General features: G+C 71.3%; 51 protein-coding genes (2 of these 51 cut by a window edge). 23 read left to right on the top strand and 28 right to left on the bottom strand.

The window, feature by feature from the left end; translation table 11 throughout:
* The 14 genes from ACQPZA_RS07850 to ACQPZA_RS07915 form a co-directional block, all read right to left on the bottom strand.
* Positions 1-146 carry the 5' portion of an SRPBCC family protein gene (locus ACQPZA_RS07850; protein WP_169395963.1) on the bottom strand. Its footprint begins 298 nt before the window's first position, so the window shows 146 of its 444 coding nt (coding positions 1-146); the start codon lies at positions 144-146; its stop codon lies beyond the left edge, outside the window.
* Positions 147-188: 42 nt separating this feature from the next.
* Complete coding sequence (locus ACQPZA_RS07855) at positions 189-746, bottom strand: hypothetical protein (protein WP_433279629.1); 558 nt, start codon at positions 744-746, stop codon at positions 189-191.
* Positions 747-854: 108 nt separating this feature from the next.
* Positions 855-1,784, bottom strand: coding sequence for a WXG100 family type VII secretion target (locus ACQPZA_RS07860; RefSeq protein ID WP_433279630.1), 930 nt, complete (start codon positions 1,782-1,784; stop codon positions 855-857).
* Complete coding sequence (locus ACQPZA_RS07865; protein ID WP_433279631.1) at positions 1,781-2,080, bottom strand: type VII secretion target; 300 nt, start codon at positions 2,078-2,080, stop codon at positions 1,781-1,783. Before ACQPZA_RS07865 ends, ACQPZA_RS07860 begins: the two co-directional genes overlap by 4 nt.
* The gene (locus ACQPZA_RS07870) at positions 2,077-2,430 is read right to left on the bottom strand and encodes a YbaB/EbfC family nucleoid-associated protein (protein WP_433279632.1); all 354 of its coding nucleotides are present in this window, start codon (positions 2,428-2,430) and stop codon (positions 2,077-2,079) included. The genes ACQPZA_RS07865 and ACQPZA_RS07870 overlap by 4 nt, the downstream gene beginning before the upstream one ends.
* A gap of 142 nt (positions 2,431-2,572) precedes the next feature.
* On the bottom strand, positions 2,573-4,435 hold the full coding sequence (locus ACQPZA_RS07875) for an ABC transporter ATP-binding protein (protein ID WP_433279633.1): 1,863 nt from the start codon (positions 4,433-4,435) through the stop codon (positions 2,573-2,575).
* Between the two features lie 463 nt (positions 4,436-4,898).
* Positions 4,899-5,042, bottom strand: coding sequence for a hypothetical protein (locus ACQPZA_RS07880; RefSeq protein WP_433279634.1), 144 nt, complete (start codon positions 5,040-5,042; stop codon positions 4,899-4,901).
* A 235-nt stretch (positions 5,043-5,277) separates the two neighbouring features.
* Positions 5,278-7,110, bottom strand: coding sequence for an ABC transporter ATP-binding protein (locus ACQPZA_RS07885; RefSeq protein WP_433279635.1), 1,833 nt, complete (start codon positions 7,108-7,110; stop codon positions 5,278-5,280).
* Positions 7,111-7,239: 129 nt separating this feature from the next.
* Positions 7,240-7,398, bottom strand: coding sequence for a hypothetical protein (locus tag ACQPZA_RS07890; protein ID WP_169395946.1), 159 nt, complete (start codon positions 7,396-7,398; stop codon positions 7,240-7,242).
* A 1,252-nt stretch (positions 7,399-8,650) separates the two neighbouring features.
* Positions 8,651-9,736 (bottom strand): malate/lactate/ureidoglycolate dehydrogenase, encoded by a 1,086-nt coding sequence (locus ACQPZA_RS07895; protein ID WP_433279636.1) that lies wholly within the window; start codon positions 9,734-9,736, stop codon positions 8,651-8,653.
* Positions 9,737-9,793: 57 nt separating this feature from the next.
* Complete coding sequence (gene eda / locus ACQPZA_RS07900) at positions 9,794-10,429, bottom strand: bifunctional 4-hydroxy-2-oxoglutarate aldolase/2-dehydro-3-deoxy-phosphogluconate aldolase (RefSeq protein WP_433279637.1); 636 nt, start codon at positions 10,427-10,429, stop codon at positions 9,794-9,796.
* 39 nt (positions 10,430-10,468) lie between these two features.
* On the bottom strand, positions 10,469-11,401 hold the full coding sequence (locus ACQPZA_RS07905) for a PfkB family carbohydrate kinase (protein WP_433279638.1): 933 nt from the start codon (positions 11,399-11,401) through the stop codon (positions 10,469-10,471).
* On the bottom strand, positions 11,398-12,612 hold the full coding sequence (manD, locus tag ACQPZA_RS07910; RefSeq protein ID WP_169395973.1) for a D-mannonate dehydratase ManD: 1,215 nt from the start codon (positions 12,610-12,612) through the stop codon (positions 11,398-11,400). Before manD ends, ACQPZA_RS07905 begins: the two co-directional genes overlap by 4 nt.
* A complete protein-coding gene (locus ACQPZA_RS07915) occupies positions 12,609-13,982 on the bottom strand; it encodes an MFS transporter (protein ID WP_211174162.1) in 1,374 nt (457 codons plus the stop codon). The genes manD and ACQPZA_RS07915 overlap by 4 nt, the downstream gene beginning before the upstream one ends.
* 89 nt (positions 13,983-14,071) lie before the next feature.
* Here ACQPZA_RS07915 and ACQPZA_RS07920 point away from each other — a divergent pair, with 89 nt between their 5' ends.
* On the top strand, positions 14,072-14,788 hold the full coding sequence (locus ACQPZA_RS07920) for a GntR family transcriptional regulator (RefSeq protein WP_312859100.1): 717 nt from the start codon (positions 14,072-14,074) through the stop codon (positions 14,786-14,788).
* A gap of 191 nt (positions 14,789-14,979) precedes the next feature.
* Here ACQPZA_RS07920 and ACQPZA_RS07925 read toward each other — a convergent pair whose 3' ends face one another.
* A complete protein-coding gene (locus ACQPZA_RS07925) occupies positions 14,980-16,026 on the bottom strand; it encodes a LacI family DNA-binding transcriptional regulator (RefSeq protein WP_433279639.1) in 1,047 nt (348 codons plus the stop codon).
* Positions 16,027-16,273: 247 nt separating this feature from the next.
* Between ACQPZA_RS07925 and ACQPZA_RS07930 the strand changes: the two genes are divergently transcribed.
* From ACQPZA_RS07930 to ACQPZA_RS07950, 5 genes are read left to right on the top strand one after another with little or no spacing between them, the layout of a single operon-like run.
* Positions 16,274-17,557 (top strand): extracellular solute-binding protein, encoded by a 1,284-nt coding sequence (locus ACQPZA_RS07930; protein WP_433279640.1) that lies wholly within the window; start codon positions 16,274-16,276, stop codon positions 17,555-17,557.
* Positions 17,554-18,495, top strand: a complete 942-nt coding sequence (locus ACQPZA_RS07935; protein WP_433282713.1) for a carbohydrate ABC transporter permease — start codon at positions 17,554-17,556, stop codon at positions 18,493-18,495. Before ACQPZA_RS07930 ends, ACQPZA_RS07935 begins: the two co-directional genes overlap by 4 nt.
* On the top strand, positions 18,495-19,391 hold the full coding sequence (locus ACQPZA_RS07940) for a carbohydrate ABC transporter permease (RefSeq protein WP_169395975.1): 897 nt from the start codon (positions 18,495-18,497) through the stop codon (positions 19,389-19,391). The genes ACQPZA_RS07935 and ACQPZA_RS07940 overlap by 1 nt, the downstream gene beginning before the upstream one ends.
* A gap of 35 nt (positions 19,392-19,426) precedes the next feature.
* A complete protein-coding gene (locus tag ACQPZA_RS07945) occupies positions 19,427-20,812 on the top strand; it encodes a cellulase family glycosylhydrolase (protein WP_433279641.1) in 1,386 nt (461 codons plus the stop codon).
* On the top strand, positions 20,809-21,900 hold the full coding sequence (locus ACQPZA_RS07950; RefSeq protein ID WP_433279642.1) for a mandelate racemase/muconate lactonizing enzyme family protein: 1,092 nt from the start codon (positions 20,809-20,811) through the stop codon (positions 21,898-21,900). Before ACQPZA_RS07945 ends, ACQPZA_RS07950 begins: the two co-directional genes overlap by 4 nt.
* 75 nt (positions 21,901-21,975) lie before the next feature.
* Here ACQPZA_RS07950 and ACQPZA_RS07955 read toward each other — a convergent pair whose 3' ends face one another.
* Positions 21,976-22,761: a TetR/AcrR family transcriptional regulator C-terminal domain-containing protein gene (locus ACQPZA_RS07955; RefSeq protein ID WP_433279643.1), complete on the bottom strand. Its 786-nt coding sequence runs from the start codon at positions 22,759-22,761 to the stop codon at positions 21,976-21,978.
* Positions 22,762-22,836: 75 nt separating this feature from the next.
* On the opposite strand from ACQPZA_RS07955, the gene ACQPZA_RS07960 reads away from it, so the two are divergent.
* Genes ACQPZA_RS07960 through ACQPZA_RS07975 form a run of 4 tightly spaced genes read left to right on the top strand, consistent with a single transcriptional unit; the run spans position 22,837 to position 28,157 of the window.
* Positions 22,837-23,703, top strand: a complete 867-nt coding sequence (locus ACQPZA_RS07960; RefSeq protein ID WP_433279644.1) for an alpha/beta fold hydrolase — start codon at positions 22,837-22,839, stop codon at positions 23,701-23,703.
* Between the two features lie 28 nt (positions 23,704-23,731).
* Positions 23,732-24,379 carry a TetR/AcrR family transcriptional regulator gene (locus tag ACQPZA_RS07965; protein WP_211174164.1) on the top strand — a complete coding sequence of 216 codons (648 nt, stop codon included), beginning with the start codon at positions 23,732-23,734 and terminating at the stop codon, positions 24,377-24,379.
* A complete protein-coding gene (locus ACQPZA_RS07970; protein WP_433279645.1) occupies positions 24,373-26,151 on the top strand; it encodes an ABC transporter ATP-binding protein in 1,779 nt (592 codons plus the stop codon). The genes ACQPZA_RS07965 and ACQPZA_RS07970 overlap by 7 nt, the downstream gene beginning before the upstream one ends.
* Entirely contained in the window at positions 26,148-28,157 is a 2,010-nt protein-coding gene (locus ACQPZA_RS07975) for an ABC transporter ATP-binding protein (protein ID WP_433279646.1), read from the top strand. Before ACQPZA_RS07970 ends, ACQPZA_RS07975 begins: the two co-directional genes overlap by 4 nt.
* Positions 28,158-28,178: 21 nt before the next feature.
* Here ACQPZA_RS07975 and ACQPZA_RS07980 read toward each other — a convergent pair whose 3' ends face one another.
* Positions 28,179-28,634 (bottom strand): winged helix-turn-helix transcriptional regulator, encoded by a 456-nt coding sequence (locus ACQPZA_RS07980; protein ID WP_433279647.1) that lies wholly within the window; start codon positions 28,632-28,634, stop codon positions 28,179-28,181.
* Positions 28,635-28,727: 93 nt separating this feature from the next.
* On the opposite strand from ACQPZA_RS07980, the gene ACQPZA_RS07985 reads away from it, so the two are divergent.
* The 7 genes from ACQPZA_RS07985 (at position 28,728) to ACQPZA_RS08015 (ending at position 34,358) form a co-directional block, all read left to right on the top strand.
* Complete coding sequence (locus tag ACQPZA_RS07985) at positions 28,728-29,438, top strand: SDR family oxidoreductase (protein WP_433279648.1); 711 nt, start codon at positions 28,728-28,730, stop codon at positions 29,436-29,438.
* A gap of 146 nt (positions 29,439-29,584) precedes the next feature.
* Positions 29,585-30,112 (top strand): MEKHLA domain-containing protein, encoded by a 528-nt coding sequence (locus ACQPZA_RS07990; RefSeq protein WP_433279649.1) that lies wholly within the window; start codon positions 29,585-29,587, stop codon positions 30,110-30,112.
* 18 nt (positions 30,113-30,130) lie between these two features.
* Positions 30,131-31,060 (top strand): TIGR03619 family F420-dependent LLM class oxidoreductase, encoded by a 930-nt coding sequence (locus ACQPZA_RS07995; protein ID WP_433279650.1) that lies wholly within the window; start codon positions 30,131-30,133, stop codon positions 31,058-31,060.
* Between the two features lie 75 nt (positions 31,061-31,135).
* Positions 31,136-31,663 (top strand): sigma-70 family RNA polymerase sigma factor, encoded by a 528-nt coding sequence (locus ACQPZA_RS08000; protein WP_169395997.1) that lies wholly within the window; start codon positions 31,136-31,138, stop codon positions 31,661-31,663.
* Complete coding sequence (locus ACQPZA_RS08005; RefSeq protein ID WP_169395982.1) at positions 31,660-32,298, top strand: anti-sigma factor family protein; 639 nt, start codon at positions 31,660-31,662, stop codon at positions 32,296-32,298. Before ACQPZA_RS08000 ends, ACQPZA_RS08005 begins: the two co-directional genes overlap by 4 nt.
* Positions 32,299-32,408: 110 nt before the next feature.
* Positions 32,409-33,305 (top strand): SDR family oxidoreductase, encoded by an 897-nt coding sequence (locus tag ACQPZA_RS08010; RefSeq protein ID WP_433279651.1) that lies wholly within the window; start codon positions 32,409-32,411, stop codon positions 33,303-33,305.
* 45 nt (positions 33,306-33,350) lie between these two features.
* Positions 33,351-34,358 (top strand): YihY/virulence factor BrkB family protein, encoded by a 1,008-nt coding sequence (locus ACQPZA_RS08015; protein WP_344017134.1) that lies wholly within the window; start codon positions 33,351-33,353, stop codon positions 34,356-34,358.
* 18 nt (positions 34,359-34,376) lie between these two features.
* Here the strand turns inward: ACQPZA_RS08015 and ACQPZA_RS08020 are convergent, their stop codons facing one another.
* The gene (locus tag ACQPZA_RS08020) at positions 34,377-35,438 is read right to left on the bottom strand and encodes an extracellular catalytic domain type 1 short-chain-length polyhydroxyalkanoate depolymerase (protein WP_433279652.1); all 1,062 of its coding nucleotides are present in this window, start codon (positions 35,436-35,438) and stop codon (positions 34,377-34,379) included.
* Positions 35,439-35,709: 271 nt separating this feature from the next.
* On the opposite strand from ACQPZA_RS08020, the gene ACQPZA_RS08025 reads away from it, so the two are divergent.
* Both ACQPZA_RS08025 and ACQPZA_RS08030 read left to right on the top strand, forming a co-directional pair.
* Complete coding sequence (locus tag ACQPZA_RS08025) at positions 35,710-37,425, top strand: PHA/PHB synthase family protein (protein WP_433279653.1); 1,716 nt, start codon at positions 35,710-35,712, stop codon at positions 37,423-37,425.
* Between the two features lie 169 nt (positions 37,426-37,594).
* Positions 37,595-39,187, top strand: coding sequence for an alkaline phosphatase D family protein (locus tag ACQPZA_RS08030; protein ID WP_433279654.1), 1,593 nt, complete (start codon positions 37,595-37,597; stop codon positions 39,185-39,187).
* A gap of 6 nt (positions 39,188-39,193) precedes the next feature.
* Here ACQPZA_RS08030 and ACQPZA_RS08035 read toward each other — a convergent pair whose 3' ends face one another.
* Positions 39,194-41,323, bottom strand: coding sequence for a putative bifunctional diguanylate cyclase/phosphodiesterase (locus ACQPZA_RS08035; protein WP_433279655.1), 2,130 nt, complete (start codon positions 41,321-41,323; stop codon positions 39,194-39,196).
* Positions 41,324-41,440: 117 nt separating this feature from the next.
* Here ACQPZA_RS08035 and ACQPZA_RS08040 point away from each other — a divergent pair, with 117 nt between their 5' ends.
* Positions 41,441-42,277, top strand: a complete 837-nt coding sequence (locus tag ACQPZA_RS08040; RefSeq protein WP_433279656.1) for an SAM-dependent methyltransferase — start codon at positions 41,441-41,443, stop codon at positions 42,275-42,277.
* Between the two features lie 155 nt (positions 42,278-42,432).
* Here ACQPZA_RS08040 and ACQPZA_RS08045 read toward each other — a convergent pair whose 3' ends face one another.
* The 6 genes from ACQPZA_RS08045 to ACQPZA_RS08070 all read right to left on the bottom strand — a co-directional run bounded on the left by ACQPZA_RS08045 (position 42,433) and on the right by ACQPZA_RS08070 (position 50,418).
* A complete protein-coding gene (locus ACQPZA_RS08045; protein ID WP_433279657.1) occupies positions 42,433-43,770 on the bottom strand; it encodes a right-handed parallel beta-helix repeat-containing protein in 1,338 nt (445 codons plus the stop codon).
* Positions 43,767-44,681 carry a polysaccharide lyase gene (locus ACQPZA_RS08050; protein WP_433279658.1) on the bottom strand — a complete coding sequence of 305 codons (915 nt, stop codon included), beginning with the start codon at positions 44,679-44,681 and terminating at the stop codon, positions 43,767-43,769. The genes ACQPZA_RS08045 and ACQPZA_RS08050 overlap by 4 nt, the downstream gene beginning before the upstream one ends.
* A 3-nt stretch (positions 44,682-44,684) precedes the next feature.
* Positions 44,685-46,949 (bottom strand): right-handed parallel beta-helix repeat-containing protein, encoded by a 2,265-nt coding sequence (locus ACQPZA_RS08055; RefSeq protein ID WP_433279659.1) that lies wholly within the window; start codon positions 46,947-46,949, stop codon positions 44,685-44,687.
* On the bottom strand, positions 46,946-48,169 hold the full coding sequence (locus tag ACQPZA_RS08060) for a glycosyltransferase (protein ID WP_169400643.1): 1,224 nt from the start codon (positions 48,167-48,169) through the stop codon (positions 46,946-46,948). The genes ACQPZA_RS08055 and ACQPZA_RS08060 overlap by 4 nt, the downstream gene beginning before the upstream one ends.
* Positions 48,166-49,008 carry a hypothetical protein gene (locus ACQPZA_RS08065; protein WP_433279660.1) on the bottom strand — a complete coding sequence of 281 codons (843 nt, stop codon included), beginning with the start codon at positions 49,006-49,008 and terminating at the stop codon, positions 48,166-48,168. Before ACQPZA_RS08065 ends, ACQPZA_RS08060 begins: the two co-directional genes overlap by 4 nt.
* A 480-nt stretch (positions 49,009-49,488) precedes the next feature.
* Positions 49,489-50,418, bottom strand: a complete 930-nt coding sequence (locus ACQPZA_RS08070) for a polysaccharide lyase family 7 protein (RefSeq protein WP_433279661.1) — start codon at positions 50,416-50,418, stop codon at positions 49,489-49,491.
* Between the two features lie 181 nt (positions 50,419-50,599).
* On the opposite strand from ACQPZA_RS08070, the gene ACQPZA_RS08075 reads away from it, so the two are divergent.
* On the top strand, positions 50,600-51,520 hold the full coding sequence (locus ACQPZA_RS08075; RefSeq protein ID WP_433279662.1) for a ribonuclease Z: 921 nt from the start codon (positions 50,600-50,602) through the stop codon (positions 51,518-51,520).
* Between the two features lie 8 nt (positions 51,521-51,528).
* On the opposite strand, the gene ACQPZA_RS08080 is transcribed toward ACQPZA_RS08075, so the two are convergent.
* Complete coding sequence (locus tag ACQPZA_RS08080; RefSeq protein WP_433279663.1) at positions 51,529-52,095, bottom strand: TetR/AcrR family transcriptional regulator; 567 nt, start codon at positions 52,093-52,095, stop codon at positions 51,529-51,531.
* Positions 52,096-52,197: 102 nt separating this feature from the next.
* Between ACQPZA_RS08080 and ACQPZA_RS08085 the strand changes: the two genes are divergently transcribed.
* Positions 52,198-53,121: an NmrA family NAD(P)-binding protein gene (locus ACQPZA_RS08085; protein WP_433279664.1), complete on the top strand. Its 924-nt coding sequence runs from the start codon at positions 52,198-52,200 to the stop codon at positions 53,119-53,121.
* Positions 53,122-53,144: 23 nt separating this feature from the next.
* Here ACQPZA_RS08085 and ACQPZA_RS08090 read toward each other — a convergent pair whose 3' ends face one another.
* Entirely contained in the window at positions 53,145-54,425 is a 1,281-nt protein-coding gene (locus ACQPZA_RS08090) for an ABC transporter substrate-binding protein (RefSeq protein WP_433279665.1), read from the bottom strand.
* On the bottom strand, positions 54,425-56,389 hold the full coding sequence (locus ACQPZA_RS08095; protein ID WP_433279666.1) for a substrate-binding domain-containing protein: 1,965 nt from the start codon (positions 56,387-56,389) through the stop codon (positions 54,425-54,427). Before ACQPZA_RS08095 ends, ACQPZA_RS08090 begins: the two co-directional genes overlap by 1 nt.
* A 170-nt stretch (positions 56,390-56,559) precedes the next feature.
* Between ACQPZA_RS08095 and ACQPZA_RS08100 the strand changes: the two genes are divergently transcribed.
* On the top strand, positions 56,560-56,967 hold the 5' portion of the coding sequence (locus tag ACQPZA_RS08100) for a PASTA domain-containing protein (protein ID WP_433279667.1). The gene runs 303 nt beyond the window's last position; only the first 408 of its 711 coding nucleotides appear in the window; its start codon is at positions 56,560-56,562; the stop codon falls past the right edge of the window.

Below are 56,967 nucleotides of genomic sequence, written 5' to 3' on the forward strand. Positions count from 1 at the left end.
CCGGTGCCACCTGCCTCCACGCGGTAGTCGCGATAGTGCTCCGTGAGAATCGTCGGCCGCACCGTCTCGTAGTCCGCGAGCGCCGCCCGCACGCGCTCCGCCGGGGCCTCGATGGTGCGTGTCGACCGGGCCGTCACCTGTGCCATGGCCCCATCCTGCCCCGGCGCCGCGCTGCGGTCCGACCGGGATCAGGGTGTGGCGGGCGCCTTCTTGCCCTCCGGGGTGGCCGCGAACCACTTGCCGCCCACGCCCTGGCCCGTCGCGGTGCCCGGGGCGGTGTCGCCCGAGTAGCGGTAGAGCGCCCACCCGGCGAGCGTGAGCTGGCTCGTGCCGTCGGAGCGTTGCACCATGCCGATGAGCGACTGGTTCACGCCCTGCAGCGACAGCTTGCCCTCGGGGTCGACGATGATCGGCGGCCACTTCGCCGCGCACTCGCCCTCGCACGTCGCCGTCGGCGGCTTCGCCTTGTCCTGGTCGAACCGGTAGAGGGTGAAGCCCTCCGCGTCGGTGACGACCGGGCCGACCTCGGGCAGGACGCGCGCGGCCAGCACGGTGCCGCCGGTGGCCGCGCCGGCGCCGGAGGCACCACCCGCCTTGCCGGACGGGGACTGGGCGGGAGCCGACAGCGGGGAGGGGGACGAGCTGTAGCCGTATCCGTCATCGCCAGTGGTGATGCCCCCGCACGCGCTGAGCGCGAACGTGAGGGCGGCCAGTGCGGCGATCGGCAGGATCCGGGGTAGGCGCATGGGGGAGCTCCTCGATCAGGCGGCCGGTTCGGGGCCGGCCGTCTCCTCACACACGTATGTCCGTGGGGGTGGGTTCACCCCATTTCCGGGTGCCGGGCGACGGGTCGGTCAGCGGTCGGGCGGCTCCTCGCCTGGCGGTTCCTCGGATGGCGGCTCGTCGAGCTCCGCGCCGGAGACCTGCTTGCCGGCCTCCGTGACCTCTGCCGCCGGTACCTTCTCGAGGGACTCGTGCATGTGGGACGCCGTGGGCCGCGCCTCGACCACGGCGTGGCGCATGCCGTCGACGAGCCGGCCCACCGTGTCCCCGGCGTCCGACAGCTCGTCGAGCAGCCGGGCGAGATGCTCGGTGATGAGGCGCGCCAGGCGGTAGGCCTCCAGCGCGATGGCGGTGACCGCCACTGCCGTGGACGCGCCGGCGGTGACCGTCGCGGCGGCGAGCGCGGAGATCGCCTGGCGCACGGCCCAGGCGAGGAAGTCGGCGATGAGGTCCCGGACCAGGGCACGGACGGTCCCCACGGCCGCTCCCGAGCCGAGCACGACGGCGGCCACGTCGTCGGCCTGCCCGGCCACGTCGACGACCGATCGCGTGTACCGGTGCACCGCGTCGCGGTAGGCCTCGCCCGCCTGCCCGCTCCAGCCGGGCACCCCGGTGGCGGTCTGGTCGGCGGCGATGCTGCGCAGCTCCGCCGCGATGTTGCTCCACGTCCGGGCCTGGGCGATCACCTGCTGAGGGTCGCCCGCCAGCGCGTCGAGGGGCTCGCGCAGGAACCAGACGTGCTCGATGAGCCAGCCCGCTCCCGACGACAGGACCTCGTCGAACGGGTCGGTGACGGCTCCGAGCGTGTCGAGGCCCGCTCCGGCTGCGGCGAAGGCGATCGTCAGGCCGTCCGGTTGCTCCTGGGCCACCGCATCCCCGAGATCGGCCCAGCTCGACGCCAACCCGGTGCCCTCCAGGACGGGGATCTCCCCGTCGGGCTCCGCGACGAGCGTGGTGCTGCCCGGCGGGGTGGGCTCCGCGGGTGGCCCGGGCTCGCTCACCGTCCGCCTCCGAACCCGGCAGCGGTGCCGTGCTCGAGCTCCCGGTAGGCGGCGGCGCTGGCCCGCACCCCGTCGGCGATCGACCCGGCCTGCTCGGCCAGCGCGGCGACCACGACCGACCCGGCGCGCGCCGCCTCGCTCGCGGCGCCGGCGAAGACCTGGCCGATCACCCCATAGGCGGCCGGGTCGAGCGGCCGGGCGGCAGCAGCCACCGCCCGCATCCGCGCGGCCAGCGCGTCGACCTGCCCCGCGTGGGCGTGGAGCACCCCGTCGTCGACCTCGAACCCGCCGGTCATCGCTCGCCCTCGCTGCGCTGGGCCGGCAGGTAGGACCCCAGCATCCGCGTGGCTTCCGGGCCGATCAGCGGGGAGACGGCCGCGGCGGCGCGGCGAGCCGCCTCCGCCGTCGCCTCCTGGGCCGTGGCCACGACGGCTGCGGCGAGCTGCACGCGGGTCATGGTCTCGGTGCGCTCGGACAGCACCAGCCGGTGCAACGCGCCCGCCGGGTCGACCGTGACGGTGACCGCCCCGTCCCGGCTCGTCACGGTGGCCGACGCGTCCGCCAGTGCCTTCTGCGCATGTGCCGCCCGGGCTCCGAACTCCTGCAGCCGCTCCTGGTAGGAGGCCAGCCACTGTGCTCCGTCCATGGGGCGGACGGTACGGAGGGGAGCAGCGTCCCCGAGGCGATTCGGCAGAACTCGTCGAGATCAGGAGCCGGTCGCGCGCTGGACACGTTCCTCGCAGAGCCCGTGGGCTCTGCGAGGGACACAGCCGGCGCGCGTCGCCCCCTTACCGCGGTACGGGCTCCGGGACGGGTGCCATGCCGTGCAGGTGGTAGAGCTGGGCGTACCCGGGGCTGGTGGTGAGCAGTTCGGTGTGGGTGCCGGCCCCTGTGATGCGGCCGTCCTCGAGGTACAGGATCCGGTCGGCGTCGGTCACGGTCAGCAGGTTGTGCGAGATGATGATGGTGGTGCGCCCGGCCATGAGGCGGCGCAGTGGTACGAGGATGCGCTGGGTCGACTCGGCGTCGAGGCCGGTGGTGGGCTCGTCGAGCAGCAGCACCGGGCTGTCGCGGATCATCGCCCTGGCGATGGCGACCCGCTGGCGCTGCCCGCCCGAGAGCAGCCGCCCGCGTTGTCCGATGCGGGTGTCGTAGCCGTCGGGCAGCTGGTCGATGAAGGAGTTCGCGTCGGCAGCGGTCGCCGCCTTGATGAGCTCCTCCTCGGTGGCGCCGGGGCGGCCCCAGAGGATGTTGTCGCGGATGGTGCCGTCGAAGACGAGCGTCTCCTGCAGCACGGGTGTGATGTTGCGCCGGAGATCGGTCAGGGTCAGCTCCCGCAGATCGCGCCCGTCGAGGGTGATGGAGCCCGAGTCGGGGTCGAAGAAGCGCAGGAGCAGCTTCGCCAGTGTCGACTTGCCGGCCCCGCTCGCGCCGACCAGCGCGATCCGCTGCCCCGGTTCGACGACGAAGTCGATCCCGGACACGGCCGGGCGCGCCGCGTCCTCGTACCCGAACGAGAGGCCACGCACCTGCAGCGAACCGCGGGCCCGGGTCAGCGGCGCCGGGTCGTCGGGCTCGACGACGGTCGGGCTGAGGTCGAGGAGCTCGATGACCCGCTCGGCGCCGGCGCTGGCGGAGAACAGCCTGTTGGTCAGCTTCCCGAGTCCCTGGATCGGCCCGTAGAGCTGCGTCAGGTACGCCACGAAGGCCAGCACCCCGCCGAGGGTGATGTTGTTGTTGGCGAGCTCCCACACGGCGAACCCCACCACCAGCAGCACGCCGACCACCTCGAGCAGGTTGGTCAGGGGGGAGAACATGGCCTGCAGGCGCGTCGCCCGCATCTGCGCGCGATAGGCGGCGAGGTTCTCGGTGTCGAACCGGCTCTGCTCCTCGTCCCAGCGGTCGTAGGCGCGCACCAGCGCAGCGTTGCTGAAGCTCTCCTCGGCGACCGCTGTGATGGAACCGGACTTGCGCCGCTTCTCACCCGAGGCGATCTTGATCCGGCTGGAGAAGGACCGGGCGACGAGGATGAATCCCGGCGTGGCGACCAACGAGACCAACGCGAGGCGCCAGTCGAGATAGAACAGCGCGGCGACGAAGAACGCGAGCTCGAAGACGTAGGTCAGCCCCGCTCCGACGCCGGAGAGGATGAGCTGCTCGATCGCCGCGATGTCGCCGGTCAGCCGCGAGAGGATGTCGCCCAGCTCGTTGCGGTCGAAGAAGGTCGACGACTGCCGGTGCAGGTGGCCGAAGACCCGGCTCCGCAGGTTCAGGATGAACCTTCCGCCGACCCAGGCCGCCAGATACTCGTCGAAGAAGCCCACGATGCCGCCGACCACCGTCAGCACCAGGTAGGCGCCTGCGACCTTCGCGAAGAGATGGAAGTCGTGCGGTTGCAGCACGTCGTCGATCAGGATCTTGAGGAGATAGATCGTGGCGGCGCTCATCAACGGACCGACCACGATGAGCAACAGGCTGGTCCACACCCAGCCCCGATACGGGCGGGTGTCGGGCCAGAAACGACGGAAGATGCTGGTCAGGCTCACCGGCGGTGCCTCCGGCAGGAGGTCCGTGGCCACCAGTAGCCGTGTGACGGACAGGCGCGGCGCCGGCGCGTCGGGCGCCTGCGTGGTGTGGCGTGCGTTCATCATCTCAACCCAGGGCCGGCGGAATCAGGACCGGCGGCCGTGGTGATAGCCGCCGTGGTGGACTTGCCGTGGTGGTGGTCTCGCACGAGAAGAATTGCGCAGCACGCAGATATTGCCGACGGGGCGACAGGTGAGCCCCTGCGCGGCGGCGAACCGGAATTCGACTCGGGAGCACGACTGCTGCGGCGGGACTCTCCTCAATGGTTCGGAGTAGGCCGCCGATTCGTTCCGGGCGAAGAAAGTCGGCATCCGGAAACGTGGGCAGTCAGTCGGCGCGCGGCTCCGTCATTCCACCGGAGCGGCGCCGGACGCACGGGACGGTCGGTGTATCGATGGATCCTCACCGGCCCGGCGGATCGCGGGTCGTCGGTGGATCCCCTGGTACTGCCTCCGTGTGAGGCCTGGGTGGCCCCGTGCACAACGGGCGGGGCCACCCAGGCCGTCATTCAGTCGGTCACGCAGTCATTCAGTCGTCGTCGTCATCGTCGTCGTCGTTGTCGTCGTACCAGTAGCCGTCGTGCCACTTGTGGTCGTTGTCGTACCACCCGTCGTGCCACTTGCGCTTGCTGGCCCTGCCGATAACGAGCAGACCGATCCCGCGAGCCTTCATGTGCTAGCTCCTCCTGCGTTGTTTCCGAGCACCGTGTGGCGCTCTACTGCAGGGAACGTGACCCGCGGATGCGTGGATCAACAATTCTGTGGGCATCACCCGAATAGACCTGCGAGTTATCCCGCTCTTCGGGGGCACTTTGTTCGCCCGTTAGGCAAGGTGCACATTCGTGTCCTGCATGATATCGACCACCAAAGTGATATGACGGAACTGCCGACGCGCGTGGCGCCGCCGGTCACCGCGGGTCGAGCGCCAGCACGGTGGGCACGGGCTCCGTGGCGGGTTCGATCTCTGCCAGGGCCGGTGTCGTGCCCTGCAGGTGGTAGAGCCGGGCGTAGCCGGGGCTGGCCGAGAGGAGTTCGGTGTGGGTGCCGGCCGCGGCGATGCGGCCGTCCTCGAGGTACAGGATCCGGTCGGCGTCGGTCACGGTCAGCAGGTTGTGCGAGATGATGATGGTGGTGCGCCCGGCCATGAGCCTGCGCAGCGGCGCGAGGATGCGCTGGGTCGACTCGGCGTCGAGGCCGGTGGTGGGCTCGTCGAGCAGCAGCACGGGTGCGTCGCGGATCATCGCTCTGGCGATGGCGACCCGCTGGCGCTGGCCGCCCGAGAGCAGCCGGCCCCGTTGCCCGACGCGGGTGTCGTAGCCGTCGGGCAACTGCGTGATGAACGAGTGCGCGTCGGCCGCCGTCGCCGCCCGCACGAGCTCGTCCTCGGTGGCGCCGGGGCGACCCCACAGGATGTTGTCGCGGATGGTGCCGTCGAAGACGAGCGTCTCCTGCAGCACGGGGGCGATGTTGCGCCGGAGGTCGGCCAGTGCCAGCTCGCGCAGGTCGTGGCCGTCGAGGCTGATGGATCCGGTGTCGGGGTCGGAGAAGCGCAGGAGCAGCTTCGCCAGTGTCGACTTGCCTGCTCCGCTCGGACCGACCAGCGCGATCCGCTGCCCGGGCTCGACGGAGAAGTCGATCTCCGACAGCGCCGGGTGATCGGCGTCCTCGTAGCGGAACGAGAGGTTGTGCACCTGCAGCGCGCCGTAGGCCCGGGCCAGCGGCAGCGGGTCCGTGGGCTCGACGACGGCCGGGGTGAGGTCGAGCAGCTCGATCACGCGCTCGGCACCTGCGCTGGCGGAGAACAGCTCGTTGGCCAGGTCGCCGAGGGCCTGGATCGGCCCGTAGAGCTGGGTCAGGTAGGCCACGAAGGCCAGCACGCCGCCCAGGGTGACGTTGCCGTTGGCGAGCTCCCACACGGCGAACCCGACCACCAGCAGGACGCCGATCACCTCGAGCAGGTCGGTCAGCGGGGTGAACATGGCCTGCAGGCGGGTGGCCCGCATCTGCGCGCGGAAGCTGGCGAGGTTCTCCGTGTCGAACCGGGCCTGCTCCTCGTCCCAGCGGTCGTAGGCGCGCACCAGCGCGGCGTTGCTGAAGCTCTCCTCGGCGACCGAGGTGATGGAACCCGTCTTGCGCCGCTTCTCACCCGAGGCGACCTTGATCCGGCTGGAGAAGGACCGGGCGACGAAGAGGAACCCTGGTGCAGCGATCAACGCGGCCAGCGCGAGGCGCCAGTCCAGATAGAACAACGCGGCGACGAAGAACACGAGCTCGAAGACATAGCTCAGCCCCGACCCGACGCCGGAGAGGATCAGCTGCTCGATCGCCGCGATATCGCCGGTCAACCGGGAGAGGACGTCGCCCAGCTCGTTGCGGTCGAAGAATGTCGAGGACTGCCGGTGGAGGTGGCCGAAGATCCGGCTCCGTAGGTTCAGGATGAACCGTTCGCCGACCCAGGCCGCCAGATACTCGTCGAAGAAGGCCACGATGCCGCCGACGAGCGTCAGCCCGAGATAGGCGCCCGCCACCAGCGGGAAGAGGTGGAAGTCGTGGGGCTGGAGCACGTCGTCGATCAGGATCTTGAGGAGATAGATCGTGGCGGCGCTCAACAGCGGACCCACCGCGACGAGCACCAGGCCGAGCCACAGCCGGCCCCGGTAGGGCCGGGTCTCGGGCCAGAAGCGACGGAAGATGGTGCGAAGGCTGACCGGCGGAGCCTCCGGCAGGAGGTCGGTTGCCACCAGCAGCCGGGTGACGGACAGGCGCGGCGCCGGCGGTTCAGGCGCTTGCGTGGCGTGGCGTGGGTTCATCATCTGGGTCCGGGACCACCGGGTGGCCCCACCCGTCATGGGCGGGGCCACCCCGGTAGATCAGCGGTGGTAGCCGTGGTCGTGGTAGCCGTAGCCACGGCCCCGGTAGCTGTGGCGGCGGTAGCCGTAGCCGTGGCCCCGGTAGCCGTGGTCGCGGTAGCCACCGCGGCCGTACCTACGGCGGAAGTCGGCAATGAGCTTGATCTTTCCTGCACTCATGTGAGTACCCTTTCTCTCTTTCCGTTCAGAACGCCGTGTGGCGTTCTAACTGGAGAACATACCTGCGACCGGAGTTCATTCCGGGGGTGGCGCAGCAGTTTGTCGAAGTGACACTGTTCACGGTCTGCTTGTGTGTTCAATTATTAAAGAAGCGGTCGAGACTCTGTTTCGCGGAGCCGGTGGTTCCGCTTCGCCGGGTGGCTGCCGCTCAGTATTTGCATCTCGTCGTGTTTTGCAGTCGGCTGTGTGCTCGGCTGTCGGGGTGCCGAGTCTGCCGGGCGCGCCGCCGAGAATCGCCACATCGTCCGGCGCGGCCCCGTCGAGGCGGTTGCCGCAATCGGCGGAGGTGGCCCGGATGTAATCCCCAGCGCCCCGATCGGTCGCTTTCCGGCCTCGGACGTGACAATTCACGGAGTGCCGTGGCGACGACGACGGCGGAAGCGGTCGTGCAGTGCCGACCATCGGGCCCGGGACCGGTGGCAGGTGCCACGCCTGGCCCGGTGTAGCTACGCGTCGTGGTGGAGACAACGGACGACGCGGACGAACCTGCTGGTAGCGGCCCACTGTGGGCGGGGCCGGGAGGCGGCCCCGCCCGTAACGGGCGGGGCCGACCGGTCCGTCAGTAGTACTCCCAGTAACCGCGGTGGTAGTGGCGGTACCGGTCGTAGTACCCCCTGTGGTAGCGACGGCGACGCCTGGTGATCACGAGCTTCATCGTGACACTCCCTTCCGTTTAACTTCCGAACGCTGTGTTGCGTTCTAACTCTAGAACGTACCTGGAGCGCGAGTGGATCCGGATTTAGGCCAGTGTTACCCGAATGGACTAGCGCCTCTCATTGCTCGCGGGGTGCGCACAATACCCCGATCTTCCGGATCTGTCTGTGTGCCACGTATGAATCCGCTCAGTAAAGAGATCGTCGAGGGTTTCTCTCGATCGGGATATGTGTCCGGCGTTGACCAGGCATTTCTTGTCGGCCTCGGCGTGGCCCCTGCCGGAATCGGTCGGGGCAGCCCCGGAAGAATCCGTGACGAATCGCGCGCATCGATCGGATCGGGCCGACCGGATGATCAACCCGGAAGTCGCGTTCCGGGGTGGTGTCGATGTGGCCACCATCGCACCGTCCCGATCGGCCCCTCGGTGTGTCGCGGGGAAACGGCAGGGCGCAGACCGCCCGGCTCCCATGTCTTTCGCGCAATTCGTTCGAAACCGGTCCGAGGTGCCGAAGAGGCGGAGCGGGCTCATCGGTGATGATCAGGCGGGCACGCCGAGACCCGCAGCGGTCCGCCGGAGCGCGGCCCAGGTGTCGACGGGCAACGGCACGCCCTCCGCCAGCCGTGCCGCGCGGGTCCGGGCCTCCGGGTCGCCCGGAGCGAGCACCGGCAGGCTCGGGTCGACCGGGCGGGCGCCGAGAACCCAGTCGAGATACTCCCGGCCGATCCGCTCGAACTCGGCCTGCGTGCCGAAGTGGGCGGGGGAGAGGTAGACCGAGAGCATCCCGTTGGCGATGCCGCGCCGGTCGCCGTCCAGCGGTCCCGCACACCCGCCCCCGGTCAGGGCACCCGCGAGCAGCTCGCACATCAGGGCGAGGCCCGAGCCCTTGTGCTCGCCGAACGCGCGGATGGCGCCCGGGCCACCGCCGGGGCTGCGGAGGTCGGTGCTGGTGTACTCGCCGTACAGGACATGGGGGTCGCCGGAGCGTTGCCCGTCCGGGCCGATGAGGGCGTCCGGGGGCAGCGGCTTGCCGCCGTAGGAGGCCACCTGCACCTTGCCCTCGGCCACCAGCGACGTGGCGAAGTCCAGGACCACCGGGCGCTGCGGGAGCGGCAGCCCGATCGTGAACGGCGCCGTGGAGAAGCGGCGCTCGACCGCCCCGAACGGGGCCACCAGCGGCGAGCCCGCCACGTTGACGAAGTGGATCGAGATCAGCCCGGCCGCGATCGCGGTCTCCGCGTACGCGCCGACGCGTCCGATGTGCCCGGCGCCGCGCAGCGCCACGATGCAGGTGCCGTGGTCCCGGGCCCGCTCGATCCCCAGCTCCACGGCCTGCGACGCGACGGTCTGGCCGAAGCCGAGCTGCCCGTCGAGCACCACGAACGCGCCGCCGTCGGTCACCACCTGCACGTCGCGTCCGGGATGGACGTACCCGGAGCGCATCCAGTCGACGTAGATCGGTACGCGCACCACGCCATGGCTGTCGTGCCCGGTCAGGTTGGCGCCGACGAGCTCACGGGCGATGCGCCCGCCCTCCTCGTCGTCGCAGCCCGCCGCCACGAAGATGTCGCGCACCATCGATTCCAGCGCGCCCGCCGCCACCAGCTGCACCCGAGCGTCGTCCACCGTGTCTGCTTCATCGCCTGCCACGGCGACCAGGATGGCGGATCACCGCCCGGATCATCAGTCCTGCGGTTCGTCGGGCCACGCACCGAGGCAGAGCCGCGAGATGTCGTCCCACCGGCCGGCCCGCACCAGATCCGACGGCGTCAGCCAGCTGCCGCCGACGCAGGGGACGTTCGGCAGGGCCAGGTAGTCGCCCGAGTTGGAGGCGTCCACGCCCCCCGTGGGGCAGAAGCTGATCTCGGGCAGGGGCCCCGCGAGCGCCTTCAGATACCCCGGCCCACCAGCCGGGCCCGCCGGGAAGAACTTCATCTCGGTGATGCCGTGGCGCAGCAGGGCCAGCGCCTCGGTCGCCGTGGCCACCCCGGGCAGCACGGGCACGCGTTCGGCCAGCATCGCGGTGACCAGTGGCTCGGGGGAGCCGGGGGAGACCAGGAAGCGGGCGCCCGCAGCCACGGCCATGGCCGCCTGCTCGGGCCGGGTGATCGTGCCCGCCCCGACCACCATGTCGGGCACCTGCTCGGCCACCCTGGCGATCGACTCCAACGCCGTGGGCGTGCGCAGGGTGATCTCCATGACGGGGACGCTCCCGGCCAGCAGCGCCCGCGCGAGCGGGACGGCGGCCTCGGCGTCGTCGAGGACGACGACCGGGATCACCCGGCTGCAGGCCATCACCTCAGCTGCCGATGTCGACATGCGGTACCTCCTCGGGGTCGGTGGGCACGGTCGAACGGGTCATGCTGCTCCGGCGTGCGCGCGGACCTGCTGCAGGTCCGCGATGAGCCCGGTGCCACCCTGCCCGCCCACCGCGAGTGACGCCGCCGCGGTACCCAGCCGCACGGCGTCCTGCAGGTCGTCCCCGAGGGCGAGGCGGGCGGCGACGGTGCCGACGAAGACGTCGCCCGCCCCGGTCTGGTCGACCACGGCGGGGGCCGGGACGGCCGGGACCCACTGGTCGGGCGCACCCCTGCCGGGCGAGACGTGGACGCCCCGCTCCCCGCAGGTGACGGCGACCGCACCGGCGCCGAGCTCCCGCAGCATGGTGACGGCGGCAGCGGGGTCGCCGGTGCCGAGCAGGGCGGCGGTCTCGGCAGGGGCCGACGGGGTGAGCAGCGCGGCGAGCGGAGCGAGGTCGGTGAGCACGGCCGCTGCGGCGGCCGAGGTGGTGAGCCGGGGACGGAAGTTCGGGTCGTAGACGAACCGGCGGCCCAGCTTCGCCGCCGCGAGCACGGCGTCCCGGGCCGAGGTCGAGAGTGCCGCCGTGATCCCGCTCGCGAGCACCGCGCCCGCTGTGGCGAGCGTGTCGGCGTCGAGGTCACCCGGGGAGAGCCCGGCCCCCACCGAGCCCGCCCTGGCGTAGCTGAACTGCCGCTGACCGGACGGGTCGCTGTGCAGCAGGTAGACGCCCTGCTGGCCGCGGACCCGGCGCACCAGCGCGTCATCGACGCCGAGCGCGCGGATCCGGGCGACGACGGCGTCGCCGAGCTCACCGGTGGCGACGCGCGCGACGATCGCCACCCTGGCTCCGGCGGCGGCCGCCGCGGCGGCGGCGTTCACCACGTCGCCGGAGACGCCGAGGGTGGCCGGTACCCCGTGGCCGAACGGTTCGGTGGTGGCGACCTCGACGAGCGGCTCGCCCAGGAGGACCACGTCGTAGTGCGCGCTCACCAGTCGTGCACCGACCCGTCGAGGCGCCGGTTCACCGGCAGCTGCCGCGGGTCGTACGGGAAGCGGGCCGCCGCCTCCTCGTCGACCTCGACACCCAGACCTGGCGCGTCCCCGGGATGCATGTATCCGTCCTTGAAGCTGTAGGAGGTGCGGAACACCTCGCCTGCGGGTTCGCGGTGGCCCATGTACTCCTGGATCCCGAAGTTCGGTACCGACAGGTCGACGTGCAGTGCGGCGGCCATCGCCACCGGGGAGAGGTCGCCCGGCCCGTGGGAGCCGGTGCGCACCCCGTACAGGTCGGCGAGGGAGAAGATGCGGCGCAGGTGGGTGATGCCGCCGGCGTGGGTCACCGAGGTGCGGATGTAGTCGATCAGCCGCTCGGTGATCAGCTGCTGGCAGTCCCAGATCGAGTTGAACACCTCGCCGACGGCCAGCGGCGTGGTGGTGTGCTCCCGGATCACCCGGAACGCCGACTGGTCCTCTGCGGGGGTCGGGTCCTCGAGCCAGAACAGGCGGTGCGGTTCGAGGTCGCGGCCGAGCCGGCCCGCCTCGATGGGGGAGAGCCGGTGGTGCACGTCGTGCAGCAGGTGGAAGTCGAACCCGAAGCGCTCCCGGACGGCGCCGAGCATCTCGGGGGCGAAGCGCATGTAGGGCCCGGTGTCCCAGAGGTGCTCGGCGGGCAGCGACGACGAGGCGGGCTCGTAGAGCTTTCCGTCGGGGGCGGGGACGCCGTAGGTCCCCTCCAGCCCGGGCACCGCCGCCTGGGCCCGCACCGCGAGGTAGCCATCGTCGAGACGGCGCGCGACGTCGTCGAGCAGGGCGGGGACGTCGGAGCCGCTGGCGTGGCAGTAGACCAGCACGCCGTTGCGCGCCGCACCGCCGAGCAGCTGGTAGACCGGCAGCCCGGCCACCTTCCCCTTGATGTCCCACAGCGCCATGTCGACCGCGGCGATCGCGGTCATCGTCACCGGGCCGCGCCGCCAGTAGGCGCCCCGGTAGAGCAGCTGCCAGGTGTCCTCGATGCGGGCCGGGTCGCGGCCGACGAGCAGCGGGCACACGTGCTCGGTGAGGTAGGCCGCCACGGCGAGCTCGCGGCCGTTGAGGGTGGCGTCGCCCCAGCCGACGACGCCGTCGGAGGTGGTGATCTTCAGGGTCACGTAGTTGCGCCCCGGGCCCGAGACGAGCACGCGGGCGTCGGCGATCGTGGTCACGAGTCCTCCTTGTTGCCTCGGCCGGTCCAGTCGGCGTACTCGCGGCCTCCGAGCAGCCCCGGTGCGGTCTCCGGCATCCGGAGGAGCGCAACGATACTGATCATGGTCAACGCGGCGACGTAGACCGCGACCCAGGTGAACGCGCCGTCGGCCGCCACCAGCAGGGCCGCCGCCACGACCGTGAACGGGCCGCTGGCGATCATCGCCCCGAACTGCCAGACGATCGACACCCCGCTGTAGCGGGCCGAGGACGGGAACAGCTCGGGGAAGTAGGACGCCTGCGGCGCGTACGTCCCGCCGTGCCCGAGCGCGAGACCCGCCACCAGCAGCAGCGTGATGACGGCGACGTCGCCGGTGCGGACGGCGAGGAACGCGGGCACCACGAGCACGAGGTTGAGCACGGCGGCGCCGAGGAGGACCGGGCGCCTGCCCACCCGGTCGGTGAGCCTGCCGATGATCGGGATCAGGATCAGCTCGGCGATGATCGCGATGATCACCGCGTCCAGCACGATTGCCGTGTCGACGCCCTGGCTCTTGGCGTAGGTGACCAGGAAGATCGTGTAGAAGGGGAAGACGGCGGCCTCCACGAACTTGGTCAGCGTGCCGCCGATCACCTCGCCGCGGTTGTCCCGCACCAGCGTGGCGAGCGGGGATCTCACCGGCTGCCGCTCCTTGACCGCCCGGAACGCCGCCGACTCCGGCACGCGCAGGCGGATGTAGAGCCCGATCACCACCACCACGGCACTGAGCAGGAACGGCACGCGCCAGCCCCACGAGAGGAACTGCTCGTCGGTGAGCCGGGCGTCGAGCACGGCGAACAGCGCCGTCGGGATGAGGTAGGCCGCGGGGGAGCCGAGCTGCACGAAGCTGGTGACGAAGCCGCGGCGCTCCGGCGGGGCGGCCTCCGCGGTCAGCAGCACGGCCCCGCCCTGCTCGCCGCCGACGCCGAACCCCTGCACGAGGCGCACGATCACGAGGATGACCGCGGCCCAGATGCCGATCTCGTCGTAGGTGGGCATCAGGCCGACCGCGAACGTGCCGATGCCCGTCAGCAGCAGCGTGTAGACCAGCGTGCGCTTGCGGCCGACCCGGTCGCCGACCCAGCCCCAGAAGATCCCGCCGAACGGGCGGGCGAAGAAGCCGACGGCGTAGGTGGAGAACGCCGCGAGCGTCCCGACCAGCGGGTCGACCTCGGGGAAGAAGACCGTGTTGAAGACCAGCGCCGAGGCCGTGCCGTAGATGAAGAAGTCGTAGTACTCGGCGATCGTGCCGATCACGGACGCGGCGACCGTGCGGCGCAGCATCGCCGGGGTCGTGGCGGGCGCCCTGGCGTGGTCCCCGCCGGGCGCGGGATCGAGTTCGGTCGGCATCGACTCTCCTGTGGCAGCGGGCATTGTCATACGATCCACTGCCATACAAGCACTACCATACTGGCGGAGGCAACCGGTACGGTGACCCGGTGGGACGGGGGGAGCCAGGGCACCGGTCGGCACGCGTCGTCGTGTACGAGCAGCTGCGCCGCCGGATCGTCAGCGGCGAGCTGCCGCCCGGCGCCCCGCTCTCTGAGAACGACCTGGCCGCCGAGCTGTCCGTGTCGCGCACCCCGGTCCGCGAGAGCCTGATCCTGCTCGCCGACGAGGATCTCGTGCAGGTCTTCCCGCAGCTCGGCTCGTTCGTCTCCCGGGTCGACATCCGCCACGTCGCCGATGCGCAGTTCGTGCGGGAGGCGATCGAGATCGCCTCCCTCCGTGACGCCGCCGACCGCCTCGACGCGCCGGCCCTGGCCGCCCTGCGCGACGTGCTCGCCCGGCAGCGCGCCGCGGGCGACGACGTCGAGGAGTTCTTCCGGCTCGACGAGGAGTTCCACCAGATGCTGCTCGGCGTCGGCGGCCACGCCGGGGCGTGGCGGGCCGTCCAGTCGGCGAAGGTCCACCTCGACCGCGCCCGCCGCCTCGGGCTCCGCACGGTGAGCCCCGTCGCCCCCCTGGTCGCCCAGCACACGGCCGTGGTCGACGCCCTCGCCGCGGGCGACCCGGAGGCGGCCGAGACGGCGCTGCGGGAGCACCTGCGCGCGGTGTTCGACGACATCGAGCGGATCCGCGAGCGATCCCCCGAGCTGTTCACGAGCGAGGGGACGAGCCGCCCGGCGCGTCGCAACATCACCGTCTGGCGCTGACCCCGCCCCCACCCCCCACGAGTCGCCCGAAACCGGTGCGCGAGTCGCCCGGAACCGGTGCGCGAGTCGCCCGGTCGGCGGGCGGGTGGCGGCCCGCGGAGCGGGCGGGGCCGCGGGCAAGATCGCGACGAGATCTGCGGATCGGCCCTGTGGAGGGCGAACAGGTGGGTCTCGCAGCGATCAGTGGGTGGTCAGCGGGCCGCGGAGTGCTCGACCGCGACCCGGCGGGGCTCGGCGGGTGGGGCGGCGCACGAGCCCCGCACCACGAGCCGGGTGGGTAGTCGCACGTGCGTCCGGGGCAGGTCGCGGCCGGCCAGCAGCTCCACGAGCATCTCGATCGCGCGCTGGCCCATCAGCTGCAGCGGCTGCTCGATCGTGGTGAGCCCGGGCTCGGTCATCGCGCTCTCGGGGACGTTGTCGAAGCCGATGACCGACAGGTCGCCGGGTACCCGCAGGCCCAGCGCCACGGCGACGTCCATCGTCGTGATCGCGGAGACGTCGTTGGCGGCGAAGATCGCCGTGGGCCGGTCGGGCAGGGTCAGCAGGTGCCGGGCTGCGTCCTCGGACGCCGAGTCGTCGTAGCCGCCTGCCCGCACCAGGTCCGGGTCGGGGGTGATGCCGGCGGCCTGGAGTGCGCTGCGGTAGCCCTCCTCGCGCTGCGGGCCGGACTCGAGGTCGCGCGGTGGCCGCCTGAGCAGGCCGATGCGCCGGTGCCCCAGGCCCAGCAGGTGCTCGACGGCGAGCTGGGCGCCGCGGAAGTTGTCGGAGTCGACGGTGGGGACCTCCGAGCCGGTGTGGGGGTCGACGGCGACGACGGGGGTGGAGAACGGGGCGGTGTCCACCGTGGGCGTGACCATCACCGCGCCGTCGATCAGCGTGCCGGAGAGCCGGGACAGGTAGCGGTGCTCCCAGCCCATGCGCTCGGCGCCCTTCCCGCCCGCGGCGTAGACCACCAGCTCGTACCCGGTGCCCTTGATGGCGCGGGCCGCGCCCTTGAGCAGCTCGGCGCTGTAGGGCTCGATGTCCCACACGAGTACGCCGATGACGTTGGTGCGGTGGTTGCGCAGGCTGCGCGCGACCAGGCTCGACTCGTACCCGAGCTCGGCGATCACCGCGCGCACCCGGTCGACGGTGCTGGTGGCGACGCCGTAGCGGTCGTTGAGCACCTTGGAGACCGTCGAGACCGACACGCCGGCCCGGGCGGCGACATCGTGGATGGTCACGCGGCTGTAGCTCACGGGGGCAGACTGTAGCGCGTAGAAAACGTTATCGATAACGATTGACACGCTCCGCGACGCGTTGCAAGATCCCTGCAGTTCCAGTCCAGTGGGCTGAGATTCCACCTAGCGGAAAAGTTCGGCAGGGCACCGGTGCCAGTCGTCTGACGTCGGTGCCGCGCGATCACCGACGTGCCCCGGGTCCACCGTCGGGACCGGGGTCAGAGAGGCGGGCAGAGTGAAGGCATCGGTCAGGACGCGGAGGGCCGTGGCCGCGGTGGGAGTCGCCGTGGCGCTCGCCGGCGCAGCGGCCTGCGGCACCGCGGGGCCCCAGGCGAGCGGCGGGGGCGCCGCCTCGGCGTGGATCATCAGCGGGGTCACGGAGAAGGCGTTCGACAACTCCTTCGACGCCTGGGACTCCGCCCATCCCGACCAGAAGTTCGCCATCCAGTCGTTCGCGAACGACCCCTACAAGCAGAAGATCCGCACCGCCGTCGGGGCTGCCGACGCCCCCACCCTGATCTACGGGTGGGGCGGCGGGGTGCTGCGGTCCTACGTGCAGGCCGGCTCGGTGGACGACATCTCCGACCTCGCGGCCGACCCCGCGCTGAAGGGCCGCTTCCTGCCCTCGGTGGCGGCGGTCGGGCAGGTGGACGGCAAGACCTACGCCGTGCCCAACAACGGGGTGAAGCCCGTGATGTTCTATTACAACAAGGACCTGTTCGCGAAGATCGGCGCCCAGCCCCCCGCCACCTGGGGGGAGATGATGGCGCTGGTGCCGCGGTTCCAGGCCGCCGGCATCTCGCCGTTCGCCGTGGCCGGCCAGCCGAAGTGGCCGCTGCTGCCGTGGTTCACCTACCTCGTCGACCGCATCGGCGGCCCCGACGTGCTGAACGGGATCGTCGCGAACAAGCCGGACGGCTGGTCCGACCCCGCGGTGCTCCAGGCGAACCGGATGATCCAGGACCTGGTGAACAAGGACGGGTTCATCAAGGGCTTCGCGTCCGTCTCGACCGACAGCGGCGCCGACGTCGCGCTGCTCTACACGGGCAAGGCCGCGATGACCCTCGGGCTGCCCGCCACCTACCAGACGATCAAGACGGGCGACGCGCAGTTCGTCGCGGACGGCAAGCTCGGCTACTTCGCGTTCCCCGCCGTGGAGGGCGGCAAGGGCGACCCGGCGGACGTGGTGGGCAACCCGTCGAACTACTGGTCGATCTCCGCGAAGGCCACCCCGCAGGAGAAGCAGGTGGCGCGCGACTACATCAAGAGCAACCTGCTGAACGACCAGTACGCGGCGGACCTGCTCGCCGTCGGCAACGTGCCCCCGGTGGCCGGCATCGACGACAAGCTCGCGGCGTCGACCGACCCCGCCTACTTCCGGGCCGTCTACGACGCCACGGCGAAGGCGCCGAACTTCCAGCTGTCGCTGGACCAGGCGCTGACCCCGGCGCAGGGTGACGCGCTGCTGACCAACCTGCAGCAGGTCTTCCTCGGCCAGATCACGCCCGAGCAGTTCTCCACCGCGATGAACGCCACGATCGGCAGCTGAGCGCCGTGACCGTCTCGACTGCATCGACCCCGGCCCCGGCGCTCGTCCGGGCGCCGGAGGGCCGACCGCAACGCAAGGGCGCCAGCGGGCTGCTCGCCGTGCCCGCGCTCGCGTTCTTCGTGGTCTTCGCGCTCGTCCCGCTCGCCGGTGCCGTGGTGCTGAGCTTCGCCGACTGGGACGGGCTGGGCGAGGTCGGCTGGGCGGGCTGGAGCAACTGGTCCGGCGTGCTCACCGACCCCGTCACCGGCCAGGCCCTGCTGCTGACGCTGAAGATCATGGTGGTGTCCTGGCTGGTCCAGACCCCGATCAGCCTGCTGCTCGGCGTGTTCACCGCGGGCACGCAGCGCTACCGCGCGCTGCTGGCGGTGCTGTACTTCGTGCCGCTGCTGCTGTCCTCCGCCGCCGTGGCCATCGCGTTCAAGGCCATCCTCGACCCGAACTTCGGGATCGGTGGGGCGCCAGGGCTCGGCTTCCTGGCGCAGGACTGGCTCGGTGACCCCGACCTCGTGCTCTACGTGGTGATCTTCGTGATCGCCTGGCAGTTCGTGCCGTTCCACACGCTGCTCTACCAGGCGGGGGTCCGGCAGATCCCGACCTCGCTCTACGAGGCGGCCACGATCGACGGCGCGAGCACCTACCAGCAGTTCCGCCACATCACGCTGCCGCAGCTGCGCTACACCATCGTCACGTCCTCGACGCTGATGCTGACCGGCTCGCTGACCTACTTCGACGTGGTGTTCGTGCTCACCGGCGGCGGTCCGGGGACGGCGACGCGGTTGCTGCCCCTCGACATGTACCTCACCGGGTTCTCGGCCAACGACATGGGCGGGGCCAGCGTGCTGGCCGTGATCCTCGTGGTGGCCGGGCTGGGACTGGCCTTCGTGCTGACCAGGTTCTCCGGCTTCGCCCGCATGAGCAGCGAGCAGGAAGGGCTCTGATGGCAGTCACGGTCACGGCGGGGGAGCGGTCGGTGCGACAGCGCCCCGGGCCGGCACCCGTCCGTCGCTCACGCGGTCTGCGGCGCCCGCCCAACGTGCTCGCCGGGCTCGGCGGCTTCGTCTGGCTGGCGGTGATCATCCTTCCGATCTACTTCGTGGTGATCTCCAGCCTCCGCAGCCAGGCCGGGTTCTTCTCCACGAACCCGCTGGTCCCGCCCACCGACATCACCTTCGACAACTACCTGCTGGTGCTGCAGAGCGGGTTCGGCCTGTACTTCCTCAACAGCGTGATCATCACGGTGTCCGCCGTGGCGGCGACGGTGGCGATCTCGCTCATGGCCGCCTACGCGGTGGTGCGGGGCAACGGGCGGTTCGTCCGCTCGACGTTCTCGGTGTTCCTGCTGGGCCTGGCGATCCCGACCCACGCGACGATCATCCCGCTCTACTACATGATCACCAGGACGCACCTGTACGACAGCCTCGCCGCGCTGGTGCTGCCGTCCATCGGGTTCGCCGTGCCGATCACCGTGCTGATCCTCGCGAACTTCATGCGCGACATCCCGAACGAGCTGTTCGAGTCGATGCGGCTCGACGGCGCCGGTGACTGGCGCATCCTGTGGAACCTCGTGCTGCCGCTGGCCCGCCCCGCGCTGGTGACCGTGGCGATCTACGACGGCCTGCACGTGTGGAACGGGTTCCTGTTCCCGCTGATCCTCACCCAGAGCGCCGACAAGCGCGTGCTGCCGATGGCGCTGTGGACGTTCCAGAGCGAGTTCACCGTGAACGTGCCCGGCGTGCTCGCGGCCGTCGTCCTGTCGACGTTGCCGATGCTCGCCGCGTACGTGCTGGGCCGCCGCCATCTCGTGCGCGGTCTCACCGCCGGCTTCGGCAAGTGACCCCGATCCCGTTCGACGAAGGAGAGTCCCACCCCATGCACGACGAGTCCGTGATGATCCGGGTCGACGGCGACCACCTGGCCACCGCAGCAGGTGTTCCCGTGCGGCTGCGCGGGGTGGGTCTGGGCGGCTGGATGAACATGGAGAACTTCATCACCGGCTACCCCTCCACGGAGGAGCTGCAGCGCAAGGCGATGCGCTCGGTGCTCGGCCCGGAGGTGGCCGACGCGTTCTTCGACCGCTTCCTCGAGGTGTTCTTCACCGACGAGGACGCCCGGTTCCTGGCCGAGCGCGGGATGAACTCCGTGCGGCTGCCGTTCCACTACCGCCACTTCGAGGACGACGCCCGGCCGCTGGAGCTGAAGGAGGAGGGCTTCCGGCTGCTGGACCGGGCGATCGACGCGTGCGCCCGCAACGGCCTCTACACGGTGCTGGACCTGCACGCCGCGCCCGGCTTCCACAACCAGCGCTGGCACAGCGACAACCCGACGCACCGGTCGTTCTTCTGGACCCATCGCCACTTCCAGGACCGGGTGGTGCACCTGTGGGAGGCGCTCGCCGACCGCTACAAGGACAACCCGTGGGTGGCCGGCTACAACCCGCTCAACGAGCCCGCCGACTCCGACGGCGAGGCGATCGGCCCGTTCTACGAGCGGCTGCACAAGGCCATCCGCGCGGTGGACCCCCACCACGTGATCTTCCTCGACGGCAACCGGCACGCCACGGAGTTCGACGCCTTCGCCGATCCGTGGGAGAACACGGTCTACACGGTGCACGACTACGCGTTGGCCGGGTTCGCCGACAGCGGTGACTACCCGGGGACCTCCCGCGGGCAGTACGTCGACCGCGACTACATCGAGCAGCGTTTCCTGCAGCGCTCGGAGTACATGCGCCGCACCGGCACGCCGATCTGGGTGGGCGAGTTCGGCCCGGTCTACAGCGGTGACCCGGTCCGTGACGACGCCCGCTACCGGGTGCTCGACGACCAGCTCGACATCTACGACGAGCACGCCGCCGGCTGGAGCCTCTGGACCTACAAGGACATCGGGCTGCAGGGCGTGGTGCACGCCGCGCCGGACTCGGCGTACCTGCAGCGGATCGCGCCGGTGCTGGAGAAGAAGGCCCGGCTCGGCGTGGACGTCTGGGGCGGCGTCGACACCGGGGTGCGCCACATCCTCGACCCGATCGAAGCCACGGTTGCCGAGGAGTTCCCCGACTTCGACCCGCTGCCGTTCGGGCAGCAGCAGTGGATCCACGTGCTGGTGCGCCACATCCTGCTGGCGGAGCCGATGGTGCACGACTTCGCCCGCTGTTTCGCCGGGATCGACGCCGAGCAGGCCCGGGCACTGGCCGACTGCTTCGCGTTCGGGCAGAGCGTGGTGCGGACCAGGCTCGTCGAGGTACTGGAGAAGCACCTGTGAAGATCACCCGGATCGAGACGCTGGTCCGCGGGCCGCTCGCGATCGTGCGGGTCGGCACCGACGACGGCGTGGTCGGCATCGGGCAGACCGCGCCCTATGAGGCCGCCACCAGCGCACACGTGCTGCACACGATGGTGGCCCCGCTGTTCATCGGCCGGGACCCCTGGGACGTGGAGGCGCTGGTCGACGAGTGCCTGCGCGTGCACTACAAGTTCCCGAGCAGCTTCCTGCACCGCGCGCTCGCGGGCGTCGACACCGCGTTGTGGGACGTGCTGGGCATCGTCACGGGGCAGCCGGTGGCGAAGCTGCTGGGCGGGCACGCCCGGGCGTCGGTGCCGATGTACGCCTCCAGCATGCTGCGCTCGGTCACCCCGGAGCAGGAGGCCGAGCGGCTCGCCGGGTTCGTCGCGGAGCAGGGTTTCCGCGCGGCGAAGATCCGTGTCGGCGAGGCGATGGGCCGCGACGCCGACGCGGCACCGGGCCGGACGGAGCGGATCGTCCCGCACGTGCGCGCGGTGCTGGGCGACGGCGTCGACCTCTCGGCGGACGCCAACGGCGGCTTCTCCGTGGGCCGCGCGATCCGCGTGGGCCGGCTGCTGGAGGAGCACGGCTACTTCCACTTCGAGGAGCCCTGCCCGTTCCCCGAGCTGGAACAGACCGCGCAGGTGGCCGCCGCGCTGGACATCCCCGTCTCGGGTGGGGAGCAGGACATCTCGCTCACGCAGTTCCACCGCATGATCACCGGCCGGGCCGTCGACATCGTGCAGCCCGACATCGGCTACATCGGCGGGGTCTCGCGGGCGCGCAAGGTGGCCGTGCTGGCCGAGGCCGCCGGGATCCCGTGCACGCCGCACTGCGCCAACGACTCGCTGCTGCAGGTGTTCTCGCTGCACCTGGCGGCGGCGATGCCCGCGTGCACGCAGTACCAGGAGTGGAGCATCGAGACCACGCCGTGGACCCGCGGGGTGTACGAGCCGATGCTCCGGGTCGTCGACGGCCACGTCGACGCACCCACCGCCCCGGGGTGGGGGGTGCAGTTGGACCCGGCGTTCGTCCGGGATGCCGAGCTCACCACCTCGGCGGCCTGAGGCTCCCGGGCGGCGCCGACCAGGGGGACGCGGCGCCGCCCGGTGCCCGATGGTGCGGCGAGCTCGGCGTGAGCGTCAGGGGGCAGGGTCTTCGTGGGCCGTCTCGACGCCGTCGAGCAGCACCGCGAGGCCGACGGCGAGTGCCGCCCGTGCCTCGCGTTCCAGGTAGGGCGTGGGGTCGTCGGCCGGGTGCGGCACGCCCGCACTCCCGAGCCACGTCGACTGGGGGAAGCGGTCGGCGAAGTCGGGCACGATCTCGGCGAGCACCGCGGCGCGGCCCGCCCACCACTCCTGCTCGGAGCCGCCTTCGGCCGCGGCGCGCGACTCTGCGATCGTCGCGGCCGTCCCGCGGACGATGTGGAAGAGCATGCTCACCACCCGGCGCAGCACCTCGGGGCTCGAACCGGTGGAGCGCAGGATCCCCACCACGTCCTCGAGCACGGCCTGCTCGTGCGGCCCGAGCACCGGGCGGGCGAAGGACACCTGCAGTGCCCACGGGTGCCGGACGTAGAGCGCGACGAGGTCCTCGGCCCAGGCCGTGACGCCCGCGCGCCATCCCGCGGGGAGTGCGTGGTCGCCCGGCAGCTCGGCGTGGACGCCGTCGTAGATCAGGTCGATCAGCTCGTTCTTGCCCGGCACGTACGTGTAGAGCGCCATCGCCGTGACGCCCAGCCGCTCGGCCACCGCGCGCATGGACAGCCCGGCCACACCGGTCTCGTCGGCCGCCGCGACGGCCGCCGCGACGATCGCGTCGACGCCGAGGCCCGGCCGGGGGCCGGGGCGCCGCGCGGGTGGAGCCGGCTCCCGCCAGAGCAACGGCAGTGATCGCGCGGCGTCGCCGGAACCCGCGAGGACAACCACGACGACAACTCCTTACGTCGTAAGCTAATGTGCGCTCCCTGTTGCTCTACAGCATAAAGAGTTGGGAGATGCCGGATGCCGATGCACCGAGCGCGACTGCACGACGGGGCGAGCATCGAGGTGGAGGTCCGGGGCGCCGGGCCTGCGGTGCTGCTGCCGGTGAACCCCCGCCCGGTCGAGGGGCCGCAGGCCGATGCGATGCGCGAGTGGGGTGTGGACCCGGCACTCGGGCGAGGGCTCGTCGACGGGCTGGCCGACGCGTACCGGGTGGTGGCCTTCGACTACGAGGGTCACGTGTTCGCCACGCCCAAGCCGCACACGCTGACACCGGCGAACGTCGTCAGGGACATGCTGGCCGTGGCCGACGCCGCCGGCGTCGACCGGTTCGCCTGGTACGGCTACTCGTGGCTCGCGCTGAGCGGCCTGCAGATCGCCATCCGCACCGACCGGCTGTGGGCGCTGGCGATGGGAGGCTTCCCGCCGATCGGCGGCCCGTACGCCGAGATGCTGCAGGTGACGCTGGCGACCCACCGGATGGCCACCGAGCCCCGGCCGGTGCCGACACCGTCGGGAGCCGGGCCGTCGCCGGACGAGATCGACTGGTCGACGGTGGACACCGGGGTGAGCGAGCTGCAGGCCCGCCAGTTCGTGACGCTGTACGAGGCCCTCCAGGGCTTCGACGACGCCGCCGTGCAGCCGCGCCTGAGGTGTCCGCGCCTCTGCTTCGCCGGCTCGGCCGACGAGATCGAGTACGGGGAGCGCTGGGGCGGCGTGCACGTGAGCATGGCCGGTCCGCTGGCCGGGCGACGCGCCGAACTGGAGGCCCACGGCTGGCAGGTGCACGTCCTTCCCGGGCTCGACCACACGTCGGCCATGCAGGTCACGAACGTCCTGCCGGTCCTGCGGCCCTGGCTCGCGGCGGCGGCGGAACTGATTTGTTAATGAGTGCACGCTCATTTACCGTGCGTGTGTGAGCTCCGACGGCAGGCGCGCCCCCCGGATGGCGCCCGACGACCGCCGGGCCGCCATCGTGGCCGCCACGCTCCCGCTCGTGCTGCGCCACGGGTACGCGGTGACCACCCGCCAGATCGCCCAGGCGGCCGGGATCGCCGAGGGCACGATCTTCCGGGTCTTCCCCGACAAGGAGTCGGTGGTCCAGGCCGTCGTGGCCGACGCGTTCGACCCGGCGCCCACGCTGCGCGACCTGGCCGCCGTCGACCGGGCTCTGCCGCTCCGCGAGCGGCTCACCGCAGCCGTCACGGTGCTCCAGCGTCGCCTGACGGACGTCTTCGGCCTGCTCAACGCGCTGGGCTGGACCGGACCGCCGCACCGGGAGGGGCGAGCTGCCGGGCCGGCCCCGCCGGGCCGGGCCAACCCGACCGAGATCAACGAGCGGTTCCGGGCCGCCGTCGTCGACCTGGTCGGCCCCGACGCGTGCCGGCTGCGTGTGCCGGCCGCCGAACTCGCCCATGTCCTGCGGCTGCTCGTCTTCTCCGGCACCCACCCGCTCATCGCCGACGGGCGCCAGCTCTCCGCCGAGCAGATCGTCACCGTGCTGCTCGACGGCCTCTCCGCACCGCTCCCCGCACGCCCCGACCCAGAGGACCACCCATGCTGATTCGCCTGTTGCGCGAGCGGCTGCGCCCCTACTCCCGGCCGTTGCTGGTGGTCGTGGCGCTGCAGCTGCTCGGGACGATGGCGTCGCTCTACCTGCCGAGCCTCAACGCCCGCATCATCGACCAGGGCATCGCCCGCGGCGACACGGGCTACATCGTGACCGTCGGCGCGTGGATGCTGCTCGTCGCGCTGGTCCAGATCGTGTGCTCGGTCGCGGCCGTGTACGTCGGCTCGCAGACCGCCATGGGCTTCGGCCGGGACGTCCGGGGCGCGTTGTTCCACCGGGTGGGGGAGTTCTCCGCGCGTGAGGTCAACCGGTTCGGCGCCCCGTCGCTGATCACCCGCGGCACCAACGACGTCCAGCAGGTCCAGATGCTCGTGCTGCTGTCCTGCACGATGCTGGTGACCGCGCCGATCATGTGTTTCGGCGGGGTGATCATGGCCCTGCAGGAGGACGCGCAGCTGTCCTGGCTGGTGCTGGTCTGCGTCCCCGTGCTGGCGCTCTCGATCGGGGCCGTGATCGTGCGGATGGTCCCGGGCTTCCGCAGCATGCAGACGCGCATCGACGACGTGAACCGCATCCTCCGTGAGCAGATCACCGGCATCCGGGTGGTCCGGGCGTTCGTCCGCGAGCCGGAGGAGACGGCGCGGTTCGCCCGGGCCAACACCGACCTCACGGACGTGGCCCTGCGGGTCGGGCGCCTCCAGGCCAGGATCTTCCCGATCGTCATGCTCGTGCTGAACATCTCGAGCGTGGCGGTGCTGTGGTTCGGCGCCGGGCGGATCGACACGGGGCAGATGCAGGTCGGCGCGCTCACCGCGTTCCTGACCTACCTCACCCAGATCCTCATGGCCGTCATGATGGCCACGTTCATGGTGATGATGATCCCCCGCGCGGCCGTCTGCGCGGAGCGCATCAACGAGGTGCTCGACACCGAGTCCTCGGTGGCCCTCCCCGAGACGCCCGTCGTCCCGCAGGTCGCCACGGGGGTGCTGGAGCTGCGTGGGGCGGGCTTCGCCTATCCGGGTGCGGCCGAACCCGTGCTGCGCGACGTCACCTTCACCGCGCGGCCGGGCACCACCACGGCGATCGTCGGGAGCACCGGCGCGGGCAAGACCACCCTGCTCGGGCTCGTGCCCCGCCTGTTCGACGCGACGGGCGGCGCGGTCCTCGTCGACGGCACCGACGTGCGTGAGCTCGACCCCGAGTACCTCTGGGGCCGGGTCGGGATCGTGCCGCAGAAGCCCTACCTGTTCTCCGGCACCGTGGCGAGCAACCTGCGCTACGGCAACCCCGACGCCACCGACGACCAGCTGTGGGCGGCGCTGGAGGTGGCCCAGGGCGCCGACTTCGTGCGCGCCATGCCCGAGGGCCTGGACGCGCCGATCACCCAGGGCGGCACGAACGTCTCCGGCGGCCAGCGCCAGCGGCTCGCCATCGCCCGGCTGCTCGTCAGGGCCCCCCAGGTCTACCTCTTCGACGACTCGTTCTCCGCGCTCGACCTGGCCACCGACGCCCGGCTGCGCGCGGCGCTGCGGCCCGTCACGAAGACGGCGACGGTGCTGGTGGTCGCGCAGCGGGTGGCCAGCATCCGGGACGCCGACCAGATCGTCGTGCTCGACGACGGTGCCGTCGTCGGCATCGGCACCCACGACGAGCTGCTCGCCGGCTGCCCCACCTACGTCGAGATCGTCGCGTCCCAGTTCAGTGCAGAAGAGTTCGGTGCAGAAGAGCTCGGTGCCGTCCGGATCAGTGCAGAGGAAATGGCATGACCAGCCCGTCCCCGACCACCGTCCCGCCGGGCAAGGGCGGCGACGACACCGGCCGTGCGGCACGGGAGATGACAGCCGCTCGCCGGGGCGGTGGGCCGCCGTGGGCGTCGGCCGGGATGCCGGCGGAGAAGTCGATGGACTTCGGCCCGTCGGCGCGCAGGCTGTTCGGCAGGCTCGCGCCCGAGCGGGCCGGGGCGATCGTGGTGGTCGTACTCGGCATCGTCAGCGTGACGCTCTCGGTGATCGGCCCGAAGATCCTCGGCCACGCCACCGACGTGATCTTCGCCGGCGTGATCGGGCGACAGCTGCCTCCCGGCATCACCACCGCCGAGGCGGCCGACGCGGCGCGTGCCGCGGGCAACGAGACCTTCGCCAACGTGATCGAGGGCCAGTCGGTGGTGCCCGGGCAGGGCATCGACTTCGGGTTGCTCGGTCAGGTGCTGCTCGGCGTCGTCGCGATCTACGTGGCCGCCTCGCTGTTCGGCTGGCTGCAGGGGTACCTGCTCAACGGGATCGTCCAGCGCACGATCTTCTCGTTGCGCCGGGAGGTGGAGGACAAGCTCAACCGGCTGCCGCTGCGCTACTTCGACCGCCAGCAGCGGGGCGAGGTGCTCAGCCGGGTCACCAACGACATCGACAACATCTCCCAGACCCTGCAGCAGACCATGAGCCAGCTGCTGACGTCCGTGCTCACCGTGGTCGGTGTGCTGGCGATGATGCTGGTGATCTCACCGCTGCTGGCGCTGGTCGCGCTCGTCACGATCCCGGTCTCGGTGCTGGTCACCCGTGCCATCGCGAAGCGGTCGCAGAAGCAGTTCGTGGCGCAGTGGCGCAACACCGGGATGCTCAACGCCCACATCGAGGAGGCGTTCACCGGTCACGAGCTGGTGCGGGTGTTCGGGCGGCGCCGTGAGGTGGAGGCGGACTTCGCGGCGAAGAACGAGCGGCTGTACGACGCCAGCTTCCGGGCGCAGTTCATCTCCGGGATCATCATGCCGTCGATGATGTTCATCGGGAACCTGAACTACGTGCTGGTGGCCGTGGTCGGTGGCCTGCGGGTGGCGTCGGGCTCGATGAGCCTCGGCGACGTCCAGGCCTTCATCCAGTACTCGCGCCAGTTCACCCAGCCCCTGACCCAGGTGGCCTCGATGGCCAACCTGCTGCAGTCCGGGGTGGCATCGGCCGAGCGGGTGTTCGAGCTGCTCGACGCCGAGGAGCAGGTGCCCGACCCGGCCGTGCCCGCGGTGCCGGCCACGCGCCAGGGCCGGGTGGTCTTCGAGCACGTCTCGTTCCGGTACCAGCCGGACGAGCCCCTCATCGACGACCTGTCGCTGACCGCGGAGCCGGGCCAGACCATCGCGATCGTCGGGCCGACCGGGGCGGGCAAGACCACGCTGGTCAACCTGATCATGCGGTTCTACGAGCTCGACTCCGGCCGGATCACCCTCGACGGCGTGGACACCGCGACGATGGACCGCGCGACCCTGCGCTCCGGCGTCGGGATGGTGCTGCAGGACACGTGGCTCTTCGGCGGCACGATCCGCGACAACATCGGCTACGGCGACCCCACGGCGAGCGAGGAGCAGATCCTGGCGGCGGCCCGGGCGACCTACGTCGACCGCTTCGTCCGCAGCCTGCCCGACGGCTACGACACGGTGATCGACGACGAGGGCGGCAACGTCAGCGCGGGCGAGAAGCAGCTGATCACGATCGCGCGGGCGTTCCTCGCCGACCCGACGCTGCTCATCCTCGACGAGGCCACCAGCTCGGTGGACACGCGGACGGAGGTGCTGGTGCAGCGGGCGATGGCGGCGCTGCGGTCGGACCGCACCAGCTTCGTGATCGCCCACCGGCTCTCGACGATCCGGGACGCCGACCTGATCCTCGTGATGGAGTCGGGGCGCATCGTCGAGCAGGGCACGCACGACGAGCTGCTGGCCGCCCGCGGGGCCTACCACGAGCTGTACGCGGCACAGTTCTCGGCGGCGTCGGCGCAGGCCGACTGAACCCGGCTGTGCCGGAGAGGCTCAGGCGGGGTCGGAGGCCATCTTGATGAACGTCACCTCGTCCACGGGCACCTCGCGACCGGTGTCGTCGATGAACCCCACGTGCACCGGGCGGTCGCCGTCCACGGTGCGCCGCACCGCCGTGGGTCCGAACTCGTAGGGCCGGTGCTCGTCGCCCCACTGCTGCAGGGCGCCGAGCACCAGCCGCAGGTCACGGCCCGCGGGCGTCAGGTGGTAGCTGTCGCGCACGCGCGCGCCCGGTTCGCGATAAGGGTGCTTCTCCAGCACGCCCGCCTCCACTAGCGTGGCCAGCCGGTTGCTGAGCACGTCAGGGGCCACGCCGAGCGTGGCGCGGAAATCGGCGAACCGGGTGATGCCCTCGAGGGCCTCGCGCAGGATCAGGAACGTCCAGCGTTCGCCCAGCACCTCGAGCGAGCGCGCGATCGAGCACATCCTGTTCTTCTCCGCGGGCGTCATGTGTCCAGTCTAACCCTGACTTGCCATATCCTACTGAGCTAGCTTAGTTTGAAACGACTACTCAGGTTGACGGTCAGGACACAGGAGGACGGTATGGACATCCAGAACTCGGTCGCGGTGGTCACCGGTGCGAACAGGGGGCTCGGCCGGCAGTTCGCGGCGCAGCTCGCGGCGCGAGGGGCGAGGGTCTACGCCGGGGCGCGCAACCCCGCCTCGATCGACCTGCCCGGCGTGGTACCGCTGCAGATCGACATCACCGACCCGGGGTCGGTGGCGGCGGCCGCGGCCGTGGCGAGCGACGCGACCCTGCTCGTCAACAACGCCGGCATCGACACGTTCACCGACCTGCTCGACGGCGACCTCGACAAGATCCGGCTCGACATGGAGACGTCCTACTTCGGCACGCTGCAGACCACCCGTGCGTTCGCGCCGGTGATCGAGGCCAACGGGGGCGGCGCCGTGCTGAACGTGCTGTCCGTGCTGTCCTGGGTGCACGTCGCGCCGCACGAGGCGTACTCCGCGGCCAAGGCCGCGAGCTGGGCGATGACCAACGTCCTGCGACTGCGGCTCGCGCCCAAGGGCATCACGACCACCGCCCTGCACGTCGGTTACATGGACACCGACATGGCAGCCAACGCCACCCTCCCTAAGAGCGACCCGGCGGTCGTTGCCGCCCTCGCACTGGACGGTGTGCAGGCGGGCGCCCACGAGGTGCTGGCTGACGAGCTCAGCAAGACCGTGCAGGCCGGTCTCGCGGGCGGCGTCGTGGCGCTGTACCCGCAGCTGGCTGCCACCTCGTCCTGAGTCCTACCGCCGCCGGCCTCGGACCGGCGGGGGCTCGGGCAGTCCGAGGTCGAGAGCTTGGTCGACGAGCAGGGCCGGAGATCGGGGCCACGGTCCCCGGCCTCGGCCGGCGGAACAGGTGCCTCCGGCCGGCCGTTCTCGTCGGTGTGGATTCGACGCTCGGACCTGTCCCCGGTGACTCGGGCTCCCGCCTCCCGTCCTCGGCGGAGGACCCCGACTTCTTCCGCCTGCTGGTGGACAGCCACCAGCGGTTCGTCGGGGCGCCGCTGGTCGACCCGGCGACCACCGCACGCTGGCTCTACGAGGACGCGCCGTTCGGCCTGCTGGCGCACGACGCCGACGCCGATCCCCGGTTCGTCTACGCGAACCGGACCGCGCAGCGGTGTTTCGAGTACGGTTGGGACGAGTTCACCGGACTGAGATCCCGGCTCTCCGCCGAGCCGGACCGCCAGGAGGACCGCAACCGGTTGCTCGCGGAGGTCCGGGAGTACCAGTTCTCCACCGGCTACCGGGGGCTTCGCATCGCGAGATCCGGTCGGCGGTTCTGGATTGAAGACGTCACCATGTGGAACCTCGTGAGTGTCGGCGGCGTCCGGGTCGGACAGGCAGCCGTCTTCTACCGGTACTCCGACGCGTCGACAACCCGGCCGGAGGTCGGGCGGACCGCTTTCTAGGAAAGCAGGAACAGTGACGTGAGGTTCGGGCTGGGTCTTCCCCAGCGCACCGATCGGTACGACATCGAGAGCGACGTCGCGCGCATCGCCCGGGGAGCGGAGCGTGCGGGGTATTCGAGCCTCTGGGTCTACGAACGGGTGCTGTTCCCCCTTCCGGCCGCCGGTGGCCGCAACGGCGTGCCGGGTCTGCCGTGGTCGGACGGCTACCGGACCTGCGCCGACCCCTTCACCGTCCTCGCGCTCGCATCGGTGGCGACGCAGGACGTGCGGCTGGGCACCTGCGTCATCGTGGCCCCGTTGCATTCGTCCCTGCACCTGGCCAGAGCCCTGGCCACCCTCGACCTCGCCAGTGGCGGGCGGGTGGTCGCCGGCTTCGGCTGCGGCACGTCGAGTGACGAGTACCGCGGGGCCGGCGCGGACTTCGTCCACCGCGGCCGCTCCCTCGACGAGGCGGTCGACGCCTGCCGCGCGCTGTGGGGGCCCGACCCGGTGTCGTACCGCGACTCGCGGATGGTCATCGAGAACGCGCTCGTGTCTCCGAAGCCTGCGGCGCCGCTCCCGGTGCTGCTGGGTGATGGGACCACCCGCCGGTCGATCGAGCGCATCGCCGGCAAGGCCGACGGCTGGCTGCCCGTGGGTACGTCCGCGGGGGCGATCGAGAAGGGTTGGAAGCAGATCCGCGACCGCGCGGCGGAGCTCGGCCGGGACCCCGGGCTCCTCGAGCTGATCCCGCGCGCGAACGTCGTCTTCCGGCCACCGGTGGCCCGGGCCGACCGGCAACCGTTCCACGGATCGTTACAGCAGGTAGTCGACGACATCGCCGACCTCGCCGAGCTCGGCGCCACCGAGGTCCTCATCGATCTCACCTGGACGGCCCGGGGCGGGGAGGAGCTGCTCGACCTGGCACTCCAGGTGCTGGGTGAGCTCGACGCTGCCGGACTGCACTGATCAGCGGTTACATGGCTTGGGTCACAAAATGCGTGAGGGTTGAACTACTTCTCCGCGTGGCCCGTTCTCCATTGTGTGACCGTATCGCAGAGCGCCGTTCACGCGGAGACGTTCGTCCGAGCGCTGTACGAGGACGTCGCTGGACCGCTTTATGGTTACGTTGTGCGGTTGACCGGCGACCGGGCAAGGGCTGAGGAAGTCGTGCAGGAGACGTTCGTCCGGGCCTGGCGGCGCGCCCACAAGCTCAACCGCGGCCCCGAGGAGCTGCGGGGCTGGCTGTTCACCACGGCCCGCAACCTCGTCACCGACCTGTGGCGCTCCGACGCCGCACGCCCGACGACCGTCTCGGACGAGCGCGCCCTGGGCGCGGCACCCGCCGCCGACGACCTCGAACAGGCGGTGCAGCGCTGGACGGTCGCCGACGCGCTCGATCGGCTGAGCATCGAGCACCGCACGGTCCTCGTCGAGACGTACTACGAGGGACGGTCGGTGAACGAGGCCGCGCAACGGCTCGGCATTCCCCCCGGCACCGTCAAATCCCGCACGTACTATGCGCTGCGCGCGCTTCGACTGGTGCTGGAGGAGATGGAGGTGGCCCGGTGACCGACGGCGAGTGCAGGCGGCTCGAGCTCGGCGCCTACCTCGTCGGCAGCCTCGAACCGGACGAGCGTGCCGTCGTCGACCAGCACGTCGCCGACTGCGGCGAGTGCCTCACCGAACTGGCCGAGCTGGCCCCGATCCCGGCGCTCCTCGGGAGCCTCAACCCCGCCGAGGCACGCCAGCGGCTGCTGGTGCCGGGCCCCGGTCTCCTGTCGCGGGCGATCGAGGCCGTGAAGGAGGACGACGATCTCCACAGCCGCCGGCTGCGCAGATGGAAGCTCGTGGCCTCGGCGGCCGCCGCCGTGGCCATCGCCGCCGCGCTGCCCCAGGTGATCCCGACCGCCGCCGCCACCCCGCTGGCCGTCGCGACCGGCGTCACCGCAGCGGGCATGGGGACCATGGAGCAACGGACGTGGGGCACCGCGGTGCAGCTCCAGCTCACCGGGCTGCCTCCGGCGCCGGGCTATCGCGCGTACGCCACCGCCCGCGACGGGCACACCGAGGTGGCGGCCAACTGGGGGGCCACCCCGGGCGGCCGGGTCACCATCAGCGGAGCCACCGCCATTCCCCGCAGCCAGCTGGCTTTCATCCAGGTCCGCACGATCGACGGGCGACCGCTGATGACGCTGCCCTGCTGACGTTGCCCTGCTGACGTTGCCCGGCTGAAGCCGGACCCGGATCCGAGGATTGCGATCGTTCCTGCGGGGAACGTTGCGCGCAGATGGCGCGACGCGAACGGAGACGATCGATGAGCAAGGACCAGTTCACCCCGCGGGACCCTGGCGAGCAGCACGGCGCCCCGGGAAGTGGCGATGAGACCGTGGCGTACCCGGGCCGCACGGGGGAGCTGGACGTGCGTCCCGACCACGGCGAGGAGACCTACCGGGGCACCGGGCGCCTGGAGGGCCGGAAGGCCGTGATCACCGGCGGCGACTCCGGAATCGGCCGGGCCGTCGCGCTCGCGTTCGCCCGGGAGGGCGCCGACGTGCTCATCTCCTACCTGGAGTCGGAGGAGAAGGACGCCCAGGAGACCGTCCGGCTCGTCGAGGAGGCGGGTCGCACGGCGGTGACCGTGCCCGGTGACCTCCGCGAGGAGGCGCAGTGCCGGGCGGTGGTCGACCGGGCGGTGCAGGAGTTCGGCCGGATCGACGTGCTGGTGAGCAACGCCGCCTACCAGATGTCGCAGGACGGCGGCATCGACGCCATCACCACCGAGCAGTTCGACCGCGTGATGAAGACGAACGTGTACGCGATGTTCTGGCTCTGCAAGGCGGCGATCCCGCACATGCCGGAGGGGTCGTCGATCATCACGACCTCGTCGGTGCAGGCCTTCAACCCCTCGCCGCACCTGATGGACTACGCCACGTCCAAGGCGGCGATCGTCAACTTCACCAAGGCGTTGGGCAACGACGTCACGGAGAAGGGCATCCGGGCCAACTCCGTGGCTCCCGGTCCGGTGTGGACACCGCTGATCCCGGCGACGATGCCGGAGGACAAGCTCGAGTCGTTCGGACAGCAGTCGCCGCTGGGGCGGGCCGCGCAGCCTGCGGAGCTCGCCCCCATCTACGTGTTCCTGGCCTCCCAGGAGTCGAGCTACATCACCTCGGAGGTGATCGGGGTGACCGGCGGTTCTCCGATCACCTGATCGGCGTTCGATGATGACCCGGCGCGGGTACCGACAGACGTGGGGATGATCGGGAAAGTCGACGACTACCAGCGACGACACCGCTGGCTCGGGGTGCCGCTCGCCGTGGTCTACAAGTTCGTCGACGACCAGGGTTCCTACCTGGCCGCGCTGATCACCTACTACGGCTTCCTGTCGCTGTTCCCGCTGCTGTTGGTCATGTCGACGGTGCTCGGGTTCCTGCTGCCGGGCAACCCCGGGTTGCAGCAGCAGCTGATCGACAGCGCGTTGTCGCAGTTCCCGATCATCGGTGACCAGCTCACCAGCACGGCGCAGCCGCTGCGCGGGTCGGGCTTCGGGCTGGCGATCGGGATCGTCGTGTCGCTGTACGGCGGCCTCGGGGTGGCGGTCGCCGTGCAGAACGCGCTCAACCAGGTGTGGGGGGTGCCGATCAACAAGCGGCCCGACCCGTTCAGCGCGCGCCTGCGCAGCCTGCTGATGCTCGCCCTGCTCGGCCTCGGGGTGCTGGTCACGACGGTGCTGTCGGCGCTCGCCGCGGGGGCGGGCACCGTCGGGGCGGGACTGGGTCTCGGGCTGCGCGTGCTGGCGATCGTCGTGTCGGTCGTGGCGATCTGCGGGCTGTTCGTGCTCGGTTTCCGCGCGCTGACCGTCCGGGACGTCAGCGTCCGTGACGTGCTGCCCGGCGCGATCATGTCGGCGGTCGCCTGGCAGATCCTGCAGTCGCTGGGCGCCTTCTTCGTGGGCCACGGGCTGATGGGGTCGACCCAGGTGTACGGGTTGTTCGGCATCGTGCTCGGGCTGCTGGCGTGGATCTATCTGGAGGCGACGATCATCGTGCTCGCCGCCGAGCTCAACACCGTGCTCAGCAGGCGGCTCTACCCGCGCTCGCTGCTCACCCCCTTCGTCGAGGACGTCGACCTCACCCACGCCGACCGCCGCAGCTACACCTCCTACGCCAGCACCCAGCGGTTCAAGGAGTCGCAGACGATCAACGTCGAGTTCGAGCAGCGGGACAGGAGCGACCCCGAGCGCCGGGAGTCTCCCGCGGAGTGACGGCGGTGCGCCGCCCGGTCAGCCGCGGCCCCCGGGATGGTCGAGGAAGAAGCGGACCATCTCGGCGGACGCGTCCGGGCCCTCCGGGTCGGTGTACGAGCCGGCCGCGTCGCCTCCCGACCAGGCGTGCCCGAGCCCGTGCACCAGCCACGACTCGGCGACGACGGACCCGTCCTCGCCACGGACGACGGTCTGCGTGCTGGTCCGGCGCCCGGCCGTGGCCACCTGGCGCGTCGTCGCCGTGGTGCGCCCCGCACCGGCCGCGAGGCGGGCCTCGACCAGGTGCTCGGCGTTGACCGGGGCCACGACGTTGTCGGCGTCGCCGTGGAAGACGACCAGTGGCAGGTCGGCACCCGCCCGGCGGGCGCCGCCGCCCCGCATCGCGGCGAAGGCGGAGCCGGCGTCGTGCGCGGCGCCGTAGGCGACGCCCGAGTGCACGCCGACGGCCGCGTAGAGGTCGGGATCGGTGACGGCCAGCACCGCGGCCATCGCGCCCCCGGCCGAGAGCCCCGCGACGTACACGCGGCGGGGGTCGGCGCCGTGCTCGGCGATGATCCGCCGGGTGATCCCGGCCAGGACGGCGGGCTCGCCCGCCCCGGGCTGCTGGTCGGCGGGGGAGAACCAGTTCCAGTACCTGCCGCGGTTGGCCGCGGTGGACTGCTCGGGATACGCCACGAGCATGCGGTGCCGCTCGGCGAGCCGGTCCATCCCGGTGCCGAGCGCGAAGTCGGCGGCGTCCTGTGTCCCGCCGTGCAGCATGACCACGAGTGGTGGCCGTTCGCCGCGGCGCAGGGACGAGGGGACGTAGAGGTCGAACAGCCGGGTGCCCGCCGCCTCGGTGTGGGTGAGGTGCAGGGTCTGCCCCGCTGCGCTGGGGGCCTCGGGGCGTTCGTCGTCCTGACGCGACCGCGCCATGCCGCGGCGCACCCGGCTCGGCAGGTCGGTCCCGGGGGACGGCGCGGCGGGCTTCGGCGCGCCGCCGCCGTTCAGGGTGCTCTGTATGACGTCGACCGCCTCGGTCAGCCGTCCTTCCCGGGTGAGCCGCAGGGCCGCTGCGATTCCGGCCTCGGGGTGCTTCATGTCGCTCCTTGGCCGCGTTCCTGAGCCGGGGCGGCTGCCTCGGCGACGGGAAAGTAGGCACGCCCCGATAAGTATGTCAAACAGGGGCGCCGGGATCCCGCACGGACGTCCGGTTGTTCAGCGGTACGCGCGCCCGCTGTGGTCCTCGCAGCCCCCACGGGCTCTGCGAGGACCGGGCCCGGCGCGGAACGGGCCCGATCGGGGGTGTTCGACGTTCTCTGCCAGCGGGAGGATGGTCTTTCCGGAGCTCGTCGGACGTGAGGATGTGCACATGGCCGAGGAACTGCCCGACACCGCTGCCGAGCACGCCGCGAGCGCTCTCGGCCCGGAGTCCGACCTGTTCGAGGACCTGGACGCCGCCGGGTTCGGCGAGGCGCTGACCCAGGCCGTGCGCGCGAGCCTGGCGAGTCCGGGCGACACCGCGCTGGCGGGGATCCGGCTCGCGACGGACCTGGCGCGGATCCCGTTCATCGCCACCACCCGCTGGCTGGGTGGCGAGGCGCAGGCCCCGGTCCCGCCCGATCCGAAGGACCGCCGGTTCGCGGACCCGGCGTGGGACGCCAACCCGGTGTTCTACTCGGTCCGGTTGGCCTACCTGGCGGCGTGCCGGTTCGCCCGTGACGTGGTCGGCTCGGCGGAGCTGGAGGCCGATGCCGCACGCAAGGCCGCGATGGCGCTCGACCTGCTGCTGGACGCTCTCGCCCCCACCAACTTCCTCGCCACGAACCCGGCGGCGCTCAAGCGCGCGTTCGAGACGGCAGGCGGCAGCCTGCTCAAGGGCGCCCAGAACTTCCTCGACGACCTGGTCCACAACGAGGGGCGGCCGCGCCAGGTGGACACCAGCGGGTTCGAGGTGGGCCGCAACCTCGCCTGCACACCGGCGAAGGTCGTCTACCGCAACGAGCTCATGGAACTGCTGCAGTACGAGCCGCGCACCGAGCAGGTGCACGCCAACCCGATGCTGTGCAGCCCGCCGTGGATCAACAAGTACTACGTGATGGACCTCGCGCCCGACCGCAGCTTCGTCCAGTGGGCGGTGGACCACGGGCGCACGGTCTTCGTGATCAGCTACAAGAACCCGTCCAAGGACATGTCCGGCACCACCATGGACGACTACCTCGTCAACGGTCCGCAGAAGGCGCTCGACGTGATCCAGGAGATCACCGGCGCCGAGACGGTCGACATCGTGGGGCTCTGCCTCGGCGGGGCCCTCACGGGGATCACCGCGGCGTACCTCCAGCAGGCGGGCGACCGCCGCATCGGCGCGCTGACCCTGCTCAACACGATGCTCGACTACGCCGAGCCGGGGGCGCTCGGCACGTTCACCGACCGGCGCACCATCGAGAAGCTCGAGAAGAAGATGCGGCGCGAGGGGACCCTGGAGGGCAGCTCGATGGCCGGCACGTTCGACGTGCTGCGCGCCAACGACCTGATCTTCAACTACGTCGTGTCGAACTGGCTGATGGGCAAGAACCCGCCGGCGTTCGACATCCTCGCCTGGAACGCCGACAGCACCCGCATGCCCGCCGAGATGCACGCGTTCTACCTGCGGAACTTCTACCTGGAGAACAAGCTCGCCGCCGGTGAGCTCGAGATCGCCGGGAAGACGATCGACCTCAGCGTGATCAAGGCGCCCACCTATGTCGTGAGCGCGATCAACGACCACATCGTGCCGTGGCAGTCGGCGTACCGGACGGTCGGGCTCGTCAGCGGTCCGGTCCGGTTCGCGCTGAGCAGCGGTGGACACATCGCCGGCATCGTGAGCCCGCCGGGACCGAAGGTGTGGCACATGATCGCCGAGACCGAGTCGCTGCCGGCCACGGCGCAGGAGTGGCGCGAGATCGCCGAGCGCCACGACGGCTCCTGGTGGGAGGACTGGGCGCGCTGGTCAACGGCCCACTCCGGGCCGTTGCAGGATCCGCCACGGATGGGCAGCGACACGTACCCGGTGCTCGGTGACGGGCCCGGCGAGTACATCCGGACCTGACCCGGCGATCCACAGCGGCCTGATCGAGGTCGCCGTCCACCGCGGATGAGGCTGCCCGCCCATCCGCGGAGCAGCCGACCGGCCCCGTTCATGAGAACGCGGTCGGCGTGCCGCGTGCCGGCCATGTCCGGAAATGACGATCTTCCTGTCGTCGCACAGGAGGATCTTGATGTCACGTCTTTCCCCGCTCTCCCGACGCCGGTTTCTCGGGGTCGGTGGTGCCGGTGCCGCCGCCGTGCTGCTGGGCACGGGCGCCTGGAACGCTTCCGCCGCGTACGCCGCGACACCGTCGATGGGTAACCCGTTCACGCTCGGTGTGGCCTCGGGTGACCCCGCGCCCGACGGGGTGGTGCTGTGGACGCGCCTGGCCCCGGACCCGTTCGTGCCCGACGGCTCCGGCGGCATGCCCGCCCGACCGGTCCGCGTCGAGTACGAGGTGGCCACGGACGACCGGTTCCGGACCGTGGTCAACGGCGGGAGCGTGGTCGCCACTCCCGAGCTCGGGCACTCGGTGCACCCGGAGATCAGCGGGCTGCTGCCCGACCGCGAGTACTACTACCGGTTCCGGGTCGGCGGGGAGATCTCACCCGTCGGGCGGACGAGGACGGCGCCGCGGGCGGGGTCCTCGCTGCACGAGCTGAACTTCGCCTTCGCCTCGTGCCAGTCGTGGGAGGACGGGTTCTTCACCGCCTACGACCACCTGGCCGCCGAGGATCTGGACCTCGTCGTCCACCTCGGTGACTACATCTACGAGAACGGCGTCACCGGGCAGAAGCGCGGGACGCCGGCCGGGGACCAGTTCCGCGGGGAGACCTTCGACCTGGCGCGCTACCGGCTGCAGTACGCGCTCTACAAGGCGGAGAAGCCGCTGCAGGCCGCGCACGCCAACTTCGCCTGGATCCATGTGAACGACGACCACGAGGTGGAGAACAACTGGGCCCGTGACATCTCGCAGGCCGACACCGAGCCCGACCAGGACCCGGCGGTGTTCCGGCAGCGGCGGGCGCAGGCCTACCAGGCGATGTACGAGAACCTGCCCTACCGCCGCGCCCAGCTCCCGGCCGGCCCGGACATGCACCTGCACCGCCGGATCGCCTACGGCGACCTCGCCGAGTTCACGATGCTCGACACCCGCCAGTTCCGCGACGACCAGCCCTGCGGCGACGGGTCGTCCGCGACCTGCACCGACCGGCTGGACCCGAAGCGCACCATCCTCGGCGCGCCGCAGCGGGACTGGCTGCTGGACGGGTTCTCGCGGTCACGGGCCCGCTGGCAGGTGATCGGCAACCAGGTCCCGATGGGACAGACCGACCTGGACCCGGGCGACCCCACGGAGGTCTACCTCGACCCGTGGGACGGCTACGTCGCCGACCGCAACCGCGTCCTCGCGGCCGCGCAGGACCGCAAGGTGCGCAACCTCGTCGTGATCACCGGCGACCGGCACCAGAACTACGCGTGGGACCTCAAGCGCGACTACGCCGACCCCGGCTCGCCGACGGTGGGGAGCGAGTTCGTCGGCACGTCGATCACCACCGGTGGCAACGGTGCCGACATGACGGCGGACGGGCAGGCGCTGCTGGCGGCGAACCCGCACATGAAGTTCTTCAACAGCCAGCGGGGCTACGTCCGCGTCACCGTGAACCAGCAACGCTGGCGCAGCGACTTCCGGGTCGTCCCTTCGGTCACGACGCCCGGTGCCCCGATCAGCACCCGCGCGAGCTACGTGGTGGAGGACCGGAAGCCGGGAGTGCAGGCCGGGTAGGGGTGGTCAGCCCTCCGGGGGGAGCGCCCTGCCGAACAGGTCGGTGATCTCGTCCCACGCCGCGGGCCGGGCGTAGAGCCAGCCCTGGACCGTGTCGCAGGCGCTGGCCCGCAGCCGGTCGGCCTGCGCCGGGGTCTCGACGCCCTCGGCGGTGACGGCGAGCCCGAGGGCGTGGGCGAGGGTGATCAGGCTGCTGACGATGGGGTCGGCGCCGGTGGCGGGGTTGCGCAGGCCGTCGATGAACGTGCCGGCGAGCTTGAGGGTGTGGAGCGGGAGCCGGGGGAGGTAGCTGAGGTTGGAGTACCCGGTGCCGAAGTCGTCCACGGCGATCCGGATGCCCATCTCGGCCAGCGCGCTGATCGCCTCGACCGGCCGCCCGGCCGGGCCGAGCAGCGCGCTCTCGGTGAGCTCGAGCTGCAGCAGGTGCGGTGGCAGGCCGGTGTCCTTCAGGGCGCGCGTGACGTCCGCGACGAGCCCGGCGTCGTGGGCCTGCCGCACGGCGAGGTTGACGCTGATGAACAGGCCGGCGTCGGGATGGGCGGTGTGCCACTCGGCGCCCCGCGCGCAGGCCTCGTTCAGCACGTGGCGGCCGAGCGGGACGATCGAGCCGGTCTCCTCGGCGAGGTCGATGAACTGGTCGGGGCTGAGCAGGCCGAGCGTGGGATGCGCCCAGCGGACGAGCGCCTCGACCCCGTGCACCCGGCTGTCGGCGAGCCCGACGATCGGCTGGTACTCCACCCGGAACTCGCCGCGCTCCAGCCCGGGGAGCAGGTTGGCCGACAACGTGTAGCGCGTCATGTCGCGCGCGTTGCGCTCCGGGTCGAAGCGGGCCCACCGGTTGCGGCCGTCGGACTTCGCCCAGTACAGGGTGACGTCGGCGGCCTTGAGGATCTCCGCCGGCGTGGTCTCGTCCACGGAGCACTCGATCACGCCGATGCTGGCCGAGACCGACAGCCGGTGCTCGTCGACGTCGATCGGCTCGGCGAGCACGGCGAGCACGGTGTCGGCGAGGATCGCCAGCTCGCCCTCCGGCGGGTCGTCGACGAGGATGACGAACTCGTCGCCTCCCATGCGGGCCACCAGGTGCCCCCGCGTGGACACGCACTTGTCGAGGAGGCGGGCCACCCCGATCAGGAGCGTGTCGCCGACGTCGTGCCCGAGCCGGTCGTTCACGGCCTTGAACCGGTCGAGGTCGAGGTAGCAGATGCCGACGCGGGCTCCTGGCTGCGCGAACGCCGCGGCGAGCCGGTCCTGGAAGAGCGCGCGGTTGGGCAGCAGGGTCAGCGGGTCGTGCAGCGCCTGGCGCCGCAGCCGCTCCTGCAGCTCGCGGCGGGTGGTGATGTCCTCGACCATGGCCACGATGAACACCGGCGTGCCGTCGGCGTCCCGGATGAGTGAGGCCGTGAGGTTGGTCCACACGATGTGCCCGTCACGGTGCCGGTAGCGCTTCTCCACCTGGCCGCTCTCGCGCCTGCCCTCGAAGATCTCCTCGTAGAGCTCCCACATGTCGGCGGCGTCGTCCGGGTACATGAAGTCGCCCACGGTGAGCAGGCGGAACTCGGCGATGGTGTACCCGAGCATCGAGGCCAGTGCCGCGTTCACGTCGACGATCCGCCCGTCGGTGTCGGCGATGGTGATGCCGATCGCGGCGTTGGCGAAGATGGCGCGGAAGCGGGCCTCGCTGGAGCGCAGCGCCCCCTCCATCTGGTAGCGGGCCTTCACCTCCGTCCTGCGCATCAGCTCCTGCTCGTCGAGGATCCGGGCCCGCAGCTTCGCCACATAGCCGTCGGCCACCGCCGCCTCGACGGTCGGCGCGGTCTCGTGCGGCCGGTGGGCACCGGCCGACCGCGCGGCCTTGGGGAGGTTGCGGGCCAGCGCGCTCACGGTGATGGGCAGGACGTCGGCGGCGAGCAGTCCGGCGTCGACCATCGAGGCGCCGACCTCCCGGGCCGCGTCGAGGTCCACGGGGTTGACGGCCGCCGCGAGCGCCACCCGCGACGCCGCGGCCGTGAGGAACTCGTGCAGGTCGTCGCGGGACAGCGGCAGGTACGGCACGCGAGCGAGATCGCCGGCCCAGGACGCCACCAGCGCAGTCACATCCGGTGCGCGATGGAAATCCCGCTGCCCGCTGGTCATCGGCCCAACGATACGGCCGAATGCGTCAGACTTCTCCCCGAGTAGAACGTGCAGTATCCGTCGCTCGGACGGAGCAGTTATGGTTGCGCGGTCGGGTAACCCGTGAGGGGTGGTGTCATGGAGCGGCCGAACTGGGTGTCTGCAGAAATTGATCTAGAACGGCCGAGCGGGGCCCGCGTCTGCGACTACTTCCTTGGTGGCGCCCACAATTTCGCGGTGGATCGGGAGCTGGCCGAGATCGTTTCGCGCATGACCCCCGACATCGGTGACGCGATGCGTGCCAATCGGGCCTTCCTGCGCCGCGCCGTGCGGTTCATGGGGGACCAGGGCATCCACCAGTTCCTCGACCTGGGGTCCGGGATCCCGACGCTCGGCAATGTCCACGAGGTGGCTCAGCGAGCCGATCCGGCGGCCCGCGTCGTCTACGTCGACGTCGACCCGGTGGCCGTCTCCCACAGCCGGATGATCCTCGACGGTGATCCCCGTACCGCCGTGGTGCAGGCCGACGCCCGGGAGGTCGAGTCCGTCCTCGCCGCCCCGGAGACCCGGCGGCTCCTCGATCTCGAGCAGCCGGTCGGAGTGCTGATCCTCGGCCTGCTGCACTTCATCCCCGACGCCGACGACCCCGCGGGCATCGTCAAGCGCCTCCGTGAGGCGGTCTGCCCCGGCAGCTTCATCGCTCTGGCCAACGTCACCCATGAGGACCAGCCTCCGGAGGTGATCGAGGGTCAGAAGCTGTCGAACCAGATCGACACGCCGATCTGCCTCCGCTCCCGCAGCGAGCTTCTCGAACAGTTCGACGGGCTGTCGCTGGTCGACCCCGGGCTGGTGCACATCCCGCTGTGGCGTCCGGATTCGCCCCTCTACGTGGACGAGCGCCCGGAACGGTTCGGCGTTCTCGGCGGGGTCGGCCGGAAGGATCCCGAGGAGAACCGGAACGGAACGGCGCTCTAGGCCGCCGCACGCGGCGCAGCGGCTGCCGGGAAACGATCAGAGGGCACGTTCGCGTCGTCGATCTGCACCGCCCCCGGCCCCCGACGTCAGCCGGTCGTGACCTTTTCCGGGCTCGCCACCGACAAGGGAGTCCGCGAGGCGGACCCGGCGGCCGGTCAGTTCTTCGATATGTCGGACACGACGTTGTCGAAGATCTGGTCGTCGAACTCCGGGAGCGCGGCGATGCCACCCTTCAGCATGACACCCGTGTGGTTGCCGAAGATGGTGTTGCCGGTGAGGTCGAAGGTGCCGTTGCCGTCGACGTAGACGCCGTAGCGGGTGTTCTCGCCGATGACGTTGCCCCGGATGGCGGTCTGTGCGGCGTCGGTGACGAGGCGGATGCCGTCCTGCTGGTTGCCACGGACCTGGTTGTTCTCCACGAGGTTGTCGTGCGCGGTCTGGCCGACGGCGATGCCGGACTCGGTGTTGTCGTAGACGCGGTTGCCGCGCACGGTGTTGCCTGCCGACTCGTTGATGTTGATGCCTTGGGCGGCGTTGCCGAAGGAGTCGTTGCCTTCGACGATGTTCCGGTCGGAGCGGAGGTAGAGCACGATTCCGTGGTGGTCGTTGGCGTGGACCACGTTGTCGCGGATCACGCTGTCGGTGCAGTCCTCGGCCAGGACGATCCCGTGCTTGCCGTTGTCGTGCACGAGGTTGCGTTCGATCAGCAGGTCGTGCGAACCGGTGTGCGGGTCGATCCCGTAGAGCACGTTGTCGTGGAACTCGTTGTCCTGCACCACGAGCCCACCGACCTCGTAGGAGTAGAGCCCGTAGAACAGGTGCGACACGATGCTGGCCCTGATCCCGCCCGTGGTGCCTTCCGTGCGCCACGACATCCCGTAGGACTCGACCTCGCCGTAGCCGAGGTAGCGCAGCTCGGAGAGGTCGACCATCATCCGCCCGCCGTCGCGGGCGAGCAGGAAGCTGCGACCGTCGACGTGCTCGGTGTCGGCGTGCTGCAGCGCCGTGTCCCACGACGTCACGCAGGATCCGGTGATCTCGAGACCACCGCCCAGCGCCGTGACGGACACGAAACCGGCGGGGCCGCTGCTGAGCTTGAGCCAGCGCACGTCAGGGGCGGTGATCCGCAACGAGGCGCCGGTGAGCACCTGGAGGTCGGCCCCGAGCAGCCACTCCCCGGGGGCGACCTCCCGCAGCACCGCCGGGTCGCCGATCGCCGTGCTCAGCACGGGCAGGGTGACACCCTCCCCGCCGGTCAGCGCGACCGTGTCGGTGAGGGGGTCGACCCGCACGGCGAGGCCGGCAGGTGGGGTCCGGTCCGCGGGTGCACCCGCCGCGGCCTCCCGGACGCACGGCCGGCTCGGGTCGAGCACTGCGCTCGGTGCCACGTCGCGGCGGACCAGCGGCTCGGGTGCCGGCGCTGCGCAGCCGCTCGACAGGAGCAGGAACACGAGGACGAGCAGCAGAGCCCGGATCGGCGCCGTCCGGATCACGGCCAACCAGCCGCTGTGCAACCGGCCGGGCCGTAGACCGGAGGGCCGGTATGGACGGGGGAGGCCAGGACGGTGGAGGTGAGCGTGAAGTCGGCGAAGTCGGCGTGCTGGTCGGTGGGGCTGGCCCAGCTGGAGTCGTCGCCGCCGAAGAAGGTGGAGAAGAACAGGCCGTCGATGTGCAGGTCGGGGGTGGTGCGGAAGTAGAGGCCGGGGTGGTCGAGGACGAGGCGGTCGTCCTGCCAGACGGTGATGCGGCCGTTGGCGAGGCCGGGGGTGTTGAGGGTGATGCGTTGGTGGAGCTGGGTCCAGCGGCCGGGGGTGAAGGTCCAGCAGCCGCGGCCGAGTGAGGTGCCGTGTTGCTGGGAGGTGGGGAGGTAGGCGTAGACCTCGCCGTGGCCGTTGGTGCGCCACATGTAGCGGGTGGAGAAGCCGTTGGTGCCGTCGGGGATGTGTTGGCCGCTGGTGACGGTGCCGCCGTAGAGGCCGGGGAGTTTCCCGCCCTTGACGAAGTCGAAGTCGGGGGGGAAGCGGAGTTGGTAGCGCAGGTCGAGGGTGTCGGTCGGGCCGGTGGTGTGGGGGAGGCGGAGGTAGGCCTGGGTGCCGCCGTCGGGGCCGCCGGCGGCGCGGCTGGCGGAGCCTGCGGGGTAGGAGACGCGGAGCAGGATCCCGCCGGGGGCGTCGGTGGTGGTCAGGAGCTGGGCCTGGTCGAGACCGAAGTCGCCACGGTCGTCGTAGACGAGCCCGGTGCCGATGAACTTCTGCAGGTCCTTCGGGGTGACCACGGAGTCGACCGCCGTGGGGGCCGGCTCCGGAGAGATCCAGGTGGTGTCACATGCCGTTGCGCCCATCAGCAGGACGTTCACGGCCGCTGCGGCGGAGCGCCGCAGCGCGCGGCGCCTCGTCATGGTCATCGGTCAGCCTCCGGCGGAGGGTAGGACGGGCGGGGGGCGACGGTAGGCGTGTGCGGTGCGGCGCTGGCGGCGGGTGTGGACCTGTTCCAGGACGATGGCCAGCAGGATCAGGGGGATGCCGACGGCGCCGAGGAGGTTGAGCGGGGGCAGGCTGAGCTCGTTGGGTCCGGCCTGGCCGACCTGGCCGCGGACGGCTTCGAGGGCGTGTACGCGGGAGGCGGTGAGCAGGAAGGGGCTGCCCTCGGCGGCGTTGATGCCCAGGGCGGTGGTGGCCACGTCGACGTTGTCGGCGTGTACGAGTTGGGCCGAGCGGGAGCGGATGCCTTCCTGGGCGTGGTCGATGACGGTGCCGGAGATGGTGGTGGCGGCGCCGACGTCGATGCCGGTGGTGCCGCCGGTGATGTGGCCGCCGATGATGCGGGTGTCGGGGCTGAAGGTCCGCACGGTGTCGAAGGCGACGCCCTCGGCGACGAGGTCCTGCACGAGCACGCCGGTGGTGTCTGGGGTGGCGACGATGCCGTCGTGGCCGCCGCGCAGTCTCAGCCCGGTCACCGTGACGGTCCTGGCGCCGCGTTCGATGCGCACCCCGGTGGCGGAGTCGCTGACCTGCACGCCGGTGACGGTGACGTCCTGGCCGCCGACGGAGACCCCGGCCACCCGGGCGCCCTGGAACGTGGAGTCGCGCAGCGCCAGGCCCTGGGTGCTCTTCTCGACCACCAGTCCTCGCCGGCCCCTCGTCACCGTCATGTGGTCGAGGGTCAGGTTTGCGCTGTTGACGTGGGTGAACACGCCGATCGACTGGTCGGTGGCGCTGAAGCCGGTGACCACCACCTCCTTCGAGCGGCTCAGGCGCAGCCCGCCCGACCTGTCGGAGGCGGTGGCGACCCCGATGACCTGGATACCGGTCTGGCCGATGATGGCCAGGCCGAACACCCCGTTGTGCGCTGTGGAGACACCGGTGATGGGCCGGTCCGTGCTCTCCCCGGTGACGATCATCCCGTTGCCGGCGTTCCGTTCGGCGCGGATGTCGTTCATGGTCGTGCCGCGGTCGCCGCGCAGGACGATCCCGTCCGAGGTGGAGTCGCTGACCGTGAGCTGGTCGAGGTGCACGGCGTCGGAGCGGGACAGTTCGAGTCCGGTGCTGTTGCGCGCCAAGGTGGTGCGGACCAGTGCGCCGGTGCTGGCGGGGTTGAACGCCACGGCGGCGTGGCCGTTGGTGGTGTCGAGGTCGGGGGTGCCCAGGTCGGTGATGGTGGTGTCGGTGGCATCCAGGCGCCCGTGGCCGGTGACGACGATCGAGGGGCGCCCGGGGGACGGGGGCAAGGGCTGGCCGGTGGCCGGGTCGGCTGAGGTGATGGTGAGCCCGCGCAGGCTCAGGCGGCCGCCGCCGGTGTAGAGGGACGCGGTGTCGGTGGTGCTGGGACCGCCGGCGAGGGCGAGGGTGCGGATCCCGGAGGCGTCCCCGGCGATGTCCATCGTGGTGCCGGGGGTGAGGATCACCGTGGCGTCCAGGAGCGCCGTGTCGGCGGTCTGGCGCAGCCAGGTCGGGGGCAGGGACCGGTCGAGCAGGGGCAGGGTGACCAGGCCGGGACGCAGCGGGACCTGCTGGGTGAGCCGCCCGTCGGCCACCACGTCGACCCGGGCGGTGCGCACGATCGCCATCCGGCTCGGCCGGCCCCGTTCTTCCCAGGCCAACCGGATCTTGTCGCTCGCCGCCGCGTTCCGGCCGGCGGCCCGGGCCGCCGCGGCCTGCTGCCGGGACCGTTCGGCTGCGCGGTCACGGGCCTGTCGCGCGGCGTCCTGGGGCGCCGAGCGCTGCACGGGTCGGACCGGCCGGGCCGCCGGGCGCTCTCCCGCGACGTTCCGCCGCGGGGCTGCCGCGGGAGGGGCGGGGGCGGGCGGCGGGACGGCGACGACCCGGGGTGCGGGCTGTGGCTGTGGCTGGGGTTCGGGCTCGGAGGCGGGGGCGGGGGCGGGCGGGGACTGGCGCGTCGGCTGCGGCTGAGGCACGGCCCGGGGCAGGCGCTGTTGCTGCGGCTGTGGTTGCGGTTGCGCCTGGGTCGGGGGTTGGCGCAGGGGTGCGGGCTCTCGCCGGGGCTCGGGCTCAGGTTCGGGCTCGGGCTGTTCCGGCGCCGGCGATGACTGGGCGGGGAACGCCAGGGCGGCGGAGATGCCGGTGCCGGCGGCTGCCGGCGGGGCAGGCAGCATGACGGTGGCAGTGGTGAGGGCGGCGGCCAGGAGCAGCAGCCGCGTGCAGGTGCGTCTCATGCGGAGATTTCCTCCGGTGTGGACTGGTCGCCGTCAATGCTGGTCCGCACGACCACACCGTTCTCCACAGCCACCTCACGCGTGAGCCAACGCTGCTTCCGGATCGTGCACAACGCCTGAATCTTGATCAACGCCATCAACCACGACACCACCACATAACCCGGAATATAGAAAAACGACGACGGCCGCCGCCGCAGATGCGGCAACAACTTCGCCGACCGGCTGAGCTGCCACCACAACGCCAACACCACCACGAACACCCAATGCCCCGCCACGATCGACGACACCATGAACGCCAACCCCAGCAACAACGTGAAACACGCCACCGCCTTGTCGATCATCGTGTACGCCAGGAACGGATGCCGCCACACCCACCGCCGCGACAACGCCCGCAGATCCGACCGCCACGTGTTCCGCGCCCACCGCAACCGCTGCCGGCAGAACACCCGCCACCCGTCCGGGAACGTCGACCACACCTCCGCACTCCGCTGCATGTACGTCCCATGCCCACGCTCCAAGATCAACGTGGTCAACCGCTTGTCATCCCCCGACAGACACGGCACCCCCCAGAACGTCTCATGCATGAACTCGTCCTCGACCTCCACCAACAACGCCCGCCGATACACCGCCGTGCGCCCCGACAGACACGACACCGCCTGCCCCAACAAACTCTGACTCGCGTTCTCATCGAAATACCGATGATCCAGGAACATGTCCGTGATCCGCGCCAGAAACCCCGACGACCCGTACACACTCTGCCGCGTCCCGACCCCCCCGATCCGCGGATCAGCAAACGGCTGACACACCTGCGCCGCCACATCCGGCGCCCAGATCGTGTCCGAATCCACCAACGCCACCAACTCGCTGCTCGCCGCCCGCCACCCCCGCCGCAACGCATCCCGCTTCCCCGGCACCTCGGTCACCACCACCGTCACCGGATACCGGCCCGCGATCTCCCGACACACCACATCCGAGGCATCGATCACCAAAATGACCTCGACAACACCCTCATTCGCCAACCACGACTCCACCGCCGCGGTGAACACCACCGGATCCTCCTGATACACCGGCACCACCACACTCACCGGCAACCGGAAATCATTCACCACCGGCCGATACAACACCGCCGGCACCCGCCGCACCAACCAGCACGACCACCGCACCAAACCCAGCACCCCCAACGGAGTGCCCAACACGTAGTAATAAAGCGGCAGACTCATGCCCGCCCGGCACCCCCCACCGCCTCCCGGCCCACCACACCCTCCACCTCACGACGCATCACCGCCGCCAACCGCTCATTCGTCGCCACCACCGCCCGCAACAACGGCATATCCACCCCCACCCCCGCCGCGAACCCCACAAACCCACACGTGTCCTTCGGCAGACACGCCCCCCCATACGGCGCCCCACCCCGAATCCCGTACTCCGGGTTGAACGACCCCTCCGCCGACCGCGCCACCGTCGCCGCCACCGGATCCAACGACACCCCCACCTCCCGCGCCACCAACCACATCTCGTTCCAAAAACTGATCTTCGTCGCATTGAAGATGTTGTGCGCACACTTCACGAACTCCGCCTCAGCCGGCGAGTCGAACGTCCGCAACTCCCCACCGAACGACGCCAACAACCCCACCAACCCCGCCACCGTCTCCGGATCACGCGACCCCACCACCGTCATCCACGGCGACCGGAAATCCTCCTCAGCCGACGCCGCCCGCAAAAACTCCGGATTCGCCGCCAACCCGAACCCCACCCCCGCCACCCGACCCGAACACCGCTCCAACACCGACCGCACCAACCCCTCGGTGGTGCCCGGCGGAACCGTCGACCGCACCACAACCGTGTGGCGACCAGGAGAGTCCGCCAACGCCTGCCCCACCGACGTCGTCCCCGCCGTGAACGCCCGCAGGTCGTACTCCCACCCCACATTCGGCGTGGGCAACGTCAAGAACACGAACGAGTCCAGCTCGTCACGGAGATCCAACTCCGCACGCGCATCCAACCCGTACACCGACCTCAGCTCATCCAACCGGGAAGTGTCCGTGTCGATGAAGGTCACGTCGTGACCGGCGGCCAGGAAACCTCTTCCTGTCGCCACCCCGACCACGCCTGAACCGACGATGAAGATCCGCGACGCCTGCATCTGATGTGCGCCCTTCCAATTGGACGGTAAATCCGGTCCGACGGGCCGGACCGAGTATCGCAGACGGTAAATCGCCGGTTACCCACGGCAGTTGTGACGATGGGTCACGGCAGTGATGATCGCGGCGGAGTTAAATCGCCATGAATTGCCAGCTCGCGGGCCGGTTCGCGGCCGTCCATCCGGGCCGCCGCCACAGTTCCGGCCGACTGTCAATCCCGCCGATAGTGGCAACCGGTGCGATTCTGACCACAATCAAGTGCACACGATTTAGTGAGCGGACACCCCTGACCGGGCGGCGCGGCTTCTTTCCGTCACCGCAATCCGGCGACGGTTCCCCGATCGGTCACTCGTCCGTGGCGCCCGCAGGTGGATCGGTCCCGGGCTCCGGTCGGTTCATCAGGTGTGCGTGACCTGCAGGGAGTAGATGACCACCTCGCCGACGGCATCGGGGTCGTCACCCTTGTCCGGGTTGGACTGCAGGTAGCTGCCGGCCTTGAAGTACCAGCCGGACCCGCTCTCCGGGATCTCGGCTCTGAGCCGGCCGTTGTAGTAGACCTGCACGCGGCTCCCGGCTGCCACGATCCGGAGGTCGTACGGGGTGCCCAGGCGGTAGGCCGGGTCGATCACCACCTCGCGGTCCCCGTCCTGGTACTCGACGAGCAACCGCTCGCCCTCCAGGCGCACCAGCATCACGTCGTCGTCGGCGTCGTGGATCTGGGCCGCCACGAGGTGCGGTCTCACCTGGGGCAGGCGGGTGATGGCCTGCCGGACGCAGAGGGTGTGGGTGCCGCTGCGGTTGGACCAGCCGGCCTTCCGGTCCCCGGTCATCTCCCGCAGTTCGGAGCGCGGATAGCTGCTGCCCGACGTGGTCACCCCGCCCGCGTTGGCCCTGAAGACCACCCCGTCCCCGGTGCTGTTCGGGTAGAAGTGCGAACCCAGGTAGGTGGTGAGCCTCGGCTGGTAGATGTCGTCCGGATCGCGTTCCTCTCCGGTGGGGAGGGTCAGGTACCAGTTCGACAGGTCGAGCACCTCGCCCGGATACCGGCCGCGCACCGGGTATGCGGGCGCCTGCGGGGCCGGTGCCGGAGCGGGGAGTACGACGGGAGGTACCGCCGGGAGCACGACGAGAGGTATCGCGGGGAGTACGACGGGGGGTACGACCACGGGTGCGGGCGGCGGAGTCGTGGTCGGGTTCGTGAACCAGCCGGCGGGCGGGAAGGCCGGTGGCCCGGCACACCCGGTCGTCGGGACGGTGACCGGCACGACGACCAGGGTCAGTGCCGCGAGTGCCGGCATGACCCTGGCGATGACCTGCTCGACGTTCACCTGGTGCGCTCCCGGTCCGCCGGCGACGACGTGAGCACCGCTGGTCGCGGTTGCGCCTGCGGTGCACGCCGAATCGGAGGCTAGAGCGCCGTCGCTGCCCGGGCGCGGGCACCGCGCCTCCCGGATGGGTGGCCGGACTGTTCGTCGGTGTGAACTCGGCGGTACGGGTAGCGTGCTCCGGGTGACGGGCCGCGAACTCGTCGTGCTGGGCACCGCGAGCCAGGCGCCGACGCGGCACCGCAACCACAACGGCTATCTGCTGCGCTGGGACGGCGACGGGTTCCTGTTCGACCCCGGCGAGGGCACCCAGCGGCAACTGCTGCTCGCCGGCGTGGCGAGCAGTGCCATCAGCCGGCTGTGTGTCACCCACTTCCACGGCGACCACTGCCTCGGCGTGCCGGGTGTCGTGCAACGGCTCTCGCTGGACCGCGTGGCGCATCCGGTGCACGCGCACTTCCCGGCGTCCGGGCGGCCCTACTTCGAGCGGCTGCGCCACGCCAGCGTCTTCCACGACGTCGCCGACCTGCGGGAGGAGCCGATCGAGCGGGACGGCACGGTGGCGGTCACCGCGAACTGGACGTTGGAGGCACGCCGGCTGGACCACGGGGTGGAGGCGTTCGGCTACCGGCTCGTCGAGCCGGACGGGCGACGGTTCCTGCCCGACCGGCTGGCCCGGTACGGCATCGCAGGTCAGGACGTGGGCCGCCTCCAGCGCGCCGGGTTCCTCGAGGTGGACGGGCGCACGGTCGGGCTGGAGGAGGTCAGCGTCCCCCGGCGTGGACAGCGTTTCGCGTTCGTCATGGACACCCGCCTGTGCGACGCGGTGCACGCGCTCGCCGACGGGGTGGACATGCTCGTGATCGAGTCGACCTTCCTCGAGGAGGACGCCGCGCTCGCCGCCTCGTACGGTCATCTCACGGCGCGCCACGCCGGAGCGGTGGCCGCCGCGGGCGGGGTGCGCCGGCTCGTGCTCACCCACTTCTCCCAGCGCTACCCGGACCTGGCGCGGTTCCACGCGGAGGCCGCCGCGGAGTTCGACGGGGAGATCGTGGTGGCGCAGGACCTCATGCGCGTCCCGGTCCCGCCACGACGGCCGATCTGAGCTCCTGGTCAGCGCTGCGGGCTGAGGCCGGCCACGGCCAGCCGGAACAGGCGGTCCGCCCGGCCGCCGGGGTCGGGGTGGTGCTCCGTGGCCAGGACGATGCCGACGGCCAGGGTGATCAGGTCCGTGACGGTGACGCCGGTCGCCACCGCGCCGTCCTGCACGGCGCGGCGCAGCAGCGGGCCCGCTGCCTCTTCCAGCGCGGCCGAGCAGGCGTTCTCGTGCACCGGGTCGGCCGCGGTGCCGTCGTAGGCCAGCGCGGCCGCCAGCCCGCGGGCGGAGACGCAGTACGCGACGACGTCCCCCAGCCATTCCAGGAGCGCGTCGCGGCTGTCGCCCGCGCCGGTCAGCTCGTGGGCGCGGACGCGCAGGGCCTCGATCCGTTCCCGGGAGACCGCCTCCAGCAGCGCGCGGCGGGTGGGGAAGTGCCGGCGGACGGTCGCCGAACCGACTCCCGCGGTGCGGGCGATCTGTTCCAGCGAGGCGCCTGCGCCGTGGGCGGCGACCTCCTCCTCGGCCACGGAGAGGATGCGCGCGTAGTTGCGCCGGGCGTCGGCGCGCTGGCGGTCGGGCATGCGTCATCTCCGAGCTTGCGTAAGTGGCGGGCCCCGCCATATCGTACCGGAGCCGAAACGGCGGGCCCCGCCGTTTAACTGGCCGAGTATTCGAGGAGCGCCATGTCCACAGGTTCCGCACCCGTCCTCGTCACCGGCGCCACCGGCAGGCAGGGCGGTGCCACCGCCCGTGCCCTGCTGGCGGCAGGCGTTCCGGTCCGCGCCCTGGTGCGCGACCGGACCACCGGCCGGGCCAAGGCCGTCGAGGCGCTCGGCGCCGAACTGGTCACCGGCGACCTGCACGACCGCGACTCCGTGATCCGGGCCGCCGAGGGCGCCCGGGCCGTCTTCTCCGTGCAGATGCCCGCCATGAGCGCAGCGGGCTTCGACTTCGCGGGGGAGGTCGCCCAGGGCGTCAACCTCGTCGAGGGAGCGAGGGCCGCCGGGGTGCCGCAGTTCGTGCACACGTCCGTCACCGGCGCCGGACAGCACACGGAAGCTCCAGGGTGGGCCGACGGCCGTTGGGCGTCGATGGAACCCACCCTGGGTGCCAAGAGCGCGATCCAGGACCGGGTCCGTGCAGCCGGCTTCCCCCGCTGGACGCTGCTCAAGCCGGGCTTCTTCATGGAGAACTTCCTCCCGTCCATGGCGTTCCTGTTCCCGCGCGGCATCGAGGGCGGCCTGGTGAGCGTTCTGCGCCCCGAGACCCGGCTGTCTCTGGTCGCCGTCGACGACATCGGGAGGGCGGCGGCCGCGGCCTTCGCCGCGCCGGAGCGGTTCCACGGGGTCGAGCTCGAGCTGGCGAGCGACTACCTCTCGATGACGGAGATCGCCGAGACTCTCACCCGCGCCACGGGCACGCCCCTGGCCGCGCCGGACATGACCGAGGAGGAGGCACTCGCCGCCGGGATGCCGGCGATGGGCGCCACGCACGAGTGGCTGAACGTGGCAGGCCAGCCGGGCCGCCCGCAGTACGCGAGGGACCTCGGCATCCCGCTCACCAGCTTCGACGCCTGGGCGCAGGAGCACATGCCGGCCGCGGCCTGACCCGGCTCCGGCAGCGCCCTTCCCTAGCCGTCGCCTGCGGGAGCGAGCCGGCCTTTCAACGCGTCCACCAGCTGGTTCTGGAGATCGTCGGGAAGTGCGGCGTCCTGCCGTAGATATCCGTTGACGGCGGCACGGAACACTTCGCTGAACCGCGCGTAGTGGGGTTGGGCGGGTCGCAGCTCGGCACTGCTGATCGCCTCCTCCAGCGTGGCGATGTACGGGTAGCGGTCGCGGACGGCCTGGTCGAAGTAGACGACCTGGCGCGTGGCGGGCAGTCCGCCACGCTCGAACAGGATCTGCTGGCTGCGCTCACCGGTGAGGAACTCGATCAGAGCCTGCGCGGCACGGGGACGGGTGGAGTCGGCGGACACGGCGAGATTCTGCCCCCCGAGCACACCTGCGCCACCGGGCAGCGGAGCGACGCCGAACGTCACCGCCGGTGTGCCCTCCAGACCCTGGGGGAGTGACCGGACGGCCACGGGCCAGTTGCGCATGAACAACGCCCGGCCCGACTGGAAGAGCCGGATGCTGCTCGTCTCGTCGAGCTCGGGGATCCCGGCAGGCGCGATCACCCGCAGGCGTTCGACGGCCGTCGCGATCGCGGCCCGCTGGTTCTCCACGACGAGGTTCCCGTCCTCGTCGACGACCGACCCCCCGGCGCCCCGGATGGCCTCGAGCGCGGTGACGGTGAGGCCTTCGTAGTCGGCCAGCTGACCGGCGTAGCCGTCGACGTCGTTACCACTGCGCGCCCGCATCTCCTGGACCTTGTCCTCGAGCTCGTCCCACGTGCGCGGCGGCTCGTCGAGGAGGTCGGACCGGTAGTACAGCAGCCCCACGTCGGTGTTGAAGGGCAGTGCCCACAGCTTGCCGTCGTAGCGGCAGGTGGCCAGTGGCCCGGCGAGGAAACCGCTCGTGGAGACCCGCGACTCGTCGAGGCTGCGGATGTAGCCGGCGTCGGCGAACTCGGCGGTCCAGGTGACGTCGAGGTTGAACACATCGACCTCGCCCCGCCCGGACTGCGCCCGCGCCAGCATCTCGCTGCGCGCGGCGTCGGCGATCGGGGACGCCTCGACGATGCGGGCGGGGCTCCGCGGATGGAGCTGGTTCCACTGGCTGATCAGCTTCTGGCGTTGACCGCCGATGCTGTCGTCGCGCCCGGAGAGGACGACGATCGGACCGTCCTCGAGATCATCCGGGTTGGAGACGAGCCCCGTGATCGTCGTGGTGAGGAGTACGGCGACGATGCCGACGACGACGCCGGCGGACGACCAGGCGAGCGGGTGCCACCGGGGTGAGCGAGCCATCAGCGGCCACCCCACAGCCCGGCGATGGCCGTGCGCAGCACCGTGCTGAGGTTCGACAGGTCGGCGTCGCGGCACTCCCCGGCCGTTGCGGTGGTGATCGCGACGAGACCCGGGTCGGAGCAGCGGATCTCGCCGATGGTGACGACGACGAGCCGGACCCCGCTGCCTGCGAGCGACGCGCTGACGGCATCGGCGGTGAGGCCGCTGCTGGTGTCCTCACCGTCGGTCAGGACCACGACCGCGTCCACGCGGCCCGGATCCGCGGGACCGAGGGCTGCGGCACCCTCGGTCATGGTGCGGAAGAGCGGGGTGTTCCCCGCGGGTCGCACTCCGGCGAGCGCCTGGCGGGCGGCGGCCAGCCGGTCCGGCCCGGACGACCCCAGCGGCACCGCCTCCACGTGGCCGGTGCCCGGTGCGTCGGGGAAGAACCAGAGGCCGAACTCGTCGCCGGGGCCCATGCCGCCCAGCGCGGCCAGTACGGCGGCCACGGCGAAGTCCGCTCGTCTCCCCTCCGGGGCCTCCGTGGCCATCGACCCGGAGGTGTCCAGGGCGAAGAGCACACGGCCGCGGCGCTGGGCGACGTCGTGCGCCGCAGCCGTGCTGCCCCACTGACCCGGAGGGATCGGCTCCGTGGCCGGCACGGCGCCCGGGTCGATGCCGACCGTGGTGAGCGTGGGCCCGACGGTGTACGGGCCGACCGGGCGCAACCCGGTGCCCACGATCGCTTCCCGGCCGGGATCGCTGCGCAGCCACGCGCCGAACCGGGCGGCGGCCTGCTCCTGCGGCGGGTCGCTCCACGCGAGGCGCACGAACTGGTGGTCGAGGGCCCGGGTGTCCGTCGGGTACAGCGCCGTGAGCCGCCCCGGCCGGTCGGTGCCGGACAGGCACGAGCTGCCGAGCGGCTCGCCCAGGTTGAACCGCACGATCTGCTGCTCGGATGCGATGACGGCGGCCTGCGCCCCGAGTGTCCGATGGCGGCACAGGAGCCCGGGGGTGTCGGTGAGCGGGAAGCCGCCCCTGTCGAGGGCCGCCGCGATGCGGTGCTCGACCTCGGCCGGAGGGAGCTGTTGCGGGCTCGCCGCGCCGTCCTGACCGGGCACGCCGTACAGCAGCGCCGTGGCGAGGAGGCCGAGCTGGGTGGAGTCGGGGTCGGCACGGACGACGTCGACGTCCTCGTCGGTGAGCCTGCGGTACAGGTCGGCCCACCGGCTGTGCTCGTTCTTCTCCCGGGCCGCCACGGCGTCGGGAACAGCGAGGACCACGGGCGACACGGCGACGGGCGTGACCTCGGCGATCGCCGAGCCCTGGGCGGTCGGCTGTGGCAGGTCGGCGAGCTCATGGCTGGTGGCGGCCAGCCAGACGTCGGGCTGCGGCCCGATGTCGCGCAGCGCGGTGGACTCGTCCAGCCATCCCGTCCCCTTCGCGACCCGCTCGCGGATCTCGTCGCCGGCTGCGGAGTAGACGTAGACGTCGACGGTGGGGCAGTGGTGGTTGTCGGTGGCCGTCCACTGCTCGTAGGAGTCGGCGAGCCCGCGGGCGGTGGTGGCGGTCTCCGGATCGGCGACCATGCGGAGCTGCGTGACCGGTGCGCAGCCGGCGATGCCCATCGAGACGCCGCGGGCGAGGTCCCAGGCCGGCGGGACACCGAGCGCGAGCGCCACGGCGAGCCCGACGGCCACCCCGACGGCCACCCTCCTGCGCTGCAGCCAGCGCAGGAGCAAGGTCGGACGACCCTGCAACCGGAGCCGCGCCACCTCGTGCCAGCCCGCGTAGGTGGTGAGGAAGGCGGTGAGGGACGCACCGGCGACGATCTGGATCCAGTGCTGGGCTGTCTCGGGAGGGTTGGGCGTGATCGCCACGAGGACGATGCCGAGCACCGCGAGGACGAACCCCACCGCCCGCCATGGTGCGGTCGGGCGCGGCAGGGGGTCGCCGGGTGGGGAGCCGTCGCCGGTTTCGGACACGCGACGGAGCCCCCTCCCGCTTACGCCCTTGTAGACGACCGGAGTGGTGAGATCCGGTCGATCAGTGACACACCGTACGCAACCCGTCCGACAGGAACGACCCCTGTCCGGATCGGGGTCCGTCCGTCGAGGTTCTTGTCGGTGCCATCCTGTCAGGTTAACCTGACAGGATGGTGGGAGGCAGGGACCCGTGGCCGGACGGCCGGGACGCGTGGGGCCGACTCGACGGCTGGGACCATGGAGGTCGCGACGCCGAGGGCGCGGCTGCGGGAGACGCGGCCCTGGACGCGTTGTCGGACATCGGGGTGGTGCGCCGGCTGCTCGATCAGACGGAGCTGGCTGCGGTGAAGGCGGCACGCTCGAACGGGAAGTCCTGGGCCGAGATCGCGACGATGCTGGGGATGACGCGGCAGTCCGCCTGGGAGCGCTGGCGTGATCTGGACGGAGACGAGCGCGCTGCTACGCGGCGGGGCGGCCCGGCGGCAGGCGATGAGCCGGAGTCCGGGCGTCCCCGCGCGGTGCACGAGCGGCTGGGCGAGGCAGCCCGGGGGATGGTGGGCGCGATGAGGGCGTCGGCC

The organism is Pseudonocardia xinjiangensis, assembly GCF_050948425.1.
GTDB lineage: Bacteria > Actinomycetota > Actinomycetes > Mycobacteriales > Pseudonocardiaceae > Pseudonocardia > Pseudonocardia xinjiangensis.

What these genes read in the sequence shown, in the direction of transcription:
- ACQPZA_RS07855 (WP_433279629.1), bottom strand. Translation starts at nt 746, where the DNA reads ATGCGCCTACCCCGGATCCTGCCGATCGCCGCACTGGCCGCCCTCACG.
- ACQPZA_RS07865 (WP_433279631.1), bottom strand. Translation starts at nt 2,080, where the DNA reads ATGACCGGCGGGTTCGAGGTCGACGACGGGGTGCTCCACGCCCACGCG.
- ACQPZA_RS07870 (WP_433279632.1), bottom strand. Translation starts at nt 2,430, where the DNA reads ATGGACGGAGCACAGTGGCTGGCCTCCTACCAGGAGCGGCTGCAGGAG.
- ACQPZA_RS07875 (WP_433279633.1), bottom strand. Translation starts at nt 4,435, where the DNA reads ATGATGAACGCACGCCACACCACGCAGGCGCCCGACGCGCCGGCGCCG.
- ACQPZA_RS07880 (WP_433279634.1), bottom strand. Translation starts at nt 5,042, where the DNA reads ATGAAGGCTCGCGGGATCGGTCTGCTCGTTATCGGCAGGGCCAGCAAG.
- ACQPZA_RS07890 (WP_169395946.1), bottom strand. Translation starts at nt 7,398, where the DNA reads ATGAGTGCAGGAAAGATCAAGCTCATTGCCGACTTCCGCCGTAGGTAC.
- eda (WP_433279637.1), bottom strand. Translation starts at nt 10,429, where the DNA reads ATGTCGACATCGGCAGCTGAGGTGATGGCCTGCAGCCGGGTGATCCCG.
- ACQPZA_RS07915 (WP_211174162.1), bottom strand. Translation starts at nt 13,982, where the DNA reads ATGCCGACCGAACTCGATCCCGCGCCCGGCGGGGACCACGCCAGGGCG.
- ACQPZA_RS07940 (WP_169395975.1), top strand. Translation starts at nt 18,495, where the DNA reads ATGGCAGTCACGGTCACGGCGGGGGAGCGGTCGGTGCGACAGCGCCCC.
- ACQPZA_RS07945 (WP_433279641.1), top strand. Translation starts at nt 19,427, where the DNA reads ATGCACGACGAGTCCGTGATGATCCGGGTCGACGGCGACCACCTGGCC.
- ACQPZA_RS07960 (WP_433279644.1), top strand. Translation starts at nt 22,837, where the DNA reads ATGCCGATGCACCGAGCGCGACTGCACGACGGGGCGAGCATCGAGGTG.
- ACQPZA_RS07970 (WP_433279645.1), top strand. Translation starts at nt 24,373, where the DNA reads ATGCTGATTCGCCTGTTGCGCGAGCGGCTGCGCCCCTACTCCCGGCCG.
- ACQPZA_RS07975 (WP_433279646.1), top strand. Translation starts at nt 26,148, where the DNA reads ATGACCAGCCCGTCCCCGACCACCGTCCCGCCGGGCAAGGGCGGCGAC.
- ACQPZA_RS07980 (WP_433279647.1), bottom strand. Translation starts at nt 28,634, where the DNA reads ATGACGCCCGCGGAGAAGAACAGGATGTGCTCGATCGCGCGCTCGCTC.
- ACQPZA_RS07985 (WP_433279648.1), top strand. Translation starts at nt 28,728, where the DNA reads ATGGACATCCAGAACTCGGTCGCGGTGGTCACCGGTGCGAACAGGGGG.
- ACQPZA_RS08010 (WP_433279651.1), top strand. Translation starts at nt 32,409, where the DNA reads ATGAGCAAGGACCAGTTCACCCCGCGGGACCCTGGCGAGCAGCACGGC.
- ACQPZA_RS08015 (WP_344017134.1), top strand. Translation starts at nt 33,351, where the DNA reads ATGATCGGGAAAGTCGACGACTACCAGCGACGACACCGCTGGCTCGGG.
- ACQPZA_RS08020 (WP_433279652.1), bottom strand. Translation starts at nt 35,438, where the DNA reads ATGAAGCACCCCGAGGCCGGAATCGCAGCGGCCCTGCGGCTCACCCGG.
- ACQPZA_RS08025 (WP_433279653.1), top strand. Translation starts at nt 35,710, where the DNA reads ATGGCCGAGGAACTGCCCGACACCGCTGCCGAGCACGCCGCGAGCGCT.
- ACQPZA_RS08030 (WP_433279654.1), top strand. Translation starts at nt 37,595, where the DNA reads ATGTCACGTCTTTCCCCGCTCTCCCGACGCCGGTTTCTCGGGGTCGGT.
- ACQPZA_RS08035 (WP_433279655.1), bottom strand. Translation starts at nt 41,323, where the DNA reads ATGACCAGCGGGCAGCGGGATTTCCATCGCGCACCGGATGTGACTGCG.
- ACQPZA_RS08040 (WP_433279656.1), top strand. Translation starts at nt 41,441, where the DNA reads ATGGAGCGGCCGAACTGGGTGTCTGCAGAAATTGATCTAGAACGGCCG.
- ACQPZA_RS08050 (WP_433279658.1), bottom strand. Translation starts at nt 44,681, where the DNA reads ATGACCATGACGAGGCGCCGCGCGCTGCGGCGCTCCGCCGCAGCGGCC.
- ACQPZA_RS08055 (WP_433279659.1), bottom strand. Translation starts at nt 46,949, where the DNA reads ATGAGACGCACCTGCACGCGGCTGCTGCTCCTGGCCGCCGCCCTCACC.
- ACQPZA_RS08060 (WP_169400643.1), bottom strand. Translation starts at nt 48,169, where the DNA reads ATGAGTCTGCCGCTTTATTACTACGTGTTGGGCACTCCGTTGGGGGTG.
- ACQPZA_RS08080 (WP_433279663.1), bottom strand. Translation starts at nt 52,095, where the DNA reads ATGCCCGACCGCCAGCGCGCCGACGCCCGGCGCAACTACGCGCGCATC.
- ACQPZA_RS08085 (WP_433279664.1), top strand. Translation starts at nt 52,198, where the DNA reads ATGTCCACAGGTTCCGCACCCGTCCTCGTCACCGGCGCCACCGGCAGG.
- ACQPZA_RS08090 (WP_433279665.1), bottom strand. Translation starts at nt 54,425, where the DNA reads ATGGCTCGCTCACCCCGGTGGCACCCGCTCGCCTGGTCGTCCGCCGGC.